Annotated in this window: 47 protein-coding genes; 28 read left to right on the forward strand and 19 right to left on the reverse strand. The window is 71.6% G+C overall.

The genetic code is table 11. The features are described from left to right. Positions 1 to 929: TauD/TfdA family dioxygenase (locus STRTUCAR8_RS21965; protein WP_006378143.1), on the reverse strand; the 929-nt coding region annotated here is incomplete at its 3' end. Positions 930 to 1,122: 193 nt separating this feature from the next. On the opposite strand from STRTUCAR8_RS21965, the gene STRTUCAR8_RS21970 reads away from it, so the two are divergent. Beyond that, positions 1,123 to 2,121, forward strand: coding sequence for a 4'-phosphopantetheinyl transferase family protein (locus STRTUCAR8_RS21970; protein WP_006378128.1), 999 nt, complete (start codon positions 1,123 to 1,125; stop codon positions 2,119 to 2,121). A gap of 61 nt (positions 2,122 to 2,182) precedes the next feature. After that, a complete protein-coding gene (locus tag STRTUCAR8_RS21975) occupies positions 2,183 to 2,719 on the forward strand; it encodes a hypothetical protein (RefSeq protein WP_006378146.1) in 537 nt (178 codons plus the stop codon). A 121-nt stretch (positions 2,720 to 2,840) separates the two neighbouring features. On the opposite strand, the gene STRTUCAR8_RS21980 is transcribed toward STRTUCAR8_RS21975, so the two are convergent. Both STRTUCAR8_RS21980 and STRTUCAR8_RS21985 read right to left on the reverse strand, forming a co-directional pair. Then, positions 2,841 to 4,700 (reverse strand): AfsR/SARP family transcriptional regulator, encoded by a 1,860-nt coding sequence (locus tag STRTUCAR8_RS21980; protein WP_100247621.1) that lies wholly within the window; start codon positions 4,698 to 4,700, stop codon positions 2,841 to 2,843. A gap of 368 nt (positions 4,701 to 5,068) precedes the next feature. Beyond that, complete coding sequence (locus STRTUCAR8_RS21985; RefSeq protein WP_006378137.1) at positions 5,069 to 5,878, reverse strand: IclR family transcriptional regulator domain-containing protein; 810 nt, start codon at positions 5,876 to 5,878, stop codon at positions 5,069 to 5,071. A 161-nt stretch (positions 5,879 to 6,039) separates the two neighbouring features. Here STRTUCAR8_RS21985 and STRTUCAR8_RS21990 point away from each other — a divergent pair, with 161 nt between their 5' ends. From STRTUCAR8_RS21990 to STRTUCAR8_RS22000, 3 genes are read left to right on the forward strand one after another with little or no spacing between them, the layout of a single operon-like run. Beyond that, positions 6,040 to 7,134, forward strand: coding sequence for a homoserine dehydrogenase (locus STRTUCAR8_RS21990; RefSeq protein WP_006378145.1), 1,095 nt, complete (start codon positions 6,040 to 6,042; stop codon positions 7,132 to 7,134). Further along, complete coding sequence (locus STRTUCAR8_RS21995; RefSeq protein ID WP_006378130.1) at positions 7,127 to 8,557, forward strand: aldehyde dehydrogenase family protein; 1,431 nt, start codon at positions 7,127 to 7,129, stop codon at positions 8,555 to 8,557. Before STRTUCAR8_RS21990 ends, STRTUCAR8_RS21995 begins: the two co-directional genes overlap by 8 nt. Beyond that, positions 8,554 to 9,945 carry an aspartate ammonia-lyase gene (locus STRTUCAR8_RS22000; protein WP_006378109.1) on the forward strand — a complete coding sequence of 464 codons (1,392 nt, stop codon included), beginning with the start codon at positions 8,554 to 8,556 and terminating at the stop codon, positions 9,943 to 9,945. The genes STRTUCAR8_RS21995 and STRTUCAR8_RS22000 overlap by 4 nt, the downstream gene beginning before the upstream one ends. Positions 9,946 to 9,957: 12 nt before the next feature. Here STRTUCAR8_RS22000 and STRTUCAR8_RS22005 read toward each other — a convergent pair whose 3' ends face one another. From STRTUCAR8_RS22005 to STRTUCAR8_RS22025, 5 genes are all read right to left on the reverse strand, one after another. After that, on the reverse strand, positions 9,958 to 10,398 hold the full coding sequence (locus tag STRTUCAR8_RS22005; RefSeq protein WP_006378134.1) for an Lrp/AsnC family transcriptional regulator: 441 nt from the start codon (positions 10,396 to 10,398) through the stop codon (positions 9,958 to 9,960). 102 nt (positions 10,399 to 10,500) lie between these two features. Beyond that, the gene (locus STRTUCAR8_RS22010; RefSeq protein WP_006378103.1) at positions 10,501 to 11,313 is read right to left on the reverse strand and encodes a cyclase family protein; all 813 of its coding nucleotides are present in this window, start codon (positions 11,311 to 11,313) and stop codon (positions 10,501 to 10,503) included. A 28-nt stretch (positions 11,314 to 11,341) separates the two neighbouring features. Beyond that, positions 11,342 to 12,022 carry an HAD hydrolase-like protein gene (locus STRTUCAR8_RS22015; protein ID WP_006378139.1) on the reverse strand — a complete coding sequence of 227 codons (681 nt, stop codon included), beginning with the start codon at positions 12,020 to 12,022 and terminating at the stop codon, positions 11,342 to 11,344. After that, positions 12,019 to 13,464 (reverse strand): amino acid permease, encoded by a 1,446-nt coding sequence (locus tag STRTUCAR8_RS22020; protein WP_006378152.1) that lies wholly within the window; start codon positions 13,462 to 13,464, stop codon positions 12,019 to 12,021. Before STRTUCAR8_RS22020 ends, STRTUCAR8_RS22015 begins: the two co-directional genes overlap by 4 nt. A 191-nt stretch (positions 13,465 to 13,655) precedes the next feature. Next, complete coding sequence (locus tag STRTUCAR8_RS22025; RefSeq protein ID WP_006378124.1) at positions 13,656 to 14,123, reverse strand: YqfO family protein; 468 nt, start codon at positions 14,121 to 14,123, stop codon at positions 13,656 to 13,658. A gap of 119 nt (positions 14,124 to 14,242) precedes the next feature. Here STRTUCAR8_RS22025 and STRTUCAR8_RS22030 point away from each other — a divergent pair, with 119 nt between their 5' ends. After that, the gene (locus STRTUCAR8_RS22030) at positions 14,243 to 15,082 is read left to right on the forward strand and encodes an IclR family transcriptional regulator (RefSeq protein WP_006378106.1); all 840 of its coding nucleotides are present in this window, start codon (positions 14,243 to 14,245) and stop codon (positions 15,080 to 15,082) included. Between the two features lie 29 nt (positions 15,083 to 15,111). Here the strand turns inward: STRTUCAR8_RS22030 and STRTUCAR8_RS22035 are convergent, their stop codons facing one another. Then, positions 15,112 to 16,248 carry a VanZ family protein gene (locus STRTUCAR8_RS22035; RefSeq protein WP_199791697.1) on the reverse strand — a complete coding sequence of 379 codons (1,137 nt, stop codon included), beginning with the start codon at positions 16,246 to 16,248 and terminating at the stop codon, positions 15,112 to 15,114. 537 nt (positions 16,249 to 16,785) lie between these two features. Between STRTUCAR8_RS22035 and STRTUCAR8_RS22040 the strand changes: the two genes are divergently transcribed. Further along, positions 16,786 to 17,565, forward strand: a complete 780-nt coding sequence (locus STRTUCAR8_RS22040; protein ID WP_006378111.1) for an ABC transporter ATP-binding protein — start codon at positions 16,786 to 16,788, stop codon at positions 17,563 to 17,565. Between the two features lie 96 nt (positions 17,566 to 17,661). After that, the gene (locus STRTUCAR8_RS22045; RefSeq protein ID WP_006378138.1) at positions 17,662 to 20,175 is read left to right on the forward strand and encodes an ABC transporter permease; all 2,514 of its coding nucleotides are present in this window, start codon (positions 17,662 to 17,664) and stop codon (positions 20,173 to 20,175) included. 69 nt (positions 20,176 to 20,244) lie between these two features. On the opposite strand, the gene STRTUCAR8_RS22050 is transcribed toward STRTUCAR8_RS22045, so the two are convergent. Together STRTUCAR8_RS22050 and STRTUCAR8_RS22055 are read right to left on the reverse strand one after the other, a co-directional pair. Beyond that, positions 20,245 to 21,666, reverse strand: coding sequence for an alpha/beta hydrolase (locus tag STRTUCAR8_RS22050; RefSeq protein ID WP_006378116.1), 1,422 nt, complete (start codon positions 21,664 to 21,666; stop codon positions 20,245 to 20,247). Positions 21,667 to 22,088: 422 nt separating this feature from the next. Next, entirely contained in the window at positions 22,089 to 23,087 is a 999-nt protein-coding gene (locus STRTUCAR8_RS22055) for a TIGR01777 family oxidoreductase (RefSeq protein WP_044472643.1), read from the reverse strand. Between the two features lie 201 nt (positions 23,088 to 23,288). Between STRTUCAR8_RS22055 and STRTUCAR8_RS22060 the strand changes: the two genes are divergently transcribed. Both STRTUCAR8_RS22060 and STRTUCAR8_RS22065 read left to right on the forward strand, forming a co-directional pair. Then, the gene (locus tag STRTUCAR8_RS22060) at positions 23,289 to 23,972 is read left to right on the forward strand and encodes a hypothetical protein (RefSeq protein ID WP_006378105.1); all 684 of its coding nucleotides are present in this window, start codon (positions 23,289 to 23,291) and stop codon (positions 23,970 to 23,972) included. Positions 23,973 to 24,223: 251 nt separating this feature from the next. Further along, positions 24,224 to 24,919 (forward strand): sigma-70 family RNA polymerase sigma factor, encoded by a 696-nt coding sequence (locus tag STRTUCAR8_RS22065; RefSeq protein ID WP_006378112.1) that lies wholly within the window; start codon positions 24,224 to 24,226, stop codon positions 24,917 to 24,919. 26 nt (positions 24,920 to 24,945) lie between these two features. On the opposite strand, the gene STRTUCAR8_RS22070 is transcribed toward STRTUCAR8_RS22065, so the two are convergent. Next, positions 24,946 to 25,443 carry a MarR family winged helix-turn-helix transcriptional regulator gene (locus tag STRTUCAR8_RS22070; protein WP_006378115.1) on the reverse strand — a complete coding sequence of 166 codons (498 nt, stop codon included), beginning with the start codon at positions 25,441 to 25,443 and terminating at the stop codon, positions 24,946 to 24,948. Between the two features lie 157 nt (positions 25,444 to 25,600). Between STRTUCAR8_RS22070 and STRTUCAR8_RS22075 the strand changes: the two genes are divergently transcribed. Next, on the forward strand, positions 25,601 to 26,116 hold the full coding sequence (locus STRTUCAR8_RS22075) for a YceI family protein (protein WP_006378136.1): 516 nt from the start codon (positions 25,601 to 25,603) through the stop codon (positions 26,114 to 26,116). Positions 26,117 to 26,135: 19 nt separating this feature from the next. Here the strand turns inward: STRTUCAR8_RS22075 and STRTUCAR8_RS22080 are convergent, their stop codons facing one another. Together STRTUCAR8_RS22080 and STRTUCAR8_RS22085 are read right to left on the reverse strand one after the other, a co-directional pair. After that, positions 26,136 to 27,878 carry a hypothetical protein gene (locus tag STRTUCAR8_RS22080; RefSeq protein WP_006378121.1) on the reverse strand — a complete coding sequence of 581 codons (1,743 nt, stop codon included), beginning with the start codon at positions 27,876 to 27,878 and terminating at the stop codon, positions 26,136 to 26,138. Positions 27,879 to 28,045: 167 nt separating this feature from the next. Continuing rightward, on the reverse strand, positions 28,046 to 32,182 hold the full coding sequence (locus tag STRTUCAR8_RS22085) for a bifunctional nitrate reductase/sulfite reductase flavoprotein subunit alpha (RefSeq protein WP_006378126.1): 4,137 nt from the start codon (positions 32,180 to 32,182) through the stop codon (positions 28,046 to 28,048). A 271-nt stretch (positions 32,183 to 32,453) separates the two neighbouring features. Here STRTUCAR8_RS22085 and STRTUCAR8_RS22090 point away from each other — a divergent pair, with 271 nt between their 5' ends. The 4 genes from STRTUCAR8_RS22090 (at position 32,454) to STRTUCAR8_RS22105 (ending at position 35,091) form a co-directional block, all read left to right on the forward strand. Further along, positions 32,454 to 32,843: a cell division protein SepF gene (locus STRTUCAR8_RS22090; protein WP_006378108.1), complete on the forward strand. Its 390-nt coding sequence runs from the start codon at positions 32,454 to 32,456 to the stop codon at positions 32,841 to 32,843. A gap of 92 nt (positions 32,844 to 32,935) precedes the next feature. Next, entirely contained in the window at positions 32,936 to 34,108 is a 1,173-nt protein-coding gene (locus STRTUCAR8_RS22095) for a hypothetical protein (protein ID WP_006378110.1), read from the forward strand. Beyond that, complete coding sequence (locus tag STRTUCAR8_RS22100; protein WP_078507268.1) at positions 34,105 to 34,458, forward strand: nucleotide pyrophosphohydrolase; 354 nt, start codon at positions 34,105 to 34,107, stop codon at positions 34,456 to 34,458. The genes STRTUCAR8_RS22095 and STRTUCAR8_RS22100 overlap by 4 nt, the downstream gene beginning before the upstream one ends. 159 nt (positions 34,459 to 34,617) lie before the next feature. Further along, positions 34,618 to 35,091, forward strand: coding sequence for a DUF6099 family protein (locus STRTUCAR8_RS22105; RefSeq protein WP_006378147.1), 474 nt, complete (start codon positions 34,618 to 34,620; stop codon positions 35,089 to 35,091). 8 nt (positions 35,092 to 35,099) lie between these two features. Here STRTUCAR8_RS22105 and STRTUCAR8_RS22110 read toward each other — a convergent pair whose 3' ends face one another. The 3 genes from STRTUCAR8_RS22110 to STRTUCAR8_RS53450 all read right to left on the reverse strand — a co-directional run bounded on the left by STRTUCAR8_RS22110 (position 35,100) and on the right by STRTUCAR8_RS53450 (position 36,668). Then, positions 35,100 to 35,471, reverse strand: coding sequence for a hypothetical protein (locus STRTUCAR8_RS22110; protein WP_078507127.1), 372 nt, complete (start codon positions 35,469 to 35,471; stop codon positions 35,100 to 35,102). 27 nt (positions 35,472 to 35,498) lie between these two features. Beyond that, positions 35,499 to 36,370, reverse strand: a protein-coding gene (locus STRTUCAR8_RS48975; protein ID WP_100247623.1) for an IS5 family transposase whose coding sequence is annotated in 2 segments (ribosomal slippage) — positions 35,499 to 35,921 and positions 35,924 to 36,370 — 870 coding nt in all. Because the reading frame shifts where the segments join, the coding sequence is not laid out codon by codon here. A gap of 130 nt (positions 36,371 to 36,500) precedes the next feature. Beyond that, a complete protein-coding gene (locus tag STRTUCAR8_RS53450) occupies positions 36,501 to 36,668 on the reverse strand; it encodes a hypothetical protein (protein ID WP_006378142.1) in 168 nt (55 codons plus the stop codon). A 271-nt stretch (positions 36,669 to 36,939) separates the two neighbouring features. On the opposite strand from STRTUCAR8_RS53450, the gene STRTUCAR8_RS22120 reads away from it, so the two are divergent. Further along, the gene (locus STRTUCAR8_RS22120) at positions 36,940 to 37,863 is read left to right on the forward strand and encodes an LLM class F420-dependent oxidoreductase (protein WP_006378102.1); all 924 of its coding nucleotides are present in this window, start codon (positions 36,940 to 36,942) and stop codon (positions 37,861 to 37,863) included. An 87-nt stretch (positions 37,864 to 37,950) separates the two neighbouring features. Here STRTUCAR8_RS22120 and STRTUCAR8_RS22125 read toward each other — a convergent pair whose 3' ends face one another. Further along, positions 37,951 to 39,495, reverse strand: a complete 1,545-nt coding sequence (locus STRTUCAR8_RS22125) for an alpha/beta hydrolase (RefSeq protein ID WP_006378113.1) — start codon at positions 39,493 to 39,495, stop codon at positions 37,951 to 37,953. Positions 39,496 to 39,691: 196 nt separating this feature from the next. Between STRTUCAR8_RS22125 and STRTUCAR8_RS22130 the strand changes: the two genes are divergently transcribed. The 10 genes from STRTUCAR8_RS22130 (at position 39,692) to STRTUCAR8_RS22175 (ending at position 51,429) form a co-directional block, all read left to right on the forward strand. Then, positions 39,692 to 40,951, forward strand: a complete 1,260-nt coding sequence (locus tag STRTUCAR8_RS22130) for an ATP-grasp domain-containing protein (protein WP_179200622.1) — start codon at positions 39,692 to 39,694, stop codon at positions 40,949 to 40,951. After that, a complete protein-coding gene (locus STRTUCAR8_RS22135) occupies positions 40,948 to 41,787 on the forward strand; it encodes a Rossmann-like domain-containing protein (protein WP_044472646.1) in 840 nt (279 codons plus the stop codon). Before STRTUCAR8_RS22130 ends, STRTUCAR8_RS22135 begins: the two co-directional genes overlap by 4 nt. Beyond that, entirely contained in the window at positions 41,784 to 42,869 is a 1,086-nt protein-coding gene (locus STRTUCAR8_RS22140; protein ID WP_006378118.1) for a PLP-dependent cysteine synthase family protein, read from the forward strand. Before STRTUCAR8_RS22135 ends, STRTUCAR8_RS22140 begins: the two co-directional genes overlap by 4 nt. Next, positions 42,866 to 44,023 carry a mandelate racemase/muconate lactonizing enzyme family protein gene (locus STRTUCAR8_RS22145; RefSeq protein ID WP_006378150.1) on the forward strand — a complete coding sequence of 386 codons (1,158 nt, stop codon included), beginning with the start codon at positions 42,866 to 42,868 and terminating at the stop codon, positions 44,021 to 44,023. The genes STRTUCAR8_RS22140 and STRTUCAR8_RS22145 overlap by 4 nt, the downstream gene beginning before the upstream one ends. Beyond that, complete coding sequence (locus STRTUCAR8_RS22150) at positions 44,007 to 45,254, forward strand: MFS transporter (protein ID WP_044472647.1); 1,248 nt, start codon at positions 44,007 to 44,009, stop codon at positions 45,252 to 45,254. Before STRTUCAR8_RS22145 ends, STRTUCAR8_RS22150 begins: the two co-directional genes overlap by 17 nt. A gap of 266 nt (positions 45,255 to 45,520) precedes the next feature. Continuing rightward, entirely contained in the window at positions 45,521 to 46,306 is a 786-nt protein-coding gene (locus tag STRTUCAR8_RS22155) for a class I SAM-dependent DNA methyltransferase (protein WP_044472660.1), read from the forward strand. Between the two features lie 134 nt (positions 46,307 to 46,440). Next, on the forward strand, positions 46,441 to 48,024 hold the full coding sequence (locus STRTUCAR8_RS22160) for an ABC transporter substrate-binding protein (RefSeq protein WP_006378140.1): 1,584 nt from the start codon (positions 46,441 to 46,443) through the stop codon (positions 48,022 to 48,024). Further along, on the forward strand, positions 48,021 to 48,974 hold the full coding sequence (locus STRTUCAR8_RS22165; RefSeq protein ID WP_006378117.1) for an ABC transporter permease: 954 nt from the start codon (positions 48,021 to 48,023) through the stop codon (positions 48,972 to 48,974). The genes STRTUCAR8_RS22160 and STRTUCAR8_RS22165 overlap by 4 nt, the downstream gene beginning before the upstream one ends. Beyond that, complete coding sequence (locus STRTUCAR8_RS22170) at positions 48,971 to 49,831, forward strand: ABC transporter permease (RefSeq protein WP_006378144.1); 861 nt, start codon at positions 48,971 to 48,973, stop codon at positions 49,829 to 49,831. Before STRTUCAR8_RS22165 ends, STRTUCAR8_RS22170 begins: the two co-directional genes overlap by 4 nt. Next, complete coding sequence (locus STRTUCAR8_RS22175) at positions 49,828 to 51,429, forward strand: ABC transporter ATP-binding protein (RefSeq protein ID WP_006378114.1); 1,602 nt, start codon at positions 49,828 to 49,830, stop codon at positions 51,427 to 51,429. Before STRTUCAR8_RS22170 ends, STRTUCAR8_RS22175 begins: the two co-directional genes overlap by 4 nt. A gap of 12 nt (positions 51,430 to 51,441) precedes the next feature. On the opposite strand, the gene STRTUCAR8_RS22180 is transcribed toward STRTUCAR8_RS22175, so the two are convergent. Beyond that, positions 51,442 to 52,848, reverse strand: a complete 1,407-nt coding sequence (locus tag STRTUCAR8_RS22180; protein WP_078507269.1) for a M1 family metallopeptidase — start codon at positions 52,846 to 52,848, stop codon at positions 51,442 to 51,444. A gap of 201 nt (positions 52,849 to 53,049) precedes the next feature. Between STRTUCAR8_RS22180 and STRTUCAR8_RS22185 the strand changes: the two genes are divergently transcribed. Both STRTUCAR8_RS22185 and STRTUCAR8_RS22190 read left to right on the forward strand, forming a co-directional pair. Then, the gene (locus STRTUCAR8_RS22185) at positions 53,050 to 54,558 is read left to right on the forward strand and encodes a 3' terminal RNA ribose 2'-O-methyltransferase Hen1 (RefSeq protein ID WP_006378135.1); all 1,509 of its coding nucleotides are present in this window, start codon (positions 53,050 to 53,052) and stop codon (positions 54,556 to 54,558) included. Further along, the gene (locus STRTUCAR8_RS22190) at positions 54,555 to 57,140 is read left to right on the forward strand and encodes a polynucleotide kinase-phosphatase (protein ID WP_006378153.1); all 2,586 of its coding nucleotides are present in this window, start codon (positions 54,555 to 54,557) and stop codon (positions 57,138 to 57,140) included. The genes STRTUCAR8_RS22185 and STRTUCAR8_RS22190 overlap by 4 nt, the downstream gene beginning before the upstream one ends. Positions 57,141 to 57,150: the final 10 nt, after the last annotated feature.

The following is a 57,150-nucleotide window of genomic DNA, read 5'->3' on the forward strand; positions in this document are numbered from 1 at the left end:
CGCTCCAGCCAGCGGTCCGCGCCGTCGTAGCGCGGAACGAAGGAGGTACGGCCGTGCACCGCGACCCGGTTGTCCACGACAGCGAAGTCACCGACCCGCAGCCGGTGCGCCGTCATCGTCTCGACGAACGCGTCCCGCAGCCCGGCCATCGCCGCCTTCGCCGTGTCGTCCAGCGGGTGGGTGGCGGCGAAGTCGACCAGCACGTTGGGGTCTTCCGGGTCGCCCAGGAGCACCGGATGCGCCGACCGGACGCTGGCGAGGCTGCCGAACGACGGCGGCGGCTCGGTCAGGAACCGCGGCTCGGCGAGCACCCGGCGCGTCTCCTGCGACAGCAGTGGCAGCGCGCGGCGGACGGAGGAGGTGCACAGTTTCGCGTCGCCGGTCGGATCCTCCCGTATGCAGAGCAGCCCCACGTAATCGGGCCGGTTGTCGTGGAAGGCGTTCTCCACGTGCAATTCCAGGAGTACGGAACCGGCGTTGCTCTGCGACGCCTCCCGGCCCGGCACCGGCACCACGTTCTGCACCAGGGCGCCGTTCTTCTCGCTACGGAAGGAAATCACCTCGCCGAGTTGCAGCATCAGCGAGGTGATGACGGAGGCGGCGATCGTCGGAACGCGCTCGACGGAATTCGGCACGCTCGGCGTCGGCCGCAGCGGATCGCCCGCCACCACCGGCAGGTTGCGCAGCAGCAGCACCCCGTCCTGATTCGGATCGTGCCGGAACGCGCGCAGCGTGGCCAGCAGCGTACGAGGCAGCAGCGAGGAGGTGGCGAGGGCCGCGCCCAGCCACTCGGCGCTGTCGATGAGCGGATGCTCCTGGCCGGTCAGCCGACCGGCCAGAGCCACCAGCTGCTGCCTTTCCCGCTCGCTGAGTTCATGCCCGGTCACCGTGTTCGATGCGGCCGGACCCAGCATCTGAATCTGAGCCATAGGAAAAATTCCTCAGGTTGTCGGCAATTTACCGGGCAATTCTGGAAGCCCGGCCTATCGCGTCCCTACGCGCGTCGGTATAGGCCGCCAATAGTCCTGGGGAGGAGGCTCGGAAACAGTGACCATATACATCTGAGTACATCCGAACAGCCCGGTGGCCCCGGCGGACGGGTGTGGAAAGGAGACGCGGGACATGACGTTCCCACGCGATCGAAGCCGGGCGGACACCCCCGGCAGGGAAGAAGAGCCCCGCATCACCGCGGGTACCACCGCGCGGGTCCCGGGGAGTGGAGGATCGGGGTCAGACGAGGCCCGTACCGCTGACGGAGGTGCCCACCCCGGCGGCGGCCGTACCTTCGACGAGGACCCCCGTACGGGCGACAAAGTCCCCGCAGCCCCCGGAGCCGTCCGCCCCGACGCGGGCGCGGAGTCGGCGGCCGTCATGACGGCCGCCGCCGTCGACCGGATCATCGCCCGAGGCGAGGCGCACGTGTGGTGGTGGCGCTGCCCCGAGCGGGTCGACCCGGCCGACCTCGCGCTGCTGGGCACGGAGGAGTTCCGGCGTGCCCTGGGCATGCTCGCCGAACGGGACGCCGCCGAGTTCGTGCGCACCCGGGCCGGAGCCCGCCGCGCGCTCGGTGAACTGCTCGGCATCTCCCCGGCCACCGCCCGGCTGGGACACCGCAGCTGCCCGGGCTGCGGCGCGGACGACCACGGCCCGCCGCTGCTGGTGCGCCCCGCGCTCCCGTTGGCGATCAGCCTGAGCCGTACGGCCGGCTGGGGCGTCCTCGTGGTCGGCGCCGGCCTCGCCATCGGCGTGGACGCGGAGGCGCTGCGCCCGGTGCGCGAGACCCTGTTCGCCGGGTCCGTACTGACCGCGGCCGAGCGGCGCCATCTGGACACCATGTCGCCGGGCCCGGCCAGGCACGCCGTTTTCCACCGGATCTGGACCCGCAAGGAGGCCGTCGTCAAGGCGGTCGGCGTGGGCCTCGTCGGCACGGAACTGGACCAGCTGGAAACCCACCCCGACCAGGACGGACCGCTGCGCGTCACCCACCACGGCATCGGCCGCCCCACCGAGTGGACGGTGGAGGACCTGCGCCTCTCCGACCACCTCGCGGTGGCCCTGGCCCGCGCGGCCGGCCCCGCGGCCCGCGGCCCGGTCCACCTCCACCCGCCCACCGGCCCGTGACCGGGCGGCCCGGCCTCCGACCGCGGTCCCGACCGCACCCCGAGAGAGGACGTCACGCATCATGACCACGGAATCCGTCGCACCACCGGCCCGTCGCGCGGACCTCGACACCACACTCAGCGGGCCCCCCACAGGTCATCTGTCCGCCGCCGAACTGGCCACGTACTTCGACACCCTCGCCGAGGTCGTCCAGCGGCTCGACCCCGGCCCGTCCGCGCCCGGCGGCTGGGAGAACCGGGAGCGGCTGTGGTTCTCCACCTGGGTGCGCGCGGCCTACGAACACCCGCTGTCGGCAGCTGTGTTCAGCCACCCCGATGCCGGTGTGGCCCGCGGCGCCCAGCACCGCCAGGCCGCCGAACTCGGTCTGCGCATGGACGTCTCGGGCACCGGTATCCGCCCCGCCCGCCCTACCCCCCACGTCCGCGCGGCCGCAGCCGTGGCCGCGGTCTGGTCGGTCACCGCGATGGCCGTCACGCAGTCCCCGCGGCCCCCGCGCGAGCGCGTCGTCTCCGACGCCTGGCTGATCGCCCAGGAGATCATCGCCCCTGCCCTGCCGACGGCCGGACGCGGCCTCACCCGAGCCCGCGGCGCGTGGTGACGTGTCCGGCTCACCGGACACACCGTACGGGGGCGAAGCCGACCAGGAGACCGCGTACAGGCACCCGCACACGGGCAGCGCCACGTACAGGCACAGCCACAGGGACAGTGACACGGCCGGCTCACCCCGCCCCGGTGACCGGTGTGTCGCGCGCGGCCGCGGGCGCGAGCGCCAGCGCGGACACCTGCTCCCGCGGTCCCCGCGGTTCGAGTGCCTCCCACGGGGCCGCCGCCGCGAGCAGCCGTACGAGCTCGTGGCAGTGGTACAACGGCCGTCCCTGGTCGTCGAGTCCGGACAGTTCGAGGAGCGCGGCGTCGACGAGGGACTCCAGGGCGTTCTCCGCCGCCTCCTCCGACAGTCCGAGCCGGTCACCGGCCCACCGCGCGGGGAACGGCTCGCCGGCCGCTCCGCCGAGCGCCCCGAACACCGACCGCTCGACCGCTCCGAGCTGCTCCACCGAGGACCCCAGGACCCGGCTCAGGTCGAGGTCACCGAAGGCGAGTTCGGCCAGCCGGGCGGCGGGGTCGGCGAGCCGGGCCGCCAGCCGGGCCGCCGTCCAGTGCGGCCGGGCCGCCAGCCGAGCGCCCGCGATGGCCAGCGCCAGCGGCAGCCGGCCGCAGTACGCCACCAGGTCCTCGGCCCGGTCCGGGTCCTCAAGCAGCCGCTGCCGTCCCGCGCGGGCGGCCAGCAGATCGAGGCCCGCCTCCTCGTCCAGCAACGGCAGCGCGAACGTGTCGCCCGCCGTCACCCGGGCCAGCCGCCGCCTGCTGGTGATGAGGACGGCGGCCGGCCCGGCCGGCAGCAGCGGGGCGAGCTGCCGGTCGCCGGAGACGTTGTCCAGCACCAGCAGCAGCCGCCGCCCGGCGGTCCGCGTCCGGTACAGCCGTACCAGCTCGTCCAGATCGCCCGCGGGCAGGTTCGGGTCGCTCTCGCCGAGCGCCCGCAGCAACTGCGCCAGCACGGCGCGCGGAGCCCGTGGGGCGCCGTCCGAGCCGCGGAGTTCGGCGAAGAGCAGCCCGTCGGGGAAGTGCTCCCCGTTCTCGGCGGCGGCCCGTACCGCGAGCGCGGTCTTGCCGATGCCGGCCATGCCGGTGACCAGGATGCGCCGCTGCGTGGGCTCCTCGTGCCCCAGCCGCTCCCGCAGCGCCCGCAGTTCGTGCTCCCGTCCGACGAGTTCCCCGTCGGAGGCGGGCAGCATCGAGGGCACCGGCCCGGTCCGCCCCGCTCGCGCTCCGGCGGTCCGCCCGAGCCCCAGCTCTCCGCCCAGCACGGCCTGGTACGTCCATCCCAGCACCTCGCCGGGATCGATGCCGAGCTGCTCGGCGAGGACGCCGCGCCCCTCGTAGTAGGCGTGCAGAGCGTCCGCCTGCCGGCCGCACCGGTACAGCGCGGTCATCAACTGGGCTCGCAGCCGCTCCCGCACCGGGAACGAGGCGACCAGCCCGGTCAGCTCCGCCGTCACCTGCTCGTGCCGACCCAGCTCCAGATCGGCCTCGATCCGGGACTCCAGGGCGAGCATGCGCTCCTCCTCCAGCGGCGCCAGCTCGGCGTCGAGCAGGTGCTCGGTGACGTTCGCGAGCGCCGGCCCCCGCCACAGCCGCATCGCGCGGCGCAGCGACTCCGAGGCTTCCTCGAACCGCCTTTCCGCCAGCGCCCGTCGGCCGTCCCGCGCCAGCTGCCGGAACTCGTGCAGGTCGATCAGGGCGCCGGGAGCGCGCAGCATGTACCCCGGAGGCCGCCGTACGATGTCGGCCTCGTCGCCCAACTGCTTGCGTAACCGGGACATGTACGTGTAGATCTGCGCGCTCGCCGTCGCCGGCGGATCCCAGCCCCACAGCAGTGAGCTGAGCCGCGCGTCGGACACGACCCGGTCCTGCGCCAGCAGCATGGCGGCGAGCACCGTGTGAATCTTGGACCCGGAGAGGGCGACCCGTTCGCCGTCCCGCACAGCCTCCACCGGCCCTAGGACCAGAAACTCCATGGGGCACCCCCTTCTGGTGCGGCCATTCCTACAGATGAAGAAGGTAGGAGACGCCGTTATTGGCGGGTTATCGCCGCGGCGCGGTCTGCTGTGGGCTGGAGGGCACGACTCCGTCATGGCGGGCGGAGAAGCGGTGAGGGGAATGATTCGCGTTCCGTGGTCCGCCCAGGCCGACAGCTTTCCGATGACACGTCATGTGGAGTTCCCGGCGTTTTCTGGGCCTGCGGCGAATGGTGTCTGACCTGCGGGTTCGGGTGGTCTGCTCTGCCGGAGGGCCGCTCACCGCCCGTCATGGGAACGGGAGGCCGCCGAAGGGGGAGTCCGCGCGGGAACCCCTGCTGGTGGTGACCTCGTCGGCGTACCCGGTCCTACCGCTCCGTGCCGCCGTCGGGCAGGGGATCCGCCAAGGCGGTGGCCGCCGCCGTGAGGTCCGCTTCGATTGTCCGCTCGCGCGGCAGCAGGTCGACGTCCCTGCCCACGACCGACACGGCGGCCCGGATGCGCCCCTCGGCGTCGCGCACGGGTACCGCGTACTCGACGACCCCGTGTTCGAACTCGCCCCGTGCCGTGACGATGCCGCGCAGGCGGTCGTGGTCGTTGGCGGCGACGAGTTCCTCGACGGAGCGGGCCGCGTCGGGGCCGCCGACGCCGATCAGTTCGTAGTCGTCGAGGAGGGCGGTGATCTCGTCGGGGGTGTGGTCGAGCAGGAGCGCGCGGCCCGCACCGGTGCACCAGCACGGGGTGACGAGGCTTGCCGGACCGAGCCACTCGTGGGCGATGCCCGCGGCCGACTCGGCTCGCACCACCCTGACCTGGACGCCGTCGAGGACGGAGAGACGTGCGCCCGCCCCGTGTCCGACGGCGAGGCTGCGCAGGAGCGGACGGCTGCGCCGGACCAGGCCGGGGTGCAGGGACGCCGCCGCGGTGAAGAAGGCGCCGCCGGCACGTAGCGTCGAGTCGTCCCGGCGTTCGAGGAAGCCCTTGTCGCACAGGTCCTGAGTGGTCCGGGACGCCTTGCTCCGCTCGATGCCGACCTCGTCGGCGAGCCTGCTGACGTTGAATCCGGCCCGTCCCGACATCTCCCGGTCCAGCACGGTGTTGACGATCCGCAGCGCCATGCGCAGCGAGGAGGCCGTTCCCTTCGCCGTCGGTCCGGGCGTGGGCTCGTTCGTCGTCACCCGCGCACTATAGCCAGCGGTGTGGGGGGACGAACGCTCGGCCGACGGTGCACATCGGCAGTCGGCGCGGCCGTTTCGGCATGGTCGTGCTGACCTGCCGGGCCGTGACGCTGTGGAGGGCCGCGCATCAGCGCCCGGCCGCACCAGTGAAGGAGGACCGGATGTTCCGATACGACCTCGCCCTCATCGGATTCGGCGGCGTCAACCGCGCGCTCGCCGAGCTGATCGCCGAGCGCGGAGACGCCCTGCGGGCCGAACTCGGCTTCGGACTGCGGGTGGTGGCCATCACGGACCTGCGTGCGGGATCCCTCGTACGGACGGAGGGGGACGGTATCGACCTGACGCCCCTGCTCGCCGTCGCCCCCGGTGAGCTGGACTTCTCACAACTGGAGGGCGGCAGCCCGGAGCCCCGCAACGAGTGGGTGATCAAGGAGGTGCCGGCCGACATCGTGGCCGAGGCCACCTTCACCAACCCCACGGACGGGGAGCCCGCGCTGTCCCACCTGCGGTGGGCGATCGAGGCCGGCAAGCACGTGTGCACCACCAACAAGGGGCCGATCGCCCTGCACGGGCCCGCCCTGCGGGAACTGGCGCGGCGGCACGGTGTGCGCGTCGAGTCCGAGGGGACCGTGATGTCGGGCACGCCGGTGCTGCGTACCGCGCGCCGGATGTTCGGCGGGCTGACCGTGACCGGCTTCGAGGGCGTCATGAACGGCACCTCCAACTACGTCCTCGGCCGGCTGGAGGCGGGCCTGTCCTTCGCCGACGCCGTCGCCGAGGCGCAGGCCCTGGGCTACGCGGAGGCGGACCCGACGGCGGATGTCGAGGGGTACGACGTCCAGCTGAAGGTCATGATCCTCGCGGGCGAGGTGCTCGGCGCCGACCTGAAGCGCACGGACGTTCCCTGCACCGGCATCTCCTCCCTCACCGCCGAGGACGTACGGCTGGCCGCGGCCGAGGGGCTGCGCTGGCGGCTGGTCGGCTCCGCCGTCCGGCGCGCGGACGGCACCGTCGAGGCCAGGGTCGCGCCGGTCGCGCTGCCCGCCGAGCATCCGCTCGCCGGGGTCTCGGGTCCCACCAACGCCGTGGCGTTCCACACCGACCTGCTGGGCACCGTCACCATCGGCGGTCCCGGCGCCGGGCGCACCGAGACGGCGTACGCGCTGCTCTCGGACGTCATCGGCATCCACGAGCACACCGGGGGCGCCGCCTCCGGCTTCGGCGTCAAGTCCCTTCAGGAGGCCCGTCGTGGCTGATGTCTCACTGGGCACCCTGCCCACGCACGCGCAGGTCGGCGACGGCATGGCGCCGGTGCGGAACCCGTACACCGGCGAGACGATCGGCTCGGTCTGCCTGACCTCGGCCGACGCCGTGGACGGTGTCCTGCGGAGGGCGCGGCAAGGGCGCGAGACCGCCCGTGGGCTTTCCCGGGCCGCGCGCGCGGCGGTGCTCGACGGTGCGGCCGGGCTGATCGAGGAGCGCGCCGAGTCGTTCGCCCGGCTGATCGTCGCCGAGGCCGGCAAGACCCTGACGCAGGCCCGCAAGGAGACCGGCCGCGCGGTCAACACCCTGCGGCTGTCGGCGGCCGAGGCGCGCCGCAACGCCGGCGAGGTGGTGCCGTTCGACGCGTACGCGGGATCGGAGGGGCGCTCGGGCTGGTTCACCCGCGAGCCGCTGGGCGTCATCGCGGCCGTCACGCCGTACAACGACCCGCTCAACCTGGTCGCGCACAAGCTCGGCCCGGCGATCGCGGGCGGCAACGCGGTCGTCCTGAAACCGTCGCTGCTCACGCCGCTGTCCGCGCTGCGGCTGGTCGACACGCTGGTGGAGGCGGGTCTGCCGGAGGACGTGGTGACCGTCGTCAACGGCGGCGCCGAGCTGGGGGCCGCCGTGGTGGCCGCCCCGGACGTGCGGATGGTGTCGTTCACCGGGGGATTCCGCACCGGTGAGGCCATCGCGCGCTCGGCGGGGCTCAAGAAGCTCGCCATGGACCTCGGAGGCAACGCCCCGGTCCTCGTACTGGCCGACGCCGACCTGGACGCGGCGGTCGAGGCGTGCGTGTCCGGGGCGTTCTGGGCCGCCGGCCAGAACTGCGTGGGCACCCAGCGGATCCTCGTCGAACGCCCGGTGTACGAGGCGTTCCGGGACGCGTTCGTCGAGCGCACCGGGCGGTTGCGTACCGGGGACCCCGCCGACGAGCGCACCGACGTCGGTCCCATGATCGACGAGCGGGCGGCGGTCGCGGCCGAGGCCACGGTCGCCGCCGCGCTCGCCGAGGGCGCCACGCTGCTCTGCGGCCACGAGCGGGACGGCAGCGGGTACGCCCCGACCGTCCTCGAAGGCGTGCCGGCCACGTCGGCGGTCTGGCGGGAGGAGGCGTTCGCGCCCGTCGTCGTCCTGGAACCCTTCGACACCTTCGAGGAGGCCGTCGAACGGGCCAACGAGATCGACTTCAGCCTGCACGCGGGCGTCTTCACGGCCTCGCTGGACCGGGCCATGGCCGCGGCACGACTGCTGGAGGCGGGCGGAGTGATGATCAACGACTCCTCCGACTACCGCATCGACGCGATGCCCTTCGGCGGCTTCAAGTACGGCAGCATGGGCCGCGAGGGCGTGCGCTTCGCCTACGAGGACATGACCCAGCCGAAGGTCGTCTGCCTCAACGGGGCCGGAGTGTGAACGGCTTCCGCGTCGAGACGGACGCACTGGGGGACGTACGGGTGCCCGCGGAGGCGTACTGGGGCGTGCACACGGCCCGCGCCCTGGCGAACTTCGGCGTCAGCGGTGTCCCGGTCTCCGTCCACCCCCAACTCGTGCGCGCCCTTGCCCTGGTGAAGCAGGCCGCCGCCCTCGCCAACGGTGAGATCGGCGTGCTGGAGCCGCACAAGGTGCGGGCCGTCGTGGCGGCCTGCCGGGCCGTCGCGGACGGCCGCCACCACGAGCAGTTCCCCGTGGACGTCATCCAGGGCGGCGCGGGGACCAGCACCAACATGAACGCCAACGAGGTGATCGCCAACCTCGCGCTGGAACACCTCGGCCACGAGCGCGGCCACTACGAGCATCTCCATCCGCTCGACGACGTCAACCGCTGCCAGTCCACCAACGACGTCTACCCCACCGCCCTGCGCATCGCGGTCGCCGCGGCCCTGGTCGGGCTGACGGATGAACTCGCCCTGCTGGCAGCCGAGTTCACCGCCAAGGGCGTGGAGTTCGCCGCCGTGGTGAAGATCGGTCGCACCCAGTTGCAGGACGCCGTACCGATGACGCTGGGCCGGGAGTTCGCCGCCTTCGGGACGACGCTCGCCGAGGACGTCGACCGGATCGGCGAGACGCTGCCGCTGCTCGCCGAGACCAGCCTCGGGGCGACGGCCATCGGCACGGGCATCGCCGCCGAGCCCGGCTACGCGGCGGCGGCCGTACGGCAGTTGAGGGCGCTGACCGGGCTGGACCACACGCCCGCCGCCGACCTGGTGGAGGCCACCTCCGACACCGGGGTGTTCCTGACCGTGTCCGGGGTGCTGAAACGGACGGCGGTGAAGCTGTCCAAGGTGTGCAGCGACCTGCGGCTGCTGGCCAGCGGACCGCGCGCGGGCTTCGCCGAGATCAACCTGCCCGCGCGGCAGGCCGGTTCGTCGGTCATGCCGGGCAAGGTGAACCCGGTGATCCCGGAGATGGTCAACCAGATCGCGTTCGCGACCGCCGGCGCCGACGTCGCGATCACCATGGCCGCCGACAACGGGCAGTTGCAGCTGAACGCGTTCGAACCACTCATCGGGCACCTGCTGCTCCAGCACATCACCTGGCTCACACGCGGCTGTGCGGCGCTGCGCACGCTGTGCGTGGCGGGCATCACCGCGGGCGGATCCACGCTTCCGCCGGGGATCACCGGGGCCGTCGGGGCGGTGACGGCGCTGGCGCCCCGCATCGGGCACGAGGCCGCCTCGGCGGCGGCCCGGGAGGCGCTGGCGACGGGCGACGACGTACTGGACGTCGTCGTGCGGCGCGGGTTGCTCGACCGGGAGACGGCACGTGCTCTCATGGCCGTTCCCCAGCTGTGGCCGTCATAGCCGGGGGGCGTCTCACAGCCGCGGCCGGCTGACGACACGGGACAGCGCGAGCGCCGTCACCGTGTCCCGTACACCGGGCATCTGGGCGATCTGCTCCCAGATGCCCTGTACGCGTTCCAGGGAGTCGGCCTCCAGGCTGACCAGCAGATCGAACTGGCCGCTCAGCACATCGCAGAAGACCACCTCCGGGATGCGTTTGAGGGCGGCCAGGACATCGCCGCCACGCATCCGGTCCTGGCGGTAGACCAGGACATGGGCGGCCACCGTCGGCCGGTCGTGTCCGCCCGACGGACGCACCAGGGTGTAGCCGCCGATGTGCCCCTGCCGTTCCAGGCGCTCGACGCGCTGGCGCACGGCGTTGCGGGACAAACGCACCCGCTGCCCCAACTCGGCATGGGACATACGGGCGTTGCCCGTGAGCTCGGTGATGATCTGCTCGTCGATGGTGTCCATGGCTGTGGCTGTGTCTCCTGACTGGCACTCACCGAAGAGCTCCGGCGGCCACACGGCCGACCGGAGCTCTTCGTGTCATGTCGGCGGTTCGCACCGCCCGGTTCAGACCGCCCGGTGGAGGGCGAACACGCGGGCGGGGAAGCCCGAACCGCCCTGCGGCTTGGGCCAGGTGGCGACGATCAGGGCCCCGGCCTCGGGCACCCGGTCCAGGTCGGCCATCAGCTCGATCTGCCAGCGGTCGCGTGCCAGCACGTAGCGCTCCAGGCCGAAGTCACCGGCGGAGGTGGCGAGTCCGGGGTCCGTGTCGGTCTGTTCGTGCCCGATCGCCGTGACACCGGCCTCCTCGAAGAGGTACCGCAGGACCTCGGCGGACCACCCCGGGCAGTGGCTCACGCCCGCCTCGTCCTTGTTGGCCATGGCGGCCGCGTCCGGCCAGCGGCGGCTCCAGCCGGTGCGCAGGGCCACGAAGGAGTCGGCGGGGATGCGGCCGTGACGGGTCTCCCAGGCCGCGATGTCGTCCAGGGTCGGTACGGCGTCGGGGTCGGCGGCGACCCGGTCGCTGATGTCGAGGACGACCAGCGGCAGGATCATCTCGTCGACGGGGATCTCGTCCAGGGTCCGGGCCCCGGCGACGAAGTGCACGGGCGGGTCGACGTGGGTGCCCCACTGGCCGACGATCGTGTGGAGATGCACGGTGAAGCCGTCGCCGCGCGACATGTCGAACGGCAACTCACGCTTCTCGTCCGGGAAGGCGGGGAAGTGCGGCTGGCCCGGGTGGAAGGCGTGCGTGAGGTCCGTGCGGACCGTCGTCGCCGTCAGTTCCCGGTGCAGGGCCCACAGGGGCGGTTCGGTGGTCGTGATCGCGGTCGGGCCGGTGGCAGTGACGGTGGCGGTGGCGGTGTTGTTCCGTGTCATGGGTGCCGGGTCCTCTCAGGGAGCGGTCTCAGGGGTGATGTGCGAGGGCGGTGCGGGGGAGCGTGGCGAGCAGGGGGATCAGTTCGGCCGGTTCGGCGACGGAGGCGACCGCTCCGGCGGACTCCGCCTCACCGCCGTAGCCCCACCGCACATGGACGGCGGGGATGCCCTCGGCCGCCGCGCTCTCGACGTCGTAGGTGCGGTCGCCGACCATGAGCGGTCGGCGGACGTCCGCGCCCCGGTCCCGCAGCCGGGTGACGCACTCCCGGATGACCTGCCGCTTCGTCGTGCGGCCCGCCTCGTCGGAGACACCGCACACGGTCAGCAGCCGTGTGTCGAGACCGAAGCGACGTGTCATCAGCTCCGCCTGGTCCTGCACCTTGGACGTCGCGACGCCCATCGGAAGGCCGGACGCGGCCAGGGCGTCCAGCAGTTCGGGGATGCCGTCGTACACGGTGGCGGCCGACGCTCCGTGCCGGGCGTACTCCGTGCGGTAGGCCGCGAGGGCGGCCCGTGCGGTCGGCTCGTCGAGGCCGACGACGTATCGGAAGGTGTCGTACATCGGCGGGCCGACGAAGCCGCGCAGCGTGGGCCCGTCCGGGACCGGTGCCCCGACCGAGCGGAGGGCCGCGGCGGCGCTCGCGGTCACTCCGGGAGCGGAGTCGATCAGGGTGCCGTCGAGGTCGAGGAGCAGACAGGTGGGCCTCATACGGCGGCTCCCGCGGTCCGGCGGCGACCGTGGCGCAGCCAGTGGTACAGGTAGCAGCCGGCCACGAACGGAACGCCGAAGTACAGGGCGGTGGCCTGCGCCGGGTCCAGCGCGATACCGATGAGCGAGGCCAGGCACAGAGCGAAGGCCAGGATCGGCACGACCGGGTAGAAGGGGGTCCGGTACGACAGGGTCCGGACGTCGCCGCCGTCGCGCACGAAGGCCCGCCGATGGAAGAACTGGGACGCGGCGATGGACATCCACACGCCGACCGCGGCGAACCCGGCGATCGACACCAGCACCAGGTAGACGGTCTCGGGCGCCGCGACGCTGCTCACCAGGGAGGCGGCACCGCCGACCATGCTGAGCGACAGGGCGACCAGCGGGATGCCACGGCGGCTGAGCCGGCGCAGCACCTGCGGGGCCTGCTTCTCCTCCGCGAGGGAGAACAGCATGCGGGCACAGGAGTACAGGCCGCTGTTCCCGGCGGACAGCAGCGCCGTGATGATCACGAAGTTCATCGCGTCGGCCGTGTAGGGGACGCCGACGGAGGAGAAGACGGTGACGAACGGGCTCTCGTCCAGACCCACCTTGTCGTACGGGATGGTCGCGGCGATCACGGTGATCGCGCCGACGAAGAAGACCAGCAGACGGATGACGGTGACGCGCAGCGCCTTGGGCACGGCGGTCGCCGGGTCCTCGGTCTCACCGGCGGCGACGCCGATGAGTTCGGACCCGGAGAAGGCGTAGAAAGCCGCCAGGACGGTGACGAGGACGCCGGAGAAACCGTGCGGGAAGAGACCGTCCGGAGTGCTGAAGTTCTGCAGCAGGAAGGGGTGGGATCCGCCCGAGGAGAGCGGGTGGAAGCCGGCCAGGGCGGCGCCGCCGAGCACGATGAGGGCGACCACGGCGATGACCTTGACCAGGGAGAACCAGTACTCGGTCTCACCGAAGACCCGGGCGGAGAAGGCGTTCACTCCGAAGACGACCGTGGCGAACACCACGCACCAGACCCAGACACTGACGTCGGGGAACCAGCGCTGCATCAGCAGCCCGCACGCGGTGAACTCGGAGCCGAGGGCGACGGCCCAGGTCAGCCAGTACAGCCAGGCGGTGGCGAAGCCGGTGGCGGGGCCGATCGAGCGGGTCGCGTAGACGTGGAACGCGCCCGAGACGGGGTAGATGACGGCGAGTTCACCGAGGCAGGTCATCACCAGCCAGACGACGAACGCGCCCACCAGATAGGCGAGTACGGCGCCGAGCGGGCCTGCCTGGGAGACGGTGAAGCCGGAGCTGAGGAAGAGCCCGGAGCCGATGACGCCGCCCATCGCGATCATCACGAGGTGGCGGGACCGCATGGTGCGGCGCAGGCCGTCGGGGCCGGGCTGCGGGGCGCCGGTGGCGGACGCCGCGGGGTTCTCGGGTTCGACTGAGACTGACATGACGTGTCCTCTGGGGAGCGGGGAGGGACAGGACGCGTGGGGGGCGATCGGCATGGCATGGCGGAGGGGTGAAGCCACTTTCGGCGGGGGAGCGGTGCGCGTCGGGTGGTGCGCACACGGCGGGAGCCGCCACCGGGTGCGGGTGACGCGCTGAGGGGGCTCGGGTTCGGGGCGGGGCCGGTGAGCCCTGGTCAGGCTCGGGAGACGAGTTCCAGCGGGGCGGAGAGCTCGATCACCGGGATCTCCCAGGGATGGGCGTCGGCGAGGCGGGCCAGCACCCGCGCCAGGTCCTCGTCCGTCACCGAGTCGACGTACGTGGTCACGGCGACGGTGGCGGAGAGGAACCGCCCGCCGACCGAGCCGAGGGCCGGGCGGGCACCCGGCCGGACGGTGAAGCCCTCCGCGCCGAAGGTCACCTCGAAGACGTCGCCGTACACGCCGAAGTCCCCGAGTTCGGGCGAGCTCTCCAGCACGCGCAGCAGGGAGGCGAAGGACTCGTCGGAGCGCAGCGTGTCGAGATCGCCCCGCGCGCAGGCGGCCAGGGTGTCCTCCGACACCGGCCAGAACGCCTTGACCCTCCGTACCGTCCGGCGCCGTACGGACGGATCCGCCGCCTCCCGGCCTCGTTCGGTGGTTTCCGGCGGCATCGTCGTGCCCATACGCGTACATCCCTCGGCATTCGGCGGCAGCTGATGCAGAGGATGCTAGGCGTGCATTAAATGCACGGCAAGATGTAAATGCTGCACAGTTTCCGATCTTGTGGGAAGGCGGCGGTACAGTGCGGATCAACGAGCACGGGCCCGGCACCCCGTCGTACGGGCGCGCCGGGACGACGGAGGGGCACGAGAGGTACGTGGACTCGAGCGTGGCGAAGGGCCTGGACGTCCTGTCCGAGCTCGCCCGGGGCACGGCCGGCGGCCGCCGTCATGGCCTGGCCGTGTCCGTCTCCGAACTGGCCCGTCGGATGGGCCGCGACCGCAGTCAGCTGTCCCGGGCGCTCACCGCCATGAGTGCGGAGGACTTCGTCGAGCGCGACGAGGCCTCGGGCGCCGTGGCACCTCACTGGCGGCTCTACACGACCGCCCGGGAACTCACGGCGCATCGTCTGCGCACCGACGGGCTCACGGCCCTGGAGGGCATGGCGGCGGAGACCGGCGAGAGCTGCTACCTCGGCGTTCTCGTGGGCGACACGACCGTGACCGTCGCCGAACGGGTGCCGCCCGGCAGCCGGCAGCTCGGCTCCTGGATCGGCCGCCCCTATCCGGCGTACTGCAGCGACTGCGGCCAGGCGCTGTTGATGGACGCCGACGACGACGAGGTGGCGGCGGTCTTCTCCCGCACCGACTTCGTCCGCCACGGCCCCAACACACCGACCGGCCTCGACGACTTCCTGCGCCGGCTGTCGTTGACCCGGGAGCGCGGATACTCGATCGTCGACGAGGAGGCCGAGCCGGGCCTGTACTCGGTCGCCGTGCCGGTCCGCGACTTCACGGAGGAGGTCGTCGCCGCCGTCCAGGTCGTCGGACCGCGCCGCCGCCTCGAACCCGGCACACGAGAGATCGTGGCCACCGCACTGCGCTGGGGACACCACCTGGAAACGGTGCTGCGCGGGGCGTGACCGCATGGCGTGGCAGCGGAAAGGCCGAGTCAGAGCGCCGGCTCGGCCGACGCCGCCCGCACGCTCGGCACACGGGAATCCGTCATCGTCAGTCGCGCGCAGACATGGGAGAAGCCGCGGTGCCGCGACGTCCTGAACAGGGCGACGAGCGAGACCAGGGCGAGGACGGCGGCGGGGGTGGACAACGATTCGAAGTGGTTGAGGAGCAGGAAACCGCCGACACCTGTCAGACCGCGTACGAGTCCCGCCCGTAGGCCCGGTCGGCGGCCGTCAGCGGTGGTCGCTCCCAACCGGACGATGCGCTGCCCGAGACTCGCCCCACCGCCTGCCAGGGGAAATCCGACCGCGAGCACCAGCCAGGGCACCCAGAAACCGATGGACTCGACGGTCCCGTCGAAGAAGAAGCCCGAGTACGGAGGGGCACCTTCGGCGGACAGACCTCCGTGCCACACCCACACGAGCGCCGCGCAGGCGGCGACCGTCGACACACTGAGGAACCCGAAACTCATCAGGTCGCACACGGACGCCAGCAACCGCCTGCGCCAGGTGACCGGGCGAGGCTCTCCCGGCTCGGCGTGGACGCGTTGGCCGGGCACGGCGCCGAGCAGCGGGGCGGCCAGCGCGCCGATCAGTCCTCCCAGGCCGTTCGCGATCAGGTCGTCGACGTCGAACAGCCGGTACGCGCACGGGTAGATGAACCAGTCTCCGGTCAGTTGGGTCGTCTCGATCAGCAGTGACACCCCCAGACCGACGGCCGCGGTGAAGGGCACGCCGCGCCGGAACATGTACCGGACGAACATGCCCAAGGGTATGAAAAGCGCCACGTTCAGCAGCACCTGTGTCAGGGCCGGGTTGTGCAGCATCGCCGCAGGACCGCTGCCGGTGGCCGACTTCCCCATGTCGTGCAGGAAGTGGAACGGGATCAGCTGGGGTCGGCGCACGCCGATGACGGCACAGAAGTCGGACCGGACCGTCGGGAACGGGGCGAACACGTAGAAGAACAGGGCCAGGCCGTAGAGGGGTCCGGTGAACGCCAACGCCATGTTGCCCAGGCCCAGTTCGCCGCGTCGCCGATAACGCACGGCGATGTAGGGAACGAACAGCACGACGGCGGCCACGGACATCAGCAGGGCGGCCCAGACGGCCGGCGCCACTCTTGGACTCACGAGCGGATTCCTCTCAGAGCCGCGGCCTCGGCCGGCGGCGGCACACGAAACTCGGGATCTGTGGGAGCGCGGCAGTGGGGGCGATGCGCAGGGCGCCGGCCGGGCGGATCACGTCTCGCCCGTCCCGCCCACCTCGCTCGTCTCGTGGACGAGAGTCGCATCGTTCGGCTCGGCCGTGCCTCGGCCGTACGGCCGATACGGCGAGGGGGCGGATCGTGGCGGAATTGCGGCACGTCTCGCCGGTGGGCCGCATGGCAGCCCGCCCCGAGAGGCGTGCTGCCCCAAGCGATTCACGGACCGCGTCATCCCTGGAGCTGACGCGACGGCATCCCGGAGGCTGACGAATCGGCTGCCGCCGTCACCCCCAGGTGGTCAGCTTTTCGGCTGATCCGCGGGGGCCTGTGTGAATCGGACGATGGAGAGGTCCCCAGCGGGGCGGGCCTGGACTCCCGTGTCCACGTGCTGTCTTCGGCGGTCTGTGTCCGCCGGTGAGGCCTGTGCCCCGCGCTGTCTCTGCCGTCGATCGGAGTCGTACCCGTGACCACCGCCTCGCCCACCGGCCCCCGCACCGCCACCCCCACCGTGGCCGCCCGCGCCACACAGCTCTCCAAGGTCTACGGGCAGGGTGACACCCAGGTGGTCGCCCTCGACCAGGTCAGTGTCGGCTTCGGGCAGTCCCAGTTCACCGCGATCATGGGGCCCTCCGGGTCCGGCAAGTCCACGCTGATGCACTGCGTCGCCGGGCTGGACTCCTTCTCCTCCGGCTCGGTGCGCGTCGGCGACGTCGAGCTCGGCTCCCTGACGGACCGGCAGCTCACCAGACTCCGCCGGGACAAGGTCGGATTCATCTTCCAGGCGTTCAACCTGCTGCCGACCCTCACCGCGCTCGAGAACATCACGCTCCCGATGGACATCGCGGGCCGGACACCGGACCGCGAATGGCTGGACACCGTCATACAGATGGTCGGTCTGTCCGGCCGGCTCAGTCACCGTCCCGCCCAGCTCTCGGGCGGCCAACAGCAGCGTGTCGCCGTCGCCCGCGCCCTCGCCTCCAAGCCGGACATCGTCTTCGGGGACGAGCCGACGGGAAACCTGGACTCGCGTGCGGGGGCCGAGGTTCTCGGGTTCCTGCGTGACTCCGTACGGGAGTTGGGCCAGACCGTCGTCATGGTCACCCATGATCCGGTCGCCGCGGCCTACGCGGACCGGGTCATCTTCCTCGCCGACGGACGGATCGTCGACGAGATGTACGAGCCCACCGCGGACCGGGTCCTCGACCTCATGAAGTCGTTCGACACCAAGTTCCGCACGACCTGAGCAGACCTGAGCCGAGCCGGGCCGGGCCGAACCGACGCGTGTCCTGATCGACCCTCACCCTCACCCTTCCCTCCACCTCCCCGGGACCACACCACCATGTTCCGCACAGCCCTGCGCAACGTCCTCGCGCACAAGGCCAGACTGCTGATGACCCTGCTCGCCGTCATACTCGGCGTCGCGTTCGTCTCCGGCACCCTCATCTTCAGCGACACCTACAAAAGCGCCTACGGCAGCCAGGCGGCGAAGAGCTACGCCCACGTGGATGTCCAGGTCGTGGAGAACACCGACTACTCCGGTGAGAACACCGGCATCAGCCGGAAGACGTTCGACGAGATCGCCCGACTCGACGGGGTCGCCGACGCCGCCGGACGGGTCGAGGGGTCCGCCTCCGTCGCCGACAGGGACGGCGGGCTCATCAGCGCCGGCATGTTCAACGCGGGCGCCAACTTCGCGCCGGGGAAGAGCGGCAAGGACCGGCTCTACGAGTTCACCGACGGCAGCGGGCCCACCGAGCCCGGGCAGGTCGCGCTCGACAAGAGGGCTGCCGAGAAGGGTGGTTACCGCGTCGGTGACACCGTGCCCGTCGCCCTCACCGGTCCGGCGAAGACGTACCGGCTCTCCGGCATCTTCACCACCGAGAACACCTCGGTGGCCCAAGGCGGCAGCCTGGTGCTGTTCGACACTCCGGTCGCTCAGCGGCTCTACCTCCGGCCGGGCGTCTACGAGTCCGTCACCGTCACCGCAGCCCCGGGTGTTTCGAGCTCCGAGCTCGCCGCCACCGTCAGGAAGGTGCTCCCCGACTCCGCGACGGCCAAGACGGGCCGGCAACTCGCCGACGAGGAGGCCAAGAGGGCGGCGGCAGACGCGTTGACGCTGGGTACCCTGCTGCTCGCCTTCGCCGGGGTCGCGCTCTTCGTCAGCGTCTTCCTGATCGCCAACACCTTCACCATGCTGGCCGCCCAGCGCACCAGGGAACTCGCTCTGCTGCGTGCGGTCGGTGCCTCCCGCAGGCAGGTCACCCGGTCCGTGCTGACCGAGGCGATGGCGGTCGGCGTGGTCGCCTCGGCCGCCGGTCTCGGGCTCGGCGCCGCCATCGCTGCCACAGCGCGCTCCGTGGCCGATTTCGGCGGCGGGAAGATCCCGGACGGGCCGCTGGCCGTCACGTCGACAACCGTTCTGGTCGCGGTTGTCGTCGGTGTCCTCGTCACCATGGTGGCCGCCTGGCTGCCCGCCCGACGTGCCGCGAAGATCCCGCCGGTCGCGGCGATCGGCAGCGCGCACCTGCCGGCCACCACCAAATCCCTTGTCCTCCGGAACACCCTCGGCGGAATCGTCACACTGCTCGGCGCGGCGATCGTCGTCGCGGGCGCCGGGGCCGGTGGTTCGCGCGGTGCGAAGATCGTCGGGCTCGGTGCCTTCTTCGCGGTGATCGGGGTCATCGTGCTGATCCCGTTGCTGTCCCGGCCCGTGATCGCGGCCGTACGGCCGCTGCTGCGGCGCGGCTTCGGGATCTCCGGCAAGCTCGCGGGCCAGAACGCGGTCCGCAGCCCGCGCCGTACCGGCGCCACCGCCTCCGCGCTGGCCATCGGTCTCACACTGGTCAGTGGTCTGACCGTGCTCGGGGCCACCCTCGGTCAGTCCGCGGACAGGATCACCGGCGACATCGTCAAGGCCGACTACATGGTCATGGACGACGGGACGGGCCTGGACGCCTCGGCGGTCGCCGCGCTGCGCAAGGTCGGGGGCGTCAGCGCGGTGTCGCAGGAGCAGGGCGGGCTGATGACGGTCGGCCGCAGCATGCAGCAGGTTTCCGGCGTCACCGCGGCGGACTTCCCGAAGACCATCCACCTCACGGTGGTCTCCGGCTCACTGGACACACTCACGAAGGGGCAGATGGCCGTCGCCGACGACGTCGCGAGGTCCAACGGCTGGAAGACCGGAGACACCCTGCCGGTGGGGTACGAGGACTCCGAGCGCGGCAGGCTGACCGTCGGGGCCATCTTCGAGAGCAACACCGTCGTCTCGCCGGTCGTCGTCTCCACGGACGTACTCAAGCCGCACCAGGACGAGAGCCGGATCCTGTGGATCTACGTCAAGACAGACGGCAGCACGAAGGCGAAAGCACTCGCCGATGCCGTCGCCGCGCACCCGGGGGCCACGGTGGGTGACCGGCAGGTCATCCGCGACCACTTCAACGGGGATGTCGACACCACGGTGAACATCCTGTACGGGCTGCTCGCGATCTCCCTGGTCATCGCGGTGCTGGGGGTGGTGAACACCCTCGCGATGTCGGTCTTCGAGCGGCAGCGGGAGGTCGGCATGCTGCGAGCGGTCGGGCTCGACCGGCAGGGCGTGACGCGCATGATCCAGCTGGAGTCCGTGGTCATATCGCTCTTCGGCGCGCTGATCGGGCTCGCGCTCGGTGCCTTCCTGGGCTGGGCCGTCTGTGAGGCCACGAAGGCGGACATACCCGGATACATGCTGGTACTGCCGTGGGACCGGTTCGGGCTCTTCCTGCTGCTGGCGGCACTGGTCGGCCTGCTGGCCGCACTGTGGCCCGCCCGCAGCGCCGCCCGGCTGAACATGCTCACCGCCATCAAGGCCGAGTAGGCCGAGCGGGGCGTCGTCGCCGCCCGTCCGGCCGGCCCTTGCGGGAGCGGCCGGACGGGCGGCCTCGCGTCAGCGCGTCGCGGGCCTCTTCAGGAACTCCGTGAGGGTCCGCGTCAGGGTGTTGTGGGCCGGGGCCGCGAAGAGCGGGTCGAGGTGGTTCATGGCGTCGTCGGTCTGGTAAGTGGCGTACGGAATACGGGAGTTGGCCACGACGGTGTGCGCCGCCTGTTCGATCGTGCCCTGGGCGTAGCTCGTCCCGAAGGCGTACAGCGGTATGTCGAGGCGGTCGGCGTGACGCAGCCGAAGGCCCAGGGAGCGGGCGAGCGCGGAGTCGGTGTAGGCGTCCGTGACGTCGAGGTCGACGGAGAGCCGGGCCGGCCAGTACCACTCCCACACGGCCGGCACCGGACCGGCGTACGACGCCGCGACCCGGCTTATCGGGGTGATCCCGGCGTCGATCCAGCCGCGTGTGTCTCCACTGTCGGCGAGGTGTCCGGAGTGCACGGTGATGGCGTTGGGCCAGCCGAATCCCGCGTCCACGAGGACGCCCAGCAGGCCCGCGTTGGTGACGGTGTACGGCAGGCTCAGGGCGTCGGGCAGCCGGGGCTGGAGCACCGAGGGGCCGGCGGGGTCGTGCAGGGCGTAGTGGCCGGCGAGCTGGTACCAGATCTGGGTGCTCTCCGCGCGGCTGCCCAGACCCACACCGCTCAGGGTCAGGTCGAAGACCGCCCCGGCGTCGATGGCCGCGAGCCGTTCCCGTATCTCCTCCGGCGAGTCGAGGACCGGATCGCCCGTTCCGTCGAACGCCCCGAGGACTCCGCCGTCGACGACCACGAGCCCCGCGAGGTCCCGGTAGCCGGGGCAGCCGTCGAAGTCCCAGGCCGCGTACGCCATCGCGGTCGTCGCTCCCCAGGAGTGCCCGCCGAGCACCACGCGCCGGCCACCGCGCCCCGCCGACCGGACGACGGCCCGGAGATCGGCGAGGGCGAGGGGCAGGCCCCAGCGCGCGGCGAAGGGGGAGGCGGCCGGGTCCTGGACGCGGTAGTGGCCGTCCAGGTAGTAGGCGAGGGGGTCCGGACTCCCGAAGCCCGAGCGGTCGGCGAGGTTCTCCTCCCGCCGGTCGAGGGCCCACACCTGCAGGCCGGGCACGCCCGCGACCAGGTCACGGGCCAGCAGCCGGAAGTCGTTCGCGGCGCCGAACATGCCGGGCACGAGTACGAGGACGGTGGCCGCCGAGTCGGGGCCGACCTTGAGGACATGAACCCGGTCGGTCCCGGCAGGGCCGCCCCCGCCGCCCACGGGCACCGGCACGTACGGCTCCGGGCCGGCGGCGCCCTGTCCGGTGGCGTCCGGTGTGCGTCCTGCGGCCAGTACGGATCCGGCACCCGTGCCGGCCGAAGCCGAAGCCGAAGCCGGGGCCGAGGCCGAGGCCAGTGCCAGACCGCCGATCATTCCGCCCAGCACCGTACGGCGCGGCAGACGGCTCGTCATCTCACGTACCTCCAAGGAGAGTTGATCGAGATCAGCTTCTCTCTCCCTCTCGGAGGCCCGCGCACCAGGGGTCACTTGCGCGGTCTCTCGGCGGACCTGGCGTCGGAGCACGGGCCGGTCCTTGTCGACGGGTCGCGCCCGAGGTGGGACCGGGGAGGCCGCGGGCCTGCGTTTTGGCCCACCGGCCTCCCCGGCCGCAGTCCAAGTCGGCCCGCGGGCTCGGCGGCCACCCCTCACGACCACCTTGTACGGCCAGGTCGCCGAGGCCGGAGACCGCCGACGGTGTGGCCGTACAGCTCGCGTCCTGCCCGGGAGAAACGGCCCCGGTCGGGCACGTACCTCGTCATGATCGGCTGCGGCGCCCGTCCAGGTGCCCCGACCGGAGCCGGCGCACCCTCTCGCTCGCCCTCGGCCCGGCCCGGTCACAACCCCGCAGGCCCCCTGGCCGACGCCCGGGCCGAGACGCCGGCGCCCGTCGCCCCCCGCTCGCGCACCCGGCGTACGAGGTCGGCGGCGGCCTCCGGCCATTCGGCGTGTTCGAAGGTGAAGCCCGCGTCGAGCAACCGGCCCGGGACGACACGGCGGCTCTTGAGCAGGAGTTCGGTGTCCGAGCGGAGCGCGAACGCGCCCAGCTCCGCCATCCACCGCGTCGCCGGCAGGCCCACCGGAACACCCCACGCGGCGCGCAGCGCCTGCATGAACGCGCGCTGCGGGAGGGGGTGGGGAGCGGCGAGGTTCACGGGTCCGGCGAGGTCGTCCCGGCCGGCCAGGAACTCGACGGCGCGTACGAAGTCGTGGTCGTGGATCCAGGACACGTACTGCGCGCCACCCGCGACCGGCCCGCCGAGGCCGAGCCGGGCCAGCCGCAGCAGGACGTCGAGGACACCGCCGCGATCCGGGCTCATGACCATGGCGGTCCGCAGGGCGACCTTGCGCGTGGCGGGCGTCGCGGCCTGCTCCTGGGCCCGCTCCCAGGCCTTGGCGATCTCGACGCTGTACGCCCAGTAGTCCGGTACGCCGGGTTCGGTGCCGCCGATGACGCCGGTCGCCTCGTCGTTGGGGGCGTCGAAGCGGTGGGCGTAGACGGTGGCCGTGCTCATCTGGAGCCAGAGCCGGGGTGGCCGCGCGGCGCCCGCGATCGCCTCGCCGACGACCCGGGCGGAGTGCACACGCGAGTCCATCATGGCCCGCAGGTTGGCGGGGGTGTAGCGGCAGCTGACGCTGCGGCCCGCCAGGTTGATCACGACGTCGCTGCCGTCGACCGCCTCGGCCCAGGCGCCCAGGGTCTCGCCGTCCCAGCTGATCTCGCGGGCGCGCGTCGGCCGCCTCGTCAGGACGGTGACGTCGTGACCGGCGGCGGTGAGCGCACGGTTCAGGACCGTACCCACCTGGCCGGTTCCTCCGGGTATGACGATCTTCACGGCTTCCCCCATGACTCGGAACTGGTGCCACGAGCGTACCGCAAATATTTGAACGCGTTCAAAAGCTACCTGTGACGAACTGTGGGTTGGATCTGAGTAGGTCGTGAGTAGGTCGGCCCGGGTACCCCGCCGACCGGTTGCTCGGTAACTTGCGTACCTGCCAGTGACGTTCGAGCCTCGGACGGGAGGATGAGGGCCGCGATGACTGCCGGGCGGGGTTCACGCGCGCTGCGGGCCACGGTGTTCGCGGCCGTCTGTGTGCTGCTCGCCGCCCTCGGCCATGTGCTGATGTCCGGCTCCTCCGTCGACCGGTGGACGCTGGCCGCCGGGGCCGTGGTCACGGGTGGCGCGGGCTGGTGCCTGACCGGGCGCGAGCGCGGACTTCCCCTGGTCGTCGCCGTGGTGGTCCTCGCCCAGGGCGCGCTCCACTCGGTGTTCACGATCACCCAGGGCCTGGTCCCGGGCGCCGCCGGTACGGCGACGGACTCCATGAACATGACCCACACCGGCACCGGTACCGGCGCCGACATGGGCACGAGCATGAACATGGGCGTGGGGGCGGGTGCGGGTCACTCGGCCCACGGCGGCTACGGCACGGACGTCCTGTCCTCCTCGTACAGCATGCTCGCCGCCCACACGCTCGCCGCACTGCTGTGCGGACTGTGGCTGGCCCATGGGGAGCGGGCCGCGTTCCGCATCGTGCGGGCGGTGGCCGGCCGGCTGGCCGCGCCGCTGCGGCTGATGCTCATGCCGCCCGCGACACCGGCCTGTCTCCGTCCCGGTCTCCGCCCGCGGCGCAACCGCTCGGACCGGGCGCCACGCCTGCTTCCGCTCGTCCACACGATCACGTCCCGGGGCCCGCCGGCCGGAGTCGCTGTCGTCTGAGACAGCTGGCTCCCCGGGCCGCTCAAGTCGGCGCCGACGTCATTCCGTCGGCCCGTGCGGGTGCTCCGGGCCCCGGCCGCGCCCACTTTCACGGGACGGCCGACCTCCCCCCGCCGGTAGCCGGCGGCGCGCGCGTGCACGTCTCGCGCACCGCCTCGCCGCCGCCCTTGCCCCGCCCGCGTGTCGTACTGCCGCGCGGGGCGTTCGAGGGCCGCCCTGCCGGATTCCGGATGATCCGAGAAGGACACCAGGTGATCACTCCCGTACCGCCCGCCCCGACCCTCGCGGGCTCCGCAACCCTCGTGGGCTCTACCTGCCTCGCGGGCTCCGCGGCCCCTCCGGTCGACGAGTCGATAACCGCCTGGGCGCTCGCCGCACGTGGTGGCGACCCGGTCGCCGTCGAACGCTTCGTCGGCGCCCTGCACCGCGATGTGGTGCGGTACGTCGCCCACCTCTCCGCCGATCCGCAGGCCGCCGACGACCTCGCCCAGGACACGTTCCTGCGGGCGCTCGGCAGTCTCCACCGGTTCGAGGGGCGGTCCTCCGCCCGCTCCTGGCTGATGGCCATCGCGCGGCGAGCGGTGATCGACAGCTTCCGGCACGCCGCCGCCCGGCCCCGGCTCCACGACACGGAGGACTGGCGCCTGACCGTCGAACTGGCCCAGCCAAGCGGGCTGCCCGGCTTCGACGACGGGGTCGCGCTCCTCGACCTGCTGGCCGCACTGCCCGACGAACGCCGCGAGGCGTTCGTCCTCACGCAGCTGATGGGGCTGCCCTACGCGGAGGCGGCCGAGGTCAGCGACTGCCCTGTGGGGACGGTGCGTTCACGTGTGGCCCGGGCCCGCGCGACCCTCGTCGGCCTGCTCGCCGAGGCCGAGATCGAAGCGGCGCCGAAGGCCGCGTCCGAGGCCGCCGACGGGCCTGCCTCGGCGGTTCTGGCCGCCTGACGAGAGCGGCACGCCAGGGGAGGTGGTCACGGCTTCGCCCGGTCCGCCTCCTCCGGCAGCAGAGCGCACATCGTCTCGCGCTCCTCGGGGCCGATCATCGCCAGCCCCGACGAGACGGTGTCGGCCAGCGTCGGCGAGGCCTCCGCGAACAGGCGGCGACCCTTGCCGGTGAGGGACACCTCGACGCCCCGCTTGTCGCCGCACACCGAGCGCCGGGTGACCAGCCCGGCGTGGGCGAGGCAGGCGATCTGGTAGGTGAGCCGGGTCTTGGGACGCCCGAGCAGTTCCGCGATCCGGGTCATCCGCAGGCCGCCCCCGGGCCGTTCCGCCAGCAGGCACAGCACCAGGAACTCGTCGTGGGATACCCCGAGCGTGTCCTTGAGGACAGGGCCGAGCCGCTGCTCGATCGCCCCGGTGGCGGCCAGCAGGACCATCCAGCCCCGTAGCTCGGCCGGGAGCAGCCCGCCCTCCTCCGCGGCGGGACAGGTGGGCGGGTCGGCGGGGTGTTCGGAAGGGGCGGCCATGCCTCGATTCTAGCGGTTGTCCAATTTTGAACGAGGGGTTGTTCATATTTGGATAACGGGCTAGCGTGACGCCATCACCCCATCGTCCAAATTTGGATGACCGGGTCACGTATCTCGCGCACCTCGCACGACCCTCGTTCCTGTCAGGAGACAGCTCATGACCGTTGCCGTGGAAACCGGCCTGTGGCAGCTCGACCGGACGGCGTCCACCGTCGCCATCAAGCACAAGACGATGTGGAACCTGGTCACCGTGCAGGGCACCTTCGCCGTCACCGGCGGCGGTGGCGAGGTCCTCCCCGACGGCTCCGCCACGGGCACCGTGACCCTGGACGCCGCGTCCCTGGACACCAAGCACGCCAAGCGCGACAAGCACCTGCACGGGGCCGACTTCTTCGACGTCGAGAACCACCCCGAGATCACCTTCGCGGTGCGTGGCGCCGAACTCCGCGACGGTGACTCGGTGCACGTCACCGGCCAGCTGACCGTGCGCGGCATCAGCCGCCCCACGAGCCTCACCGCACGCCTCACCGACACCGGCGCAGGCGCGCTCACCCTGGACACGGAGTTCAGCGTGGACCGGGACCAGTTCGGCCTGGGCTGGAACCAGTTGGGCATGATCCGCGGCCGTACGACGGTCACGGCCACCCTCCGCTTCACCCGCACCCCCGCCTGAGGGGCGACGCCGCAGGGCGCTACGGACGCTCGCCCGGCAGCCGGACGTCCATGCTCGACAACGTGTCAGGCGACGCGGTGAACACCCGCAGCCGGATACGGGTACCCGGGCGCCGGGGCACGTGGAACACCGGCCCGGGCGGCCGGAGCCGGTAGACGGCGCTCGCGTGCGCGGGCAGCGTGGCCGGACCCTTGACCACCTTCCACCACCGGCTCATGCCCTGGCCGGTGGTGAACGTGAAGTGCGGCGACAGCGCGCTGTCGTCCGTGTTCGTGACCCGGAGGGTCAGCTCCGACACGGAGTCCGGACGGATCATGAGCACCTTGGTCACCCGCATCCGCAGCGGCGCCGAACCCGTGGCCGCCACCGCCGCGCTCGCCAGCGCCGGTACGAGGAGCAGCGCGGCGGCCGCGATCAGCGCCGGGCGTCGGCGCGGACCCGACAGGAAGCGCGGCCGGGGCTGCCACGCCCCGGCGAAGGATGCGGCCGGTGTGGTCACGGCCGCCGCCAGCCAGAGCGGGGTCATCAGCAGGTAGTAGCCGTCCTGTGAACGCGTCGCCAGGAAGAACGCGCACCACGGCAGCACCGTCGCCGCCGGCCCGAGCCGCCGCACGAACAGGACGAGCAGCGCCAGCAGGGCCCCGGTCAGCAGCATGCTCGCGAGGCTGTACCAGGCCAGCCGGCCGCTGCCGCCGGTGTAGTACAGCGCGATGCCCACCAGGCCCTGCCCGTGGATCGTCGCGTTCTGCGTCAACGGCAGCGCGACCCCGGCCGCCCAGGTGCGCGGCTCGCTCACGACGAAGTACGTGTTGATCAGCAGCCATACGGTGACCGCCGTCCCGGCGATCCGCAGCACCACCCCGGCGGCCGGCCGGGCGCCCAGCTCGCCCCGGCGCACGGCGTAGATCCCGGCCAGCAGGAACGGCACGAGGAACCACGGCAGTTGCTGCGCCGCGCAGGCCGCGCCCAGACAGGCGCCCCGCGCGAGGCCGCCCCACCCCAGCCGCCCGCCGGCACCGATCCTCGGCCAGTGCACCACCACCGGGATGAGCAGGGCGAGCCCGATGATCGCCGGGTAACCGAGCCGCGCGTAACTGGGCAGGAACCCGAAGCCCAGGCACGCCATGGTCGCCGCCGACCGCCACGGCACCGGCAGCAGCCGCCACAGGGTCACCGCGCCGACGAGCAGCGCCCCGGTCGTCACCGCGGTCGCCGCGAGCGCGCCGTGCCCGAGCCACAGAAGAGGCGCGGTCAGCAGCAGGGCCAGGGGCGGGTAGCCGTACGTGAGGTCGTAGCCGCCGTTCATCGTCGGCGTCAGGGCCACATCGGGGTTGTGCTGGAAGAGCCACGGCCAGGGCTGCCCGTACACCGGGTGCCCGGCGACCAGTTCGCGGGCGGCCTGCGCCGTGAGGACGCCCTCGTCGCCACCGGCGTGGTTCAGGGCGAACGTGCACAGGGTCAGTGTCACGGCGGTGACCAGGACGCACAGATCGAGGCGGGCGAGCGAACGCGTCCGGCGTACGGTCAGCGCCAGCACGCCGCTGACCAGGATCGACAGATAGCAGAGCGAGATGGCGGCGGCGACGACCAGCCGGTGACTGGCGGCCTGCGTCCAGACCGCACGCGTCCCGATGAACAGACTGACGGTCGCGAGCAGCGTCAGGACACGATGCCACTGCGCGGGCGCGCCGGCCTCCGGGGGCCGGGGTCGCGGGGGGCCGGTCTTCGCCGTGACGTCCGGCGCCGTTTCTGCCAAGTGCACGACACCGGAACGTAATCGTGCCCGGTGTGCCGCGCGGGGGTGGAGGTGAAGGGTCCGGTGTGAGGCCGGTAAGAATGTCCGCCAGTAGCCTTTTATGACGATTCGGGAAAACCTCAGGCCATGCGGTCAGTACACGTGTAGGGCACATTCAGTCAGTACCCGTTCAGTCAGTACACGTCGCGCACATAGCGTTTCGCCGCCGTCAGCTGCTTCACGTACGCGCCCGCCTCGTCCTCGCTCAGACCGCCGTGCGCCACCGCGACGTCCCGCAGCGCCCGGTCCACGTCCTTCGCCATGCGTGAGGCGTCGCCGCAGACGTAGAAGTGGGCGCCCTCCTGGAGCCAGTGCCACAGCTCGGGCCCGTGCTCGCGCATCCGGTCCTGGACGTAGACCTTGTTGCGCTGGTCGCGGGAGAACGCGGTGTCCAGGCGGGTCAGCGTGCCCTCCGACACCAGGCCGGCCAGCTCGTCCTCGTAGTAGAAGTCGGTGGCGCGGTGCTGCTCGCCGAAGAACAGCCAGTTCGGCGCCGTGTGCCCGAGCGCCCGGCGTTCCTGCAGGAACCCCACGAAGGGCGCGACCCCCGTCCCCGGCCCGACCATCACCATCGGCGTCGAGGCGTCCGCGGGGGGCCTGAAGTGCGGCGCGCGCTGGACGAAGACCGGGACCGCCGTGTCCGGCCCGGCGTCGGCCAGGAAGGGCGAGCAGACTCCGCCGCGCGGGCGGCCGTGCAGGTTCTCGTACCGGACCACGGACACCGTCAGCGACACCCGGGTCGGGTCGACGAGGGGGCTCGACGATATGGAGTACAGACGGGGCTGGAGCCGTCGCAGCACCTTCACCCACTCCTGCGCGGACGCCCGCACCCCGTACTCGGCGACCACGTCGACGGCCTGCCGTCCCCAGGACCAGCGGGCCAGGCCGTCCTTGTTGTCGGACCGCATCAGCTTCTTCAACTCACGGTTGTCCCGGGCCCGTTCGGAGACGAAGCGCAGCAGGTCGGGGGTGATCCGGGTGATGTCGAGCTGCCGGTGCAGTGCCTCGGAGAGCGAGAACATCCCAACTCCCTCGACTTCCACGCCGGTTGACGCGTCCAGTCCGGTCACGGCCAGCCATTCCTCCACCAGGGCCGTGGAGTTGACGGGCCGCACCCCGAGCGCGTCACCCGCTTCGTACGTGAGTGCCGTACCGCTGGTGTCGAAGGTGAACCGGCGCACCTCCTTGGTCGCGCCGGGCAGGCTGAGCAGCCGGTTGCCGACCAGTCGGGCGGGGGAGGGTGCGGGCTTGGCGGACCGGAAGGTGGGTGCGGAGACCGGGGCGGACGCCGTGCCCACGTCCTGCTTCAGGGGGGAACTCGCTTGCTCTGGCGCGTCCTTGCTGTCCTTGCTGTCCTTGCTGTCCTTGACGTCCTGCGTGTCCAGCACGTCGAGCACCTGGTCGAGCCACGCGTCCGCCGACGGCTCGAAGTCGGGCTCGCAGTCGGTGCGCGGAGTGATCCGCACCGCCCCCAACTCGTCGAGCCGCGCGTCCAGTCGGCGCCCGTGCCCGCAGAAGTCGTCGTACGAGGAGTCCCCCAGCGCGAGGACGGCGTACCGCACGCCGTCCAGCCGCGGTGCCTGCTCCCCGGAGAGCGTGTCCCAGAAGCCGGAGCCGTTGTCGGGGGCGTCGCCGTCGCCGAAGGTGCTGGTGATGAAGAGGAGATCGGCGCTGCGTGCGAGGGCGGTCACATCGGCCTCGTCCATACCGACGAGCCTCGCCCGGTGCCCACCGGCGTTCAGCCGCTCGGCGGTCGCACCGGCGAGTTCCTCGGCGTTGCCCGTCTGCGAGGCCCACAGCACGACGACCTCGCGTCCGTCGACCTGGACCCCGACACCGACCCGTTCCTGCGGCGGAGCCTCCACGGTCCTGGAGTACATCCCGGCGAGCATCCCGTTCACCCAGTCGGCGTGCTCGGCGCTGAACGGAGCGGAGGCCGGCAGCACGGGAATCCCCACGGCGCCGGCGGGCAGCCCGGCGAGGAAACCCGAGAGGTACTGACGCTCCTGCGCGCTGAGCACGGGCGGGGGAGCGGGAGTGAACGCGAACTCCGGTACGGCGACCGGGGCTTGAGGACGGGCGGGCTCGGGGGCGGCAGGGGGCCGCACCTGGGCCTCGGGCCGGTGCACCCTCACCAGGGAGACCGCGCACACCTTGAACTCCGGCTGCAGGGACAGCGGGTCGACGGCGTCGCTCGTCACGGCGTTGATGCTGAGGTACTCCCCGAAGAGGTCGTTCCAGTGGAAGGGCGCGAAGACGCAGCCCCGCCGCACCCGGTCGGTGACGACCGCCGGCAGCACGGCCCGCCCGCGCCGCGAGGCGACCTCGACCGAGTCGCCGTCCACGACCCCCAACTCCTGGGCGTCCTCGGGATGGACCTCCACGAACGGCCCGGAGTTCAGCTTGTTGAGCTTGGCGACCTTCCCCGTCTTGGTCAGCGTGTGCCACTGGTGCTGCACGCGCCCGGTGTTGAGAACGAACGGGAAGTCGTCGTCGGGCAGTTCGGCGGCGGGCAGATGCGGCCGGGCGTGGAAGACACCACGCCCACTGGCCGTCGGGAAGCGCAGCCCGTCCGGCTCCTCCCGGTAGCGAACGGGATTGCGCGCGGGCCCGTCCACCGAGGCGGCCGGCCACTGCACGGGAGTCTCCCGCAGCCGCTCGTAGGTGACCCCGCGAAGGTCCCACCCGGTCTTCGGGTTCCACGCCCGCTTGAGCTCCTCGAAGACGTCCTCCGCGCTCTCGTACGCGAAGCCCTCGAACCCCATGGCGCGGGCGACGTCCGCGATGATCCGCCAGTCGGCCATGGCGTCGCCCGGCGGGTCGACGGCAGCGCGGGCGAGGGTGAGGTTGCGCTCGCTGTTGACGAGGACGCCCTCCGCCTCGGTCCACATGGCGCCGGGCAGCACGATGTCGGCGTACGCGTTGGTCTCCGTCTCCGCGAAGACATCCTGGGTGACGACGAACTCGGCGGCCTCCAGGCCCTCGATCACCGTACGGCGGTTGGCGACCGAGGCGACCGGGTTGGTGCAGATGATCCAGCAGGCCTTGATCTGCCCCTCGGCCATCCGCCGGAACATCTCGATCGTGCCGAGCCCGGCGCCGTCCTTGCGCAGCGTGCCGGCCGGCAGCTCCCACAGGTCCTCGACGAACGCCCGCTCCTCGTCCACCAGTACGGACCGCTGGCCGGGAAGCCCCGGCCCCATGTACCCCATCTCCCGGCCGCCCATCGCGTTGGGCTGACCGGTGAGGGAGAAGGGCCCGCTGCCGGGGCGGCAGATCGCGCCGGTGGCGAGATGCAGGTTGACCAGGGCGTTCGTGTTCCAGGTGCCGTGCGTGGACTGGTTGAGCCCCATGGTCCAGCAGCTCATCCACTCGCCGGCCTCCCCGATGATGCGCGCCGCTTCCCGGATGTCGTCCTCGGGGATGCCGGTGATCGCGGAGACGGCGTCCGGCGTGTAGTCGGCGAGGAAGGCCGGCATCTCCTCCCAGCCCTCGGTGTGGGCGGCGATGAACTCCTGGTCCGTGTACCCCTCGGCGTGCAGGAGGTGGAGCAGCCCGTTGAGGAAGGCCAGATCCGTGCCGGGCCTGATCTGCAGGAACAGGTCGGCCTTGGCGGCGGTGGCGGTACGGCGTGGGTCGACGACGACGAGCCTGGCCCCCGCCTTCACCCGCTCCATCATCCGCAGATACAGGATCGGATGGCAGTCGGCCATGTTCGACCCGATGACGAGGAAGGCGTCGGCGAGGTCGAAGTCGTCGTACGAGCCGGGCGGCCCGTCGGCGCCCAGCGACAGCTTGTATCCGGTGCCCGCGCTGGCCATGCACAGCCGGGAGTTGGACTCGATCTGGTTCGTGCCCACGAACCCCTTGGCAAGCTTGTTCGCCAGATACTGCGCCTCCAGGCCCATCTGCCCGGAGACATAGAAGGCGACGGCGTCCGGCCCGTGCTCGTCGACGATGGCCCGCAGCCGCCGGGCGGTCTCGGCGACGGCGTCCGCGACGGGCGCCGGCACCAGTTCCTCGCCCCGGTCGTCGAAGCCGTCCCGGACCAGCGCGGTGGTCAGCCGGCCGGGCGCACTGAGCATGTCGGCGGTGGTGGCCCCCTTGGTGCACAGCCGTCCCGCGTTCGCGGGGTGCGCCTTGTCCCCGGACGCCTTGAAGACCGTACGCCGCCCGTCGGGTCCGAGCCCGACGTCCAGCACGATTCCGCAGCCCACCCCGCAGTACGAGCACACCGTTCGTACCTGCGTGGTCGTGGGGGTAGTGGTCACGTGCTGCCTTTCTCCGTCTTCCGTCGTTCTTCATGCCGGGCCCGCTGCTCATGAGCGTACGAATTGCCCGTTACGTCGATGTCACGTGATCCGATCATGAGCGGTTACGCCCGCTGCACAGCCAGAGTGTCAGTGCTGTGAGGTACGGATAGGTGTTCGGATTTTTCTCACACAGGGGGTCGCTGAGCGTGTCGTATTGGGCCGATCGGGTGACCATGAGTAAGAATTGGCTGATGCAGACAGTCAGTGCGAGCCAGGGCGGAGTGGGTCGATGAACAGCCACGATGTCACCGACGAACAGTGGGAGGGGCTCGCCCAGGTAGTACCGCTGAGAGGCCGGGACGCCTGGCCGTCCGCGGTGGGCCACCGGTCGATGCCCGAGGCGCAGACCGAGGCCAGGCGGCGTTTCGTCGTCCTGCGCGTCAATGTCTTCGCGGACGCGCGAGAGGTCGCAGAGACGCTGATGGCGGGCATACCGGTGCTCCTCGATCTGACGGGCGCCGAGACGGACACCGCCAAGCGGGTCCTCGATTTCAGCACGGGCGTCGTCTTCGGCCTGGCGAGCGGGATGCACCGGGTCGACCGGAACGTGTTCCTTCTCACCCCGCCCGGCACCGAGGTCGGCGGACTCATGGGGGGAGCGGGCATCCCGGAGCACTGAGACCGGCCGCACGGCGAGATCCGTCCCCCGTTCGTAGGAAGGTGCGGCGGACAAAACGGTTCGCCTCGCAGGCGGAGGCCTACGGTCCGGATATGACCCTCTCGCTGGACTTACCGCCCTCCCCTGCCACCGCGGAACAGAGGGCGGCGCGTCCCGACCGGCCGAGCGTCACCGAACTGAGACTGGCCGCCTACGCGGGGCACCGACAGACCAGGTTCCCGCTCGGGCGGCTCACCCTCCTCGCCGGTCCGAGCGGCGGCGGCAAGTCGACAGCGCTCAGGGCGTACGAGTCGCTGGCCCGGCTCGGCTCCGGCGTCACCGTCGGGGAGGCGTTCCGGGATCCGGCCGCCTGCGTACCGGAACGCGCCCGCCCCGACGCCCAGAGCCGGCGCGGCTTCCGCATCGGCTGTACGGCGGACGGTCCCGAGGGTCCCGTACGGCTCGACGTCGCCGTCCAGGCCGAGCCCGAACTGCGCATCGTGGGCGAGCGGTTGAGCGCCGGCGGAGTGGTCCTGCTGGAGACGGCGCTGCGCGATCCCGGCCGGCGCACCGTCCAGGCAGCCTGGTACACCGCCGGTTCGGCGACGGTCACCCGTGCCCCGATGCCGGACGACCTGCTCGGCACGGCCCTGCTGCCGCTGCGGGTGGCCGGGAAGACGGACGGACAGCGCCAGGTCATCGCCGCCGCCGAGCAGATGGTCGTCGCCCTGCGCTCCGTCTTCGCCTGTGATCCCCGGCCCGACCGGATGCGCGCGGCGGTCCCCGTGGGCAGCGGGCGGCTCCTGCCGGACTGCGGCAACCTGGCCGAGGTCCTCTGGCGCACCCGGTCCGAATGCACCATCCGCCACGGCCTGTTGGTCGCCGCCGTCCGTGAGGCCTGCACGGGCCCGGTCGGGGACGTACGGGCCGACGAGGTCGCCGACGGACGCGTCCGGGCCGTACTGGACCGGGGCGACGGGCTGCTCACCGGCTTCGGCAGGCTGGGCGACGGCGAGTTGAGGTACGCGGGTCTGGCGCTGGTCCTGCTGACCGGCCCCGGCGTACTGACCGTCGACCGGCCCGGCGAGGTACCCGACGCCCTCCAGGCGCTCACGGTCCTCGCCGACGGTTTCGACCGGGCCCTCGACGTCCGGCAGCGCGAGCAACTCCTGCGGCTGGCGGCCCGGATGTGCGAGCGCGGTCATATCCGCCTCCTCGGTACGGTGAGCGACGCGTCCTGGGCGGAGGGGGTGCCGGGGGTGACGGTGGTACACCTGGAGCCGTGACAGACCAAGAACACGCCGAAAATGCAGGCCGGTTGGATGTGGCGCGACTCCAGCGCAGGCTGGCCGACTTCGCGGCGGCACGGAACTGGCAGCCGTTCCACACCCCGAAGAACCTCGCCGCCGCGCTCAGTGTGGAGGCGTCCGAACTGGTCGAGATCTTCCAGTGGTTGACGCCCGAGCAGTCGGCGCGGGTGATGGACGACCCGGACACCGCCCACCGGGTGACCGACGAGGTCGCCGACGTGCTCGCGTATCTGCTCCAGCTGTGCGAGGTGCTCGGGATCGACGCGCTGGCCGCCCTCGACGCGAAGATCGACCGCAACGAACAGAGGTTCCCGAAAGCAGAGTAGTTACTCTCCGGAGTCGAATTGCGGTCCGTTCTCCTTTTGTTGTCCGCAGATTTCCGCCTTCCTCTGGCTTTTCGCCCCACGGCCCTTCACTCTGGGTAGTGGACAGTGTAGTTCGGGCGGACGTGCGAACAGCGCGTCGGGAACAGACGGGGGCAGCGCATGGACGCGGTGCAGCTCATTCTGACGAGCAGACATGCCCTCGCGATCAGCGAAGGCGTGTCCCGGACCCTGGCGGAGGTGTGGCAGGCGCAGGCCCTCGCGCAAGCGATAGGCAGCCGCCTCGCAGTCACCGGACCACCCGAACTGCGGGGCGAGGCACTGGGGTTGACCGAACTGGCGGGCCGAGGCTGCGGCGTACTGGACGAACCGCGCCTCGCCGTCGGCGCCTTACGCGCGGCCCAGCTCACCGAGCTGGGTGACGCCCGCCAGACCCTTCTCTGCCTCGGCAACCTCCTCGGCGAGGCCGGCATAGCCCTGGTCGGCATCGCCAGCGCGGCGGACGACGAGACGACGTACTGGCAGTGCATGGAGTCGATCGACGCGGCGGACGAGTCCCGCGACCGGGTCCTGGAAATGCTCCGCAAGCTGGCGGCCAGGGAGGCGGCGGGCGGAGCGGAACGGGTCGCGGGCTAGGCCGTGTTTTAGAAGGTGCTGGTCTGGTGGGTTGGGCGTCCGGGGAAGTTGCGGGCGGCCAGCCAGACGATGAGGTCGCCTGCGATCCGGTCGATGCTGGTATCGGTGTCGACCTTGTGTTCACGGCGGGTGGTGTCGCGTCGGACGATCTCGTAGCCGCCTTCGTCAGCGACAGCGACGGACACAAACCAGGCTGGGTCGTCCTGGTCGGGCTGGACGACGACGAACGTGTTGTCCTTGTCGTTGAGTTCGCTGATCAATTCGAACAGGGCATCCTCGGACGGGTCGTCGATGTGGTCGCCGTTTTCGCTGTCTGCGCAGTAGTACTTGGCGGCCACTGGACTCTCCCCATGGTGCGCTGTCGGTTCGGGCGCCAGCATGGCACGGCCGGATGGGCCGGCGGCAGGTCACAGCCACTGCTGGACCGCCGCGATCTGAACCGTCGCCTCGAAGCGGACGGCGAGCTTGTCGTATCGGGTGGCCACGGCCCGGTGCTGTTTGAGGCGGCTGATCCCGCACTCGACCGCGTGGCGGGCCTTGTAGTCCTGGCGGTCGAAAGCGGGCGGACGCCCTCCCGTGCCGCCTCGGCGCCTGCGGTTGCGGATCTGGTCGGCCGGCTCGGGGATCGTGCACCTGATCCCGCGTCGGCGCAGGTAGGCGCGGTTGGCTCGCGAGGAATACGCCTTGTCGCCCCGTACCCGCAATGGACGCACCCGCGGGCGTCCGCCGGCGGTGCGGGGCACCCGGATCGCTTCGAGGACCCGCTCGAACTGCGGGCTGTCACCCCGCTGGCCCGCCGTGACCAGCAGCGCCAGCGGCTTCCCCCCCCCTGCTCACAGGCCAGATGGATCTTCGTGGAGAATCCGCCGCGCGAGCGGCCCAGCCCGTGATCGTCCGGCTCGGTCCGCGTCCCGCCCGCAGGTTCCTTCTGCCCGGCCGTGTCCCGGCGGGCACCGGCAGCATGCTGATGGGCCCGGCAGACCGTGGAATCGACGTTCACCTCCCACACGATCAGACCCGCAGCATCGGCCCGGGCCTGCAGAGCAGTCAAGATCCCAGCCCACACACCCTCACGCTGCCAACGCCTGAACAGCCCGTAGACCGTCTGCCAGTGCCCGTACTCGACCGGCAGATCCCGCCACGGCACACCGGTCCGCACACGCCACCGCACCCCGTCGATCAACAGACGCCGGTTGCGAACCGGACGCCCCAGTCCCCCGACCGGCAACAACGGCTCCAGCACCGACCACTGCTCATCCGAAAGATCCCCACGCCCCACCCCGAGATCATCGCGGCCCGAAGAGGAACTGCGGGGTCACTTCCAAAACACGGCCTAGCGGTTCGCCGGGTGCGCGGCTGGTGGGCGCGGGCCGAGCCGCGCGGCTCGGCCCTGGCAGTCGCAGCCGACCTCAACCCACCTCAGGCTCCTCGGCGGACGACGGCACCCCCGCCGACTGGAAATCCGCGTCGAGCGCCGACAGATCCGCGTTCAGTGCGGCCATCAGCTCCTCCATCTGCTGCAGCAGTCCCTTCGGCTGTGCGGGCCCCGCCTGCTGCGGCACGACTTCTTCGGACAATGGACGGCCTCCTCGGCCCCTGGCCCCCGAAGGAGCCGACGCGGGTGCGCCCCGGAACGAGCGGGCCGGCAGTCGAACTCGCCGGCCGGTCGGTGCCGGCGCGGGCGCCGGTCGGGCCGGCACCGACCGAGCCAACGATCACCACTGTGGGGGGTCACTGGCACAGCCCCGCACCTCACACGCCGTTGACGCTTTTTCACCCGACCGGGGAGGCGTGGGACAGGGGACACCGGTGGGGTTGACCGGTGTTCGACCGTGCAGGATGGGGGTCATGGACCTTCGTATCTTCACCGAACCCCAGCAAGGCGCCACCTACGACACCCTGCTCACCGTGGCGAAGGCCACCGAGGACCTCGGGTTCGACGCGTTCTTCCGCTCGGACCACTACCTCCACATGGGAGACGGGGACGGCCTGCCCGGCCCCACCGACGCCTGGATCACCCTCGCCGGACTCGCCCGCGAGACCAGCCGCATCCGCCTCGGCACCCTGATGACGGCCGCCACCTTCCGTCTCCCCGGCGTCCTCGCCATCCAGGTCGCGCAGGTCGACCAGATGTCCGGCGGCCGGGTCGAACTCGGCCTGGGCGCGGGCTGGTTCGAGGAGGAGCACAAGGCGTACGGCATCCCGTTCCCGCAGGAGAAGTTCGCCCGCCTCGAAGAGCAGCTGGCGATCGTCACGGGTCTGTGGGGGACCAAGGCCGGCGAAACGTTCAGCCACCACGGCACGCACTACGACCTCACCGACTCCCCGGCCCTCCCCAAGCCCGCGCAGGACAGGATCCCCGTACTCATCGGCGGCCACGGCGCGGCCCGTACCCCACGGCTGACCGCACGGTACGCCGACGAGTTCAACATGCCCTTCGGGTCGGTCGAGGACACCGAGCGTCAGTTCGGCCGGGTGCGGGCGGCGGCCGAGGATGCGGGCCGCAAGGCCGACGACCTGACGTATTCGAACGCGCTCGTGGTCTGCGTCGGCAGGGACGACCAGGAAGTGGCCCGCCGCGCCGCCTCGATCGGCCGTGAGGTCGACGAACTGAAGGCCAACGGACTGGCGGGTTCCCCGGCCGAGGTCGTGGAGAAGATCGGCCGGTACGCGGAGGTCGGCTCCCGGCGGATGTACCTCCAGATCCTCGACCTCGACGACCTGGACCACCTGGAACTCATCTCCTCGCAGGTGCAGTCCCAGCTGTCGTAACCCCGATGCCTGGCCCGCGCGTGGCCGGTGCGTACCCCGTCGAAGCCTCCCCTGCCCGGACACGACGGGGTACGCCTGCGGCGCGGGCTACCGGTCGGCCACCACCGGCAACCCCGGCCCCGCGCACCGCACATCCGCCGGTGGCACCCGCCCCTCGACCAGATATGCGGCGGCCGTCGAGTCCACGCACGGGTTGCCCCGGCTCGCGAACACGCCGTGGGAGTAGTCGTCGTCGAGGGTGACCAGGCGGGAGCCGGGCAGCAGACGGCGCAGTTCGCGGGCGCCCTCGATCGGGGTGACGGGGTCGTGGGCGGAGGCGATGAGGAGGACGGGCGGGGCGGCGGGGCTGCCCAGGGCCGTACGGCGGGCAGGCCGGTGGTGCCAGAAGGCGCAGGCTGACGCCTCCATGCCGGTCAGCACGGGCTGTGGGTCCAGCAGGCGCGTGCGGTGGAGGTCGGCAAGGACGCGTCCGGGTGCCGGGCCGGGTCCGTCGGCGCACTTCACCGTGCGGTTCGCGGCCTCGAAGACCCGTGCGTCCGGCGAGTCGGGGGCGGTCGCGGGGCGGAGTGTGCCCGGCGTACCGTCCCGCAGATACGTCCGCAGTCCGTCGGCCAGGCCTTCCCAGCGTTCGGTGCGGCCGAGGGCACGGTAGACGGCCCGGTCGAAGGCCGTCGCCCCGAACCCGTCGACGGGCCGTGCGCGAAGCCCGTCCCGCACTCGCAGATACGCGTCACGCACCGCCGGGGCGTCGTCGCCGAGCCCGAAGCGGTCCGGGTGCCGTGCTGTCCAGGCGAAGAAGGTGTCGCGCTGGCGCAGCAGCGCCCGGCTCTGTATGACGTCGAACTCGTACCAATTCCACGGCCCGACGACACTGTCCAACACCATCTTCCCCACCCGGTGAGGGAATTGGGCCGCGTAGGCGGCGCCCAGATAACTCCCGTACGAGACACCGAGGAAGCTCGTCCGGTGCTCGCCGAGGGCGGCACGGATCGCGTCCATGTCCTGTGCCGTCTGTTTTGTGGAGAGGTGCGGCAGCGCCTCGCCGCCGACGCCCGCCGCGCAGTCGTCCGCCAGCGCGCGCAGTGAGCGGAGGTACGCCGACTCGGCCCGGGGCCCCACGGGCACCGGGTCCGCACCCGGACGGTCGCTGTCGAACAGGCCGCCCATCGCACCGCAGTCGGCGGGTGAACTCAGGCCGGTGCCACGTGGATCGAAGCCGATCACGTCGTACGCCCGTCGAACACTCTCGGGCAGCCTGGCCCGCTTCGTGACCGCGTACGGCACCCCGGAGCCGCCCGGCCCGCCTGGGTTCACCAGGAGGATGCCGCGCCGCTCGGCGGCCGTACCCGAGGCGCGGACCCGGGAGACGGCGATCCGCAGCCGGGGGCCGCCTGCCACCGGTGCGTCCCAGTTCAGGGGCACGTCGAGCCGGCCGCACTCGACGGTCTCGGGCGCCGCCGGTCTCGGTACGGAGTCGGGGCAGGTGCCGAAGTGGATGCCGGCGGAGGTGGGGGCTGGAGCAGGGGCAGGGGTGGCTTGGGCTGTCGGGGTGGGGGTGAGGGGCGCGGCGCCGATCAGGAGGGCGCACAGCAGTGCGCACGGCAGGGCCGTATGACGTGGGGGGCGGCTCACGGGTCTCGCAATCTCGTGTCGGTCGGAGTGGGAGCCCGGCTCCCGGACCGACCCGGCTTCGGTAATCGTCGGGTCATCAGATGACAATGAAAACGATTATCGATAACGTGTCCACGGTCAAGTCCGGAGCCCTCCCTGGCGGGAGTGCCTTCGCGCTGCCCCGACGGCTGTGACCGGCGGGGTGGAAAGGGGAGTTGTGGCTCATTTGCTGGTGGTCGAGAGCTGGGTCGGATCGATGAGCAGGCTGCTGCCACGGGCGATCCGGGAGAGCGGGCACGAGTTCACGTTCCTCACCCGTGACCTGCACCACTATCTGCGCAACGCTCCCGAGGGGGCCGCGCATCCGCTGCTCGGTGCCCGCAACGTGGTCACCGCCGACACCAATGACCTCGACCAACTGCTGCCGTATGTCGAGCGGTTGCACGGGGTGCTCGGCTTCGACGGGGTGATCACCTCGTGCGACTACTACCTGCCCACGGTCGCCAGGATCGCCGGGCACCTCGGGCTGCCGGGCTCCGGCCCGGAGGCCGTGGAGAACGCCTGCCGAAAGGACGCCACCCGGCGCGTGCTGGCGGACGCCGGGGTACCCGGGCCGCGCTTCGCCGTGTGCGAGGAATGGGCAGACATCGTCCGCGAGGCCGCCGACATCGGCTACCCGCTGGTCGTCAAGCCGGTCGACCTGTGCGCGGGGATGTACGTCCGCCGAGTCGACGACGAGGCTCAACTCGCCCAGGCCTGCAGGGCGTTGAGCTCCTTCCCGGTCAACGCGCGGGGCCAGCGGCGCCCGCCCGTCGTACTCCTCGAAGAGTTCCTCGACGGGCCCGAGGTGAGCGTCGAGACGGTGTCCTGTGCGGGCGCGGTCCACGTCGTCGGGGTGACCGACAAGAGCATCGGCGGAGCGCCCGCCTTCATCGAGACCGGCCATATGTTCCCGGCCGCCCTCACGGCCGCCGACACCGAGGCCGCCGAGCAGACCGCGCTGGGCGCCCTGAAGGCGCTCGGCCTGGTGGAGGGGGTCGTGGCGCACACCGAGATCAAACTGACCTCCGCAGGGCCGCGCGTCGTCGAGGTCAACCCCCGTCCGGCCGGCAACCGGATCACCGAACTCGTCCGCCACGTCACCGGCATCGACCTCGCCGCCGCCTTCGTGGACGTCTCCCTCGGTCACGCACCCGACCTGCGCCGCACGGACACCGGTCTGCGCAGCGCGGCCATCGGTTTCCTCGTCCCGGAGACGGAGGGGACATTGGAGTCAGTACCCGACGGCAACCAACTCCGCGCTCAGGAGGGCGTGTTGGAGGTGCAGCTCACGGAACCCGGAACCGTCGTCAAAGCGGCGGGCAGCAACAACGAATACCTGGGACACGTCATGGCGGCCGACCCGGCCGGACTCGGCGCCCGCGCCCGCGTCGACTCCCTGCTGGACGAGCTGCGGTCCGGACTGGTGATCCGGTGAACGCCGGGCCGCGTACGCCCGCAGTGACCTTCCCGGAACTCGCCGCCCGTGCCCTCGCCGGTGATCTCGGCCCCGATCCGCGCACGGAACGCGTCTCCGTGGCCTTCGCCACCCGGCAGGCCGTACGGCACGACGGGCGGGGCAGCGGATACCGCAACGAGGTGCTCAGCCTGCGCCTTGGCGCCGCCGTCGGGTCGTGCGCTGTCGAACCCGGGGAACTCCCGGACGACGCGATCGACACCTGCGTCGGCGCGGACGTCGCCCAGCTTCTCCGACACCCCCTGCTGCCCGTGCGCGTGGCCGCCCTGGACGCCTACCTCATGCACCTCACCCCGCACGTCCCGGAGCACGGGGCCCGGACGGTCCAGCTTCCGTCGGGGTCCTCGCTGGTGAAGTCGCGGGCCCGGGCGAAGACCGTCGTGTCACTGCTCGACCTGCCCGCCGGGGCCATGGTCCTCGTCGTCGGGGTCGTCAACTCCCTTCTTGAGGCGCTGCGTTCGCGAGGACTGAACCATGTGGCGTGCGATCTGAAGGGCGGCACGACGGAGTGGGGCGAGCCGGTGGTCACCGATGCCCTCGCCGAAGTGGAGAGCGGACGCTGTGACGCCGTACTGGCCTCCGGGATGACGCTCGGCAACGGCACGTTCGAGCCCCTGCGGCGCCATGCGCTGTTGAGCGGACAGCAGTTGGTGATGTTCGCCCAGACCGGCAGCGCGATCCTTCCCCGCTTCCTCGGGCACGGAGTGAGCGCGGTGTGCGCGGAACCGTACCCCTTCTTCTGGCTCGACGGCGGCCCCGGCGCCATCCACTGCTACGGCGGGAGCGGCCCCCGATGACCATCGCCGCCGTGCGGTCCGTCCCCGCAGCACGCCATGAACTGCTGGCGCTCCTCGGCCGCACCCCGCTCGCCCGGATCACCGCCGAACTCCCGGGCCCGCAACCGGGGTTCTGGGCCAAGCTCGAAGGACTCGGGGCGGGCGGCATGAAGGCACGCGCCGCAGTGTCCATGCTGATCGGCGCCCGCGAGCGAGGCGAACTGCGTCCCGGCGCACCGGTGGTGGAGTCGACCTCCGGCACTCTCGGAGTCGGGCTCGCCTTCGCCGGACAGGCCCTCGGGCATCCCGTCGTACTGGTCGGTGACAGCGAACTGGAGCCGTCGATGCGCCAGTTGCTGCGCTCGCACGGAGTACGGCTGGAGATCGCCGACCGCCCTGCAGCACAGGGCGGCTGGCAGGCGGCGCGACTCGCCCGCCTCCGTGAACTCCTCTCGGCGCTGCCCGACGCCTACTGGCCCGACCAGTACAACAACCCCGACAACATCGCCGGATACGCCTCTCTGGCCGCCGAACTCACCGCCCAGCTCGACCACTTGGACGTCCTGGTGTGCAGTGTCGGCACCGGCGGACACAGCGCCGGAATCACCGGACCACTGCGTCGGCGCTGGCCCGGACTACGGCTCATCGGTGTCGACGCGACCGGCTCCACCATCTTCGGCCAGCCCGCCCGCCCCCGCCTGATGCGCGGCCTCGGCAGCAGCATCCACCCACGCAACGTCGCCTACGACGCCTTCGACGAGGTCCACTGGGTCGGCCCCGCCGAAGCCGTGGACAGCTGTCGCAGGCTCGCCCGCGAGAGCTTCGTCAGCGGCGGCTGGAGCACCGGCGCCGTCGCCCGCGTCGCCGCCTGGGCGGCCCGCGTCCACCCCGGTGCCGTCGTCGCCACCGTCTTCCCCGACGGCCCGCACCGCTACCTCGGCACCGTCTACGACGACGACTTCGCCCTCGCCCACGGCCTGGACCCGGACACGGCGGCGACCCGTCCGGTCGAGATACCGCACCCCCGAGCCGCCGAAGCCACCGGCTGGGTGCGCTGCACCCGCGTCACCGACCCGCTCTCCCCGCAGGAAAGGAACCAGTGAAGGCCAGCCTGCGCACCGTCCGCCTCGAACTCGCCGAGCCGCTGCGTATCTCCCGCTCCACCATGGCCGCCCGCGACGCCGTATGGCTCAGCATCGAACACGAGGAGTCGTACGGGCATGGCGAGGCCGTCACCAGCCTGTACTACGGTCTTGACGCCGACGCGCTCAGGCGGCACCTCATCGGCGTGGAGTTGAGCCGATACGCCGCCCCGGAAGACGCCCTGGAGGCTCTGCGGGAAGGGGAGTTGGCGCGCGGTGACAGCACCCCGGCCGCCGTAATCGCCGCCGTCGAGGCCGCGCTCCTCGACCTCGTCGGGAAGCGCGCCGGGGTGCCCGTGCACCAGCTGCTGGGGGCGTCCGCCGCGCCCGTCGCCGTGACCGCACGCACCATCGGCATCACCTCGGCACGAAGGGCGGCCGACGAGGCCCGACGGCTCGCCGCACGCGGCTTCCGGATCATCAAGGTCAAGGCGGGGACGCCGGACCCGGAGGACGACGTGGAGCGCGTACGCGTCATCCGCGACGCCGCGCCCGGCCTACGGCTGCTCCTCGATCCCAACGGGGCCTGGAACATCGCCCAGGCACGGGAGCTGCTGCCCCGCTTCGCCGACCTCGGCGTCGAGGCGGTGGAACAGCCCGTCGCCCCCGGCGACCCGGAGGGCTTCGGGGCGCTGGCCGAGAAGTCGCCGTTGCCGCTCATCGCCGACGAGGACGCCGTGGACCTGGAGGACGCGCGCCGCCTCGCCGGACGCGTGCACGGCATCAACGTCAAGCTCGCCAAGTGCGGCGGGGTGCACGCGGCCCTCCGTATCGCCGGGCTGATCGAGGGCAGCGGAACGGAGCTGATGCTCGGCTGCCTCACCGCCAGCACCCTCGGCATCGCACCCGCCGTCCACCTCACCGACCGCGCCCGCTGGATCGACCTCGACGGCCATCTGCTGCTGGCCCGGGACCCGTGGTCCGGAATCGGCGGCGCCGACGGTGTCCTCCAGCCAAGCGGTCGCCCGGGCCTGGGAGTTGAGGAGCGCGGAGTCGAGCAGATCGACGCCGGGCAGCTCAACTCCAGGGGCCTCGACTCCGGGGACCTCGACTCCGGGCAACTCAGTTCCAGGGACCTCGGGGGCGAAGGGGGCGAGCATGAAGACGTGGCGTGAGATGCGGCGCTTCCCGGTCGCCATCCAACTGCTCCTCGTCAACCAGCTCGGCGTCAACACCGGCTTCTACCTCCTCATCCCCTACCTCGCGACCCACCTCAGCGAGGACCTGGGGATGTCGGCGGCCGTCGTCGGGATCGTCCTCGGGGTGCGCAACCTCAGCCAGCAGGGCCTGTTCATCATCGGGGGGTCCGCCGCCGACCGGCTCGGCGCGCGCGGCGTGATCATCACCGGGTGCGGGCTGCGGACGGTCGGGTTCGGACTGTTCGCCCTCGGCGACGGACTGCCGGTGCTGCTGGCCGCGTCCGTGCTGAGCGGACTGGCCGGGGCGCTGTTCAACCCGGCCGTGCGGGCCTACCTCGCGCAGGAGGCCGGGGGGCGGAAGGCCGAGGCGTTCGCGCTGTTCAACGTGTTCGCCACCACCGGCGCGCTGGTCGGACCGCTGCTCGGCAGCGCACTGCTCCTGGTCGACTTCCGGGCGTCCGCGCTCACCGCCGCCGCGATCTTCGCGGTCCTCACGGTCGCCCAGGCCCTGGTCCTGCCCGCCCGAGAGGTCGAACCCGCGAAGAGCGGCGTCCTCGCCGACTGGCGCGAGGTGGTGAGCAACCGCGCGTTCGTGGCGTTCGCGCTCGCCATGGTCGGCATGTTCACCCTGGAGAACCAGCTCTACCTGCTGCTCCCCGACGGCGCTCGCCGGGCGACCGGCTGGGACGGCGCGGCCGGCCTCGTCTTCCTCGTCGGCACCCTCGCCAACCTCGCCCTCCAGCTCCGGATCACCCGTTCGCTCAAGTCCCGCGGGGTGAGAGCCGGTTGGATCTCGGCGGGGCTTGCGCTGATGGGGCTGGCGTTCGTCCCGCCGATGCTGGTCGCGGGGGAGGGCGGCAAGTCCTGGTGGGCCGCCGTACCCGTACTCGTGGGGGCGCTGATCCTCTACCTCGGCGTGATGGTCGCCTCACCGTTCGTCATGGAGCTGATACCGGGCTTCGGGCGTCCCGAGCTGACGGGTACCTACTTCGGCGTCTTCTACGTCGTCTCCGGCATCGCCGCAGCCGTCGGCAACACGGTCGTGGGCTGGGCGATGGACGCCGGTGAGGGGGGCGGCGCCGAGTGGCTGCCCTGGGCGTTCTGCGCGGTGTTCGGCCTGGCGTCGGCGGGAGGCGTGGCCTGGCTGCACCGACTGGGAGCGCTACCGGTGAGCCCGGCGCCCGTGGCCGAGAGGAGCGCGGTGTGAAGGGAGCTGGAGAGGAGCGCGGTGTGAACAGCTCTGGCCCGGGCCGGGGTGTGAACGGGTCTGGAGGCGAGCGCGCAGTGAACTGCTTTGGTGCGGGCCACAGCGTGAACAGTTCCGGCGCGGATCGTGATGTGAATGGCGTCGGCGGCGAGGGTGGCGTGAACAGCGCCGCCGACGATCGTGCCGTGAACACCGCCAGCGACGATCATGCTGTGAACAGCTCCGGTGACGACCGCGCTGTGAACCCCCGCGCTGACGAACCCCCTGTGAGCAGCGGCAATCTGCTCACCGACCACCCCGAGCTGTACGAGGCCCGCTTCCCCGACCCCCACCGGCTTGCCGGGCGCTGGGCCGAGGACTGTCTGCGCCGGCACGGCGGCGGGGCGCGGGTGCTCGACCTCGGGTGCGGTACGGGGCGCGACGCCGAGTATCTGCAGCTCGTCGGGCGGACCGTCACCGGAGCCGATCTCTCCGAGGCGATGCTCACGCATGCCCGCGAGAGGCATCCGGGGCCCCAGTACGTCAGCGCCGATCTCACCACGTTCGAACTGGGCGCCGGTGTCTTCGACGCCGTCGTCTGTCTGGACAGCGCGATGTTGTACTGCCACACCAACGACCAGCTCGACGGGTTCCTCACCTCCTGCCGACGCGCCCTCGCCCCCGGTGGGCTCCTCGTCGCCGAGATGCGCAACGGGGCCTACTTCCTCGGCCGTACCGACCTGCTCGACACCCCGGCCACCGGAGGGTTCACCTGGCGGGGGACCTCCTACCGGTCCGTCACCACGCTCACCGTGGACCGGACGGCCGGGCTACTGCGGCGAGTGCGGGACTGGACGGCTGACGACGGCACTCCCCCCGTCCAACAGCGCTCCGCCTGGCGGCTGTTGTTCCCCCAGGAGCTGCGTCACGTACTCGCCGTGCACGGATTCGAGGTGCTCGAACTGCACGACGGCCCGGGCCCGCGCACCGAACCACCCTGGAAAGACGGCGAGTTGCCCGGCGCAACCGCCGACGCGGACCGGCTGCACCTTGTCGCCCGCCGTCGGCACTGACGCTCGCCACTCACAAGTCGTCACTCACGGCTCACCCCTCACCGCACACCCGAAGACCCGAAGACCCGAAGACCCGAAGACCCGAAGACCTCAAGACCTCAAGACCCCGAGACTCGAAGACCCGAAGGAATCCCATGTACGACTTCCCCGCCCTGCGCCGACGCGGTTTCCTCACCGCGGTGGGCGGCAGTGCCGCGCTCGGTGTGCTCGGCCTCGCGGGCTGCGCCGACTCCACGGACGACACGTCCGACGGCAGCGGCTCGGACAGCGGAACGCCCAGACGTGGCGGGCGGCTGCGCGCGGCCTTCGCCGGCGGAGGTGCCAGCGAGACCCTCGACCCGCATCTGGCCAGCCTGTTCGCCGACGCGGCCCGCGCCAAGGCGCTCTACGACAAGCTCGCCGACTACGGCGCCGACCTCTCCGCACAGCCGCGCCTCGCGGAGAAGTGGGAAGCCAACAAGACCCTGGACCGCTGGCAGGTCACCCTGCGCAGGGCCACCTTCCACAACGGTGAGCCGGTCACCGCGAAGGACGTGCTGTACAGCTACCGGCGGATCGCCGACCCGGACCAGGCGTTCCGGGCCAAGGCGTCCCTGGAGCCGATCGACCTCGACGCCAGCCGGGCCACGGGCACGCACGGGATCGAGTTCGTGCTGAAGCGGCCGACGGCCGAGTTCCCCAACATCCTGGCCTCGTTCGGCGCGTACATCGTGCCCGCCGGCGCGACCGGCACCGACTTCGACAGCAGGCCCGTCGGGTCCGGGCCGTTCCGGTTCGTGTCCTTCGCGCCCGGTCGGTCCGCCCTGTTCCGCCGTTACGACGACCACTGGGAGGGCGCCCCGCATCTCGACGAGATCGAGTTCGTCGTCGCCAACGAGGAGTCCGCGCGCGTCAACGCGCTGCTCGGCGGCCAGGTCGAGTACGCCCACGAGCTGAACCCGACCACCGCGCGGGCCCACGAGGGCAAGGGGCAGATCGAGATCGTGCGGCTGCGCAACAGCTCCATGCAGGGCTTCGCCATGAAGACCGACCGTGCGCCCTTCGACGACAAGCGCGTCCGCGAGGCCTTCTTCCTCATCGCCGACCGGCAGGAACTCGTCGACGGCGCACTGTCCGGCGCGGGTGTCGTCGGCAACGATCTGTTCGGGAAGGGGTACGAGTACTACGCGGCCGACCTTCCGCAGCGCGCCCAGGATCTCGACCGTGCCAAAGCCCTGCTGAAGCAGGCCGGAGCGGAGAATCTCAAGGTCGCGCTCGACACCTCGACCGTCGCCGCGGGTTTCACCGAGGCCGCCGGCATCTTCCGCGACCAGGCCGCGAAGGCGGGCGTCACGATCGACGTCAAGATGGGCAGCAAGGACTCGTACTGGAGCGACATTCTCGATTCCGGCACGATCTGCTGCTACCGCTCCGGTGCCATGCCCATCGAGGCCCACATCTCGCAGCGGCTGCTCACCGACTCCACCACCAACGCGACGAAGTGGCACCACAAGGACTTCGACGCGCTCTACCAGCAGGCCCAGTCGACGAAGGACAAGACCGAGCGGACCGCCGTCTTCGAGCGGATGCAGCGCCGACTGCACGCCGAGGGCGGCTTCCTGGTGTGGGGGTTCGCGGACTGGATTCTCGGAACAGCGAAAAACGTCAAGGGTGTTGAAGTGAAGGCACCCGCCAACTCACTCGACTGGGCGCGGTTCGACAAGGTCTGGCTGGCGTGAGTGGACTGCGCTCCTTTGTCGTCCGGCGGCTGCTCCTCGGCGGCGCGCAGACCGTGGCCGTGGTGCTGCTGGTCTTCGCGCTCACCGAGGCGCTACCGGGCGACGCGGCCGTGGCACTCGCAGGGGACCAGCCCGACCCGGCGCGTGTCGCGGCCATCCGCGAGGCCATGCACCTCGACAGGCCCGCCTACGAACGGCTGCTGGACTGGGCGGTGGGCCTCGCGCACGGGGACTTCGGCACCTCACTGACCTCCGGGCGCCCGGTCGGCACGTACATCGAGGACGGGTTCGGACCGACGCTGTTGCTCGCCACCATCACCGTAACGCTGCTGATTCCCCTGGGAGTTGGGCTAGGGGTACTGGCGGCCCGGCACGAGGGGCGGCTCGTTGACCGGATCGTCAGCACCGTCACCCTCGGCGTGTACGCCGTCCCGGAGTTCGCCCTCGGGGTGCTGCTGGTGACCGTCTTCGCGCTCCGGCTCGGCTGGCTGCCGCCGACCGCCGTCGGCTACGGCACCGACCTGCTCGGCCACCCCGCCGCACTCGTCCTGCCCGTCCTGATCCTGCTGTCCCGGCCGGTGTGCTCACTGTCCCGGCTCGTACGCGCCGGCATGGTCGACGCGCTGAACTCGCCGTACGTCGCCCAGGCGCGCCGGTACGGCATCCCGGGCGCCCGCGTCCGGTACGCCCATGCCCTGCCGAACGCCGTCGCCCCGGCGGCGCAGCAACTCGCGCGCACCGTCGACTGGTTGCTGTGCGGCGTCATCGTCGTGGAGGCGCTGTTCGTGATTCCGGGCCTGGGGACCGTCCTGATGAACGCCGTCGCCGAACGCGATGTGCCCGTGGTGCAGGGGCTGGCGGTGGTGTTCGGTGTGCTCACCGTGGTCCTCAACCTGGGCGCCGATCTCGTCGCGCACCGGTTCGCGCCCCGGGCGGGGGTGGCCGCGTGAAGGGCCGGTCGCGTTTTGTGTTCGGGGCCGCCGTCATCGGCGTACCCCTGGTGCTCGCTCTCCTCGGACCGCTGTTCGCGGGCGAACCGGGGCCGCGGGCTGTCTCGTTCACTCTCGGGGGCGGGCACTGGCTCGGTACGGACTTCGTGGGCCGGGACGTGTGGCAGCAGGTGCTGCACGGTGGCCGGCCGGTGGTGCTGACCGCCCTCGCCGCGACGGCCCTCGCCTACCTCGTGGCGCTGCCGCTCGGGCTCATCAGCGCGCTCACGCACCGGAGTTGGCTGGAGGAGCTGCTGATGCGGCCCTTGGACGTACTGATCGCCGTGCCCTCGCTGCTGCTGATCCTGCTCGTGGCCTCGGTGTTCGAGCCGGGCACGGCAGGACTAGCCCTGCTGGTCGCACTGGCCAACATCCCGGACGCGGCCAGGATCGTGCGCGCTGCGGCAGCGGAGGCCGCCGCCCGCCCGGCCGTCGAGGCGCTGCGTATGCAGGGCGAGACCTGGTGGCGCATGGCTGTCGGCTATGTCGGCCGCGCCATCCTCCGTACTCTCGCCGCCGACGCGGGCATCCGGCTCACCGGCGTGCTGTATCTGGTGGCCACGGCAGCCTTCCTCGGCGTCGGAGTCGCGCCGGACGCTGCCGACTGGGCGGTCATGGTGGACCGCAACCGCACCGGCCTGTTCGTGCAGCCCTGGGCCGTGGTCGTACCCGCGCTGCTGATCGTCGCGCTGACGACGGGCAGCAACCTGCTCTTCGACGCGGCACTGGACCGGCGTGCCGACGACGACCGACGCCCCCCAAACGACCGACGCCTCCGTGACGACCGGCGTACAGCTGAGAAGGGACGACAGGCATGAACGCCCCGGGCAACGCTCCCCTCGGCACTCCTGCCGCCGAGCTCAAGAACCTCCGTGTCGAGATCGACGGAAGGGTCCTGGTCGACGGAGTCGACCTCCGTGTCCTTCCCGGCCGGGTGACCGCCCTCGTCGGCGCGTCCGGCAGCGGCAAGACCACCACCGGCCTGGCCCTCCTCGGCGAACACCCGCCCGGCGCCCGGGTGTCGGGCGAGGTACGGGTGTCCGGTGGTGGGCCGGTCGGATACGTCCCCCAGCATCCCGCCACCGTCCTCAACCCCGCCCGCCGGGTTGGCGCCCTCCTCGACGACATCGCCCGCGAACAGGTACGGGGCCTGCCCCGGTCGGCTCGCCGGACGCAGGCACGGAGTCGCGTGCTGCGCGCGCTGGAGGACGCTCAACTGCCGGAGGGCGCGGCCCTGTTGCGGCGCTACCCGCATCAGCTCTCCGGTGGCCAACAGCAGCGGGTCGTGCTGGCACAGGCGTTGCTGCTGGGCGCCAAGGTGGTCGTCGCGGACGAACCCACCACGGGCCAGGACGCGTTGACGAAGAGGCGCATCGTCGACGAGCTGACGGCCGTCGTCGCCCAGGGCATCGCGCTGGTCCTGCTCAGCCATGACCTCGATGTCGTCCGCGCACTGGCCGACGACGTACTGGTGATGCGTGAGGGCCAGGTCGTCGAATCGGGCCCGACGGAACGCGTGTGGCTCGCGCCCCGCCATGAATGGACCCGCGAACTCGTCTCCCAGCGACCACAGTTCGCGGGCAGGGAAGTAGGGCGGGAAGGAGACGGGGAGAGAAGCAGGGAGGGCAGCGGGGGCAGTGGCGGGGCCGGCCCCGAGAGCGGCCCGACCGGCGTCTCCGTCCTTCAGGTTCGGGATCTCACCGCCCGCCACCACCGCACCCAGGTCCTTCGTGTCCCCGAACTCGTCCTCCGCACAGGCGAATGCCTTGCCGTCGTCGGCCGTTCAGGCAGCGGGAAGACCACCCTCGCCCGCTGCCTCGCGGGACTCCACCGGGATTACGACGGTCAGGTCACCCTCGACGGCAGTACCCTTCCGCGCAGCCTGCGGGACCGTGACCGAGGTCAACTGGCCACCGTGCAGTACGTGTTCCAGGACGCGCGTGCCGCGTTCGACGAGTACCGGCCCGTCGTCGACCAGGTCGCGCGAACGGCCGTACGGCTGCGCGGTGTCGAAGCCCCGGCCGCCGAGGCGGAGGCCCTCACGGTTCTCGCGGAGCTGGGCCTCACCGAGGAGCAGGCCCGCCGCCGCCCGGGCCGCCTCTCCGGGGGCGAACTCCAACGTGCCGCCCTCGCACGGGCGTTGCTGGCCCGGCCCCGCGTTCTCATCTGCGACGAGATCACCTCCGGCCTCGACACGGTCACCCGGCGCGGCATCCTGGACGTTCTTGCCGGGCTTCGGCGCGAGCGCGACGACCTGTCCGTCGTACTCGTCACACACGACCTGGACACCGCGGCTCTGGCCGACCGGATCGCTGTTCTCGATGCCGGTGAAATGGTCGAACAGGGGCCGGTGGCGCGGGTGTTCACCGCGCCCTCGCACGCGTTCACGAGGCGGCTGTTGGCCGCGGCGGAGTAGCAGCGGCCGGGGTCACCGGATGCGGTGCTGTTTCCAGAAGGGGCCCAGGTCCCTGGCCGTCACCGCCTGGGCGGCCTTCTTGAAGTCGGCGGTGGTGGAGACGCCGTACCAGTGGTCGTGGGCGTACTTCTTGACGAACCGCGCCATGGTGCCGGCCCCGAGGACGCGTTCCAGGTCGGCCAGGGCGCAGGGGCCGGCCCCGTACACGACCTGGAAGTACTCGCCACGGTGTGCGGACCAGTAGGCCATCGAGTTGGTGAGTGCGGCGGTGGGGCTCGGCCAGGGGTCGTCCGAGCACTCGAACCCGTCCCAGCGGTAATAGCGCGCGTTGGCGTACTGGGCGAAACTCTCGTCCAACCAGGGTGAGTTGTACTCGTCGTTGCCCACGATGCCGTACCACCACTGGTGGGCGATCTCGTGGACGGTGGCGCCGCCCTCCTCCGTGGTGCCGAGGATGACCAGACCGGGGTATTCCATGCCGCCGGCGAACCCGTGGGTCATCACGAGGTCGATCTCGCCGTACGGATAGCGGCCGAACTCCTTGCTGAACAGGTCGACGGCGGCGACGCCGTCCTTGCGGTTGAGGCGGACGCCCGCGGCGGGTGTGTCGGGCGACCAGTACGACTTCACGCGCACGCCGCCCGGCGAGGTCTGGGTCGCGGTGCGGAACGGGCCAGCCGCCCACGCGAAGTCCCGGACCCGCTGGGCGACGCTGTGGGTGACCGTACGCCCGGGCCTGCCGGGTCGGGTCCAAGTGCGGCCGGTCGCAGGGACCTTGAGGGCCGACGGGTGATCGAGGCGCACCCGGAAGTCGCTCGCCAGTGTGTAGAAGCTCTCGCCGGTCGACACATACGGGTCGAGATGCCACCCCTTCGCGTCGTGCACGGCCAGGACCGGCAGCGCGTTGCCCAGGAAGCGGAACGCGCCCTCGCGGCCGAAGCGGGCGTTCCGTCCGGGCACCGTGATGGACACGTCGAAGGTGAGGGCCGTCCGCGCGCCGTGTGCGAGCGGCTTCGCCAGGGTGATGCGCAGCGCCGTGCAGTTCACGGTGAGCCGGTCCGGAACGCCACCGCGCACCTTGGACACCCGGACGGGGGACGGTCTGCCGGGCGCGCCGCACCCGTCGTCGCCATTGCCCCACAGCCGCACGTACACCTCACGCAAGGGGCGATCGGAGGCGTTGCGGAACGACACCCGTTGCCGGCCCGTCCAGCGGGAGCCGTCGGTGTCGCCGCGCAGGTTCACGTCGTAGCGGAGGCGGTCGGGTGTCGCCCCGGACCCGGACGTGACGGACCCGGCGGTGACGGCCCTGGTCGTGACGGCCTCGGCCACGGTCGAGGCAGCTGTCACCAGCAGTGCGAGCGGAACCGCCAGCAGACGGAGACGGATTCTTGACGACCAAGCGGGCAGCGACGACATGGCAGCGGATCTTGTCACAACGTTCCGGTACCTGACCCCTGCCTGCGAGAAGCGATGAGGTCGGCTCCGCTTCGGCGAAGCCGTGGACGAGGGAAGCCGAGGGAAGCCGAGGAAAATGCCTGAGTACGCCGGGTGTGTTCGCTGTACGTTGACGCACAGCAAGTATTCCCAGTTCAAACCCTTCTCTGAGGCCTGGCCACCGTGTTCCTGACGATCAGCACCACCGGCACCCCCGAACGTCCCGCGACCGACCTCGGCTACCTGCTGCACAAGCATCCCGACAACGCGCAGACGTTCTCCACCTCCTACGGCACCGCGCACGTCCTCTACCCCGAGGCGTCCGACGAGCGCTGCACGGCCGCGCTGCTGCTGGAGGTCGACGCCGTCGCGCTGGTCCGGCGCGGCAAGGGCAAGGGGCGCGGTGGCGCACCCGACGCGGCACTCGCGCAGTACGTCAACGACCGTCCGTACGCGGCCTCTTCACTGCTCGCGGTCGCGCTCAGCGCGGTGTTCAGCAGCGCCATGAAGGGCCAGTGCCGAGCCAAGCCCGAACTCCCGGGCGAGGCACGTCCGTTGAGCATCGAGGTGCCCGCGCTCCCGGCTCGGGGCGGCGCGGACCTCGTACGGAACCTCTTCGAGCCGCTCGGCTGGACGGTGACGGCCGAACCGGTCGCGCTGGACACGGAGTTCCCGGAGTGGGGCGACTCCCGGTACGTGCGGCTGCACCTGGAGTCGGACACGCTGACCCTCGCCGGGGCGCTGCGTCACCTGTACGTCCTGCTGCCGGTCCTCGACGACGCCAAGCACTACTGGGTCGCACCCGACGAGGTCGACAAACTGCTGCGGGCCGGCGAGGGCTGGCTGCCCGCGCACCCCGAGCAGAAGCTGATCACCAGCCGTTACCTGTCACGGCGTTGGTCGCTGACCCGGCAGGCGATGGAGCGACTGGAACTGGTCCGGCTGGCCGAGGCCGACGACAGCGAGGTCGAGGAGATCGACAACGCGGTCGAAGCCGAGACGGAGGCGGAGCCGGAGGAGAAGCCGACGTCGCTCGGCACACAGCGCCGGGACGCGATCATCGCGGCACTGAAGGCGTCCGGGGCCACCCGGGTGCTCGACCTGGGTTGCGGGCAGGGCCAGTTGGTGCAGGCGCTGCTCAAGGACCCGGCGTTCACCGACATCGTCGGAGTGGACGTGTCGATGCGTGCGCTCACCATCGCGTCGCGGCGGCTGAAGCTGGACCGGATGGGGGAGCGGCAGGCGTCGCGCGTCCAGCTGCTCCAGGGCTCGCTCGCCTACACCGACAAGCGGCTCAAGGGGTACGACGCCGCCGTACTGTGCGAGGTCGTCGAGCACCTCGACCTGCCGCGGCTGCCGGCCCTGGAGTACGCCGTGTTCGGCGCCGCCCGCCCGCGCACCGTCCTGGTGACGACGCCGAACGTCGAGTACAACGTCCGCTGGGAGTCCCTCCCGGCCGGCCACAGCCGCCACAGTGACCACCGCTTCGAGTGGACGCGGGAGGAGTTCCGCTCCTGGGCGGAGAAGGTGGCCGAACGGCACGGGTACGAGGCGGAGTTCGTGCCGGTCGGGCCGGACGACCCGGAGGTCGGACCGCCGACCCAGATGGCCGTGTTCACGATGAGGACCGACACCGGTGACGATGCGGCGGCCATGACCGCGAGCGAGAAGAAGGAGGCGAAGGCAGCATGAGCAGCATGGAGAACGTCGTAAGTGACGTCGTGAGTGTCGAGAACAAGGGGCGTGTGCTGCCCGTCACCGACCTCTCCCTCGTGGTCCTGATCGGGGCGTCCGGCTCGGGCAAGTCCACCTTTGCCCGACGGCACTTCAAGCCGACCGAGATCATCTCCTCGGACTTCTGCCGAGGTCTGGTCGCCGACGACGAGAACGACCAGAGCGCCAGCGGGGACGCCTTCGACGTCCTGCACTACATCGCGGGCAAGCGACTCGCGGCGGGCCGCCGTACGGTCGTCGACGCGACCAACGTGCAGGAGAGCAGCCGGAAGCAGCTGATCGAGCTGGCACGGCAGTACGACGTCCTGCCCATCGCCGTCGTCCTCGACGTGCCCGACGACGTGTGCGCCGAACGCAACGCCTCCCGCACCGACCGGGCCGACATGCCGCGCCGGGTCATCCACCGCCACATCCGCGAACTCCGCCGCTCCCTGCGCCACTTGGAGCGCGAGGGATTCCGGAAGGTGCACGTCCTGCGCGGTGTGGAGGAGATCGAGAACGCCGAGGTCCGCACCGAGAAGCGCTTCAACGACCTGACCCACCTCACCGGCCCGTTCGACATCATCGGCGACATCCACGGGTGCGCGTCCGAACTGGAGACCCTGCTCGGCGCGTTGGGCTACGAGGACGGGGTGCACCCGGGCGGCCGTACCGCCGTCTTCGTCGGTGACCTCGTCGACCGCGGCCCGGACAGCCCGGGCGTGCTGCGCCGCGTGATGGCCATGGTCGGCTCGGGCAACGCGCTGTGCGTGCCCGGCAACCACGAGAACAAGTACGGCCGTCACCTCAAGGGCCGCAAGGTCCAGCACACCCACGGACTCGCCGAGACCATCGAGCAGATGACGAACGAGAGCGACGAGTTCCGCACCCAGGTACGGGAGTTCATCGACGGCCTCGTCAGCCACTACGTCCTGGACGGCGGACGCCTGGTGGTCTGCCACGCGGGCCTGCCCGAGAAGTACCACGGCCGTACCTCGGGCCGGGTGCGCTCGCACGCCCTGTACGGCGAGACGACCGGCGAGACCGACGAGTTCGGCCTGCCGGTGCGTTACCCGTGGGCGGAGGACTACCGGGGCCGGGCGGCGGTCGTCTACGGCCACACTCCTGTCCCGGAGGCGAGTTGGCTGAACAACACCATCTGCCTCGACACGGGTGCCGTCTTCGGCGGCAAGCTGACCGCGCTGCGCTGGCCGGAGCGGGAACTGGTCGACGTACCGGCGGAGCAGGTCTGGTACGAGCCGGTCAGGCCGCTGCGGTCGGAGGCACCGGGCGGGCACGACGGCCGGCCGCTGGACCTGGCGGACGTCCACGGCCGCCGGACCGTGGAGACGCGCCACGCGGGCCGGATCACCGTCCGGGAGGAGAACGCGGCGGCGGCCCTGGAGGTCATGAGCCGCTTCGCGGTGGACCCGCGTCTGCTGCCGTACCTGCCCCCGACGATGGCTCCGACGGCGACGTCCCGGGAGGATGGCTACCTGGAGCACCCGGCGGAGGCGTTCGAGCAGTACCGGGCGGACGGGGTCGAGCGTGTCGTGTGCGAGGAGAAGCACATGGGTTCGCGGGCGGTGGCGCTGGTGTGCCGCGACGCGGAGGTGGCTCGTAAGCGGTTCGGTGTCGACAGTGGTGACGACGGGCCGGCGGGGGCGCTGTACACCCGTACCGGGCGGCCGTTCGTCGACGACCCGAAGGTGACCGAGGAGATCCTCGGCCGGGTACGGGTGGCGGCGGACGGGGCTGGCCTGTGGGACGAGCTCGGCACCGACTGGCTGCTGCTGGACGCCGAGTTGATGCCGTGGTCGCTCAAGGCGTCCGGTCTGCTGCGGTCGCAGTACGCCGCGGTCGGCGCCGCCTCCGGGGCGGTGTTCCCGGGGGCGCTGGCCGCGCTGGAGGGTGCGGCGGGGCGGGGTGTCGATGTACGTGACCTGCTCGCGCGCCAGCGTGAACGGGCCTCGGACGCCGAGGCGTTCACAGCGGCCTACCGGCGTTACTGCTGGCCGACGGAGGGGCTGGACGGTGTCCGTCTGGCGCCCTTCCAGGTCCTGGCGACCGAGGGGCGCAGCCTGGCGGGTCTGCCGCACGATGAGCAACTCGCCCTGCTGGACCGGCTGGTGGAGCACGACGGTACGGGCCTGCTGCAGACGACGCGTCGGCTGTACGTCGACACGGCCGACCCGGAGTCGGTGCGGGCGGGCGTCGACTGGTGGCTGGAGATGACCGGGCGGGGCGGTGAGGGCATGGTCGTCAAGCCGCTGGGCGGAGTGGTGCGCGACGGGAAGGGGCGACTGGTGCAGCCCGGCATCAAGTGCCGGGGGCGTGAGTACCTGCGGATCATCTACGGGCCGGAGTACACGCGGCCGGAGAACCTCGCGCGGCTGCGGGGGCGGTTCCTGAACCACAAGCGGTCGCTTGCGATCAGGGAGTACGCGTTGGGGCTGGAGGCGTTGGACCGGCTGGCGGAGGGGGAGCCGTTGTGGCGGGTGCATGAGGCTGTGTTCGGGGTGCTGGCGCTGGAGTCGGAGCCGGTGGATCCGCGGCTGTAGGGAGGGGGTG

The sequence above is a fragment of the Streptomyces turgidiscabies Car8 genome, from assembly GCF_000331005.1.
Lineage (GTDB): Bacteria > Actinomycetota > Actinomycetes > Streptomycetales > Streptomycetaceae > Streptomyces > Streptomyces turgidiscabies.

Bases quoted from the DNA above. Each gene is read 5' to 3' on its own strand.
- STRTUCAR8_RS21970 (WP_006378128.1), top strand. From the start codon at position 1,123: ATGACGTTCCCACGCGATCGAAGCCGGGCGGACACCCCCGGCAGGGAA.
- STRTUCAR8_RS21975 (WP_006378146.1), top strand. From the start codon at position 2,183: ATGACCACGGAATCCGTCGCACCACCGGCCCGTCGCGCGGACCTCGAC.
- STRTUCAR8_RS21980 (WP_100247621.1), bottom strand. From the start codon at position 4,700: ATGGAGTTTCTGGTCCTAGGGCCGGTGGAGGCTGTGCGGGACGGCGAA.
- STRTUCAR8_RS21990 (WP_006378145.1), top strand. From the start codon at position 6,040: ATGTTCCGATACGACCTCGCCCTCATCGGATTCGGCGGCGTCAACCGC.
- STRTUCAR8_RS22005 (WP_006378134.1), bottom strand. From the start codon at position 10,398: ATGGACACCATCGACGAGCAGATCATCACCGAGCTCACGGGCAACGCC.
- STRTUCAR8_RS22010 (WP_006378103.1), bottom strand. From the start codon at position 11,313: ATGACACGGAACAACACCGCCACCGCCACCGTCACTGCCACCGGCCCG.
- STRTUCAR8_RS22015 (WP_006378139.1), bottom strand. From the start codon at position 12,022: ATGAGGCCCACCTGTCTGCTCCTCGACCTCGACGGCACCCTGATCGAC.
- STRTUCAR8_RS22020 (WP_006378152.1), bottom strand. From the start codon at position 13,464: ATGTCAGTCTCAGTCGAACCCGAGAACCCCGCGGCGTCCGCCACCGGC.
- STRTUCAR8_RS22025 (WP_006378124.1), bottom strand. From the start codon at position 14,123: ATGGGCACGACGATGCCGCCGGAAACCACCGAACGAGGCCGGGAGGCG.
- STRTUCAR8_RS22045 (WP_006378138.1), top strand. From the start codon at position 17,662: ATGTTCCGCACAGCCCTGCGCAACGTCCTCGCGCACAAGGCCAGACTG.
- STRTUCAR8_RS22050 (WP_006378116.1), bottom strand. From the start codon at position 21,666: ATGACGAGCCGTCTGCCGCGCCGTACGGTGCTGGGCGGAATGATCGGC.
- STRTUCAR8_RS22060 (WP_006378105.1), top strand. From the start codon at position 23,289: ATGACTGCCGGGCGGGGTTCACGCGCGCTGCGGGCCACGGTGTTCGCG.
- STRTUCAR8_RS22070 (WP_006378115.1), bottom strand. From the start codon at position 25,443: ATGGCCGCCCCTTCCGAACACCCCGCCGACCCGCCCACCTGTCCCGCC.
- STRTUCAR8_RS22075 (WP_006378136.1), top strand. From the start codon at position 25,601: ATGACCGTTGCCGTGGAAACCGGCCTGTGGCAGCTCGACCGGACGGCG.
- STRTUCAR8_RS22090 (WP_006378108.1), top strand. From the start codon at position 32,454: ATGAACAGCCACGATGTCACCGACGAACAGTGGGAGGGGCTCGCCCAG.
- STRTUCAR8_RS22095 (WP_006378110.1), top strand. From the start codon at position 32,936: ATGACCCTCTCGCTGGACTTACCGCCCTCCCCTGCCACCGCGGAACAG.
- STRTUCAR8_RS22105 (WP_006378147.1), top strand. From the start codon at position 34,618: ATGGACGCGGTGCAGCTCATTCTGACGAGCAGACATGCCCTCGCGATC.
- STRTUCAR8_RS22110 (WP_078507127.1), bottom strand. From the start codon at position 35,471: ATGCTGGCGCCCGAACCGACAGCGCACCATGGGGAGAGTCCAGTGGCC.
- STRTUCAR8_RS22120 (WP_006378102.1), top strand. From the start codon at position 36,940: ATGGACCTTCGTATCTTCACCGAACCCCAGCAAGGCGCCACCTACGAC.
- STRTUCAR8_RS22140 (WP_006378118.1), top strand. From the start codon at position 41,784: ATGACCATCGCCGCCGTGCGGTCCGTCCCCGCAGCACGCCATGAACTG.
- STRTUCAR8_RS22150 (WP_044472647.1), top strand. From the start codon at position 44,007: ATGAAGACGTGGCGTGAGATGCGGCGCTTCCCGGTCGCCATCCAACTG.
- STRTUCAR8_RS22160 (WP_006378140.1), top strand. From the start codon at position 46,441: ATGTACGACTTCCCCGCCCTGCGCCGACGCGGTTTCCTCACCGCGGTG.
- STRTUCAR8_RS22175 (WP_006378114.1), top strand. From the start codon at position 49,828: ATGAACGCCCCGGGCAACGCTCCCCTCGGCACTCCTGCCGCCGAGCTC.
- STRTUCAR8_RS22180 (WP_078507269.1), bottom strand. From the start codon at position 52,848: ATGTCGTCGCTGCCCGCTTGGTCGTCAAGAATCCGTCTCCGTCTGCTG.
- STRTUCAR8_RS22190 (WP_006378153.1), top strand. From the start codon at position 54,555: ATGAGCAGCATGGAGAACGTCGTAAGTGACGTCGTGAGTGTCGAGAAC.